General features: G+C 44.5%; 36 protein-coding genes (1 of these 36 only partly in view). 12 read left to right on the top strand and 24 right to left on the bottom strand.

Annotated elements, in window-relative coordinates:
* Window positions 1–127: 127 nt before the first annotated feature.
* The 9 genes from BLU80_RS06915 to BLU80_RS06875 all read right to left on the bottom strand — a co-directional run bounded on the left by BLU80_RS06915 (window position 128) and on the right by BLU80_RS06875 (window position 15,404).
* The gene (locus BLU80_RS06915) at window positions 128–1,162 is read right to left on the bottom strand and encodes a PDDEXK nuclease domain-containing protein (RefSeq protein ID WP_091395603.1); all 1,035 of its coding nucleotides are present in this window, start codon (window positions 1,160–1,162) and stop codon (window positions 128–130) included.
* 1,290 nt (window positions 1,163–2,452) lie between these two features.
* Window positions 2,453–3,649 (bottom strand): PepSY-associated TM helix domain-containing protein, encoded by a 1,197-nt coding sequence (locus BLU80_RS06910; protein WP_091395601.1) that lies wholly within the window; start codon window positions 3,647–3,649, stop codon window positions 2,453–2,455.
* Between the two features lie 87 nt (window positions 3,650–3,736).
* Window positions 3,737–6,124 (bottom strand): TonB-dependent siderophore receptor, encoded by a 2,388-nt coding sequence (locus BLU80_RS06905; protein WP_091395599.1) that lies wholly within the window; start codon window positions 6,122–6,124, stop codon window positions 3,737–3,739.
* A 293-nt stretch (window positions 6,125–6,417) separates the two neighbouring features.
* Window positions 6,418–8,847 (bottom strand): ABC transporter permease, encoded by a 2,430-nt coding sequence (locus tag BLU80_RS06900; RefSeq protein ID WP_091395596.1) that lies wholly within the window; start codon window positions 8,845–8,847, stop codon window positions 6,418–6,420.
* Between the two features lie 334 nt (window positions 8,848–9,181).
* Entirely contained in the window at window positions 9,182–10,435 is a 1,254-nt protein-coding gene (locus tag BLU80_RS06895; protein ID WP_091395594.1) for a DUF4374 domain-containing protein, read from the bottom strand.
* A gap of 85 nt (window positions 10,436–10,520) precedes the next feature.
* On the bottom strand, window positions 10,521–12,995 hold the full coding sequence (locus tag BLU80_RS06890; RefSeq protein WP_091395592.1) for a TonB-dependent receptor: 2,475 nt from the start codon (window positions 12,993–12,995) through the stop codon (window positions 10,521–10,523).
* A gap of 186 nt (window positions 12,996–13,181) precedes the next feature.
* Window positions 13,182–14,771: a PepSY-associated TM helix domain-containing protein gene (locus BLU80_RS06885; RefSeq protein ID WP_091395590.1), complete on the bottom strand. Its 1,590-nt coding sequence runs from the start codon at window positions 14,769–14,771 to the stop codon at window positions 13,182–13,184.
* 8 nt (window positions 14,772–14,779) lie between these two features.
* Window positions 14,780–15,070, bottom strand: a complete 291-nt coding sequence (locus tag BLU80_RS06880) for a hypothetical protein (protein WP_091395587.1) — start codon at window positions 15,068–15,070, stop codon at window positions 14,780–14,782.
* Between the two features lies 1 nt (window position 15,071).
* On the bottom strand, window positions 15,072–15,404 hold the full coding sequence (locus BLU80_RS06875; protein ID WP_091395585.1) for a hypothetical protein: 333 nt from the start codon (window positions 15,402–15,404) through the stop codon (window positions 15,072–15,074).
* A 363-nt stretch (window positions 15,405–15,767) separates the two neighbouring features.
* Here BLU80_RS06875 and BLU80_RS06870 point away from each other — a divergent pair, with 363 nt between their 5' ends.
* From BLU80_RS06870 to BLU80_RS06840, 7 genes are all read left to right on the top strand, one after another.
* Complete coding sequence (locus BLU80_RS06870) at window positions 15,768–17,693, top strand: sensor histidine kinase (protein ID WP_091395582.1); 1,926 nt, start codon at window positions 15,768–15,770, stop codon at window positions 17,691–17,693.
* A gap of 216 nt (window positions 17,694–17,909) precedes the next feature.
* On the top strand, window positions 17,910–19,304 hold the full coding sequence (locus tag BLU80_RS06865; protein WP_091395580.1) for a sulfatase family protein: 1,395 nt from the start codon (window positions 17,910–17,912) through the stop codon (window positions 19,302–19,304).
* Between the two features lie 323 nt (window positions 19,305–19,627).
* A complete protein-coding gene (locus tag BLU80_RS06860; protein WP_091395577.1) occupies window positions 19,628–20,527 on the top strand; it encodes an SDR family oxidoreductase in 900 nt (299 codons plus the stop codon).
* A gap of 34 nt (window positions 20,528–20,561) precedes the next feature.
* Entirely contained in the window at window positions 20,562–21,287 is a 726-nt protein-coding gene (locus BLU80_RS06855; protein ID WP_091395575.1) for an SDR family NAD(P)-dependent oxidoreductase, read from the top strand.
* 104 nt (window positions 21,288–21,391) lie between these two features.
* Window positions 21,392–22,360 (top strand): helix-turn-helix domain-containing protein, encoded by a 969-nt coding sequence (locus BLU80_RS06850; RefSeq protein WP_091395573.1) that lies wholly within the window; start codon window positions 21,392–21,394, stop codon window positions 22,358–22,360.
* 94 nt (window positions 22,361–22,454) lie between these two features.
* Window positions 22,455–23,345, top strand: a complete 891-nt coding sequence (locus BLU80_RS06845; RefSeq protein ID WP_091395570.1) for a helix-turn-helix domain-containing protein — start codon at window positions 22,455–22,457, stop codon at window positions 23,343–23,345.
* An 86-nt stretch (window positions 23,346–23,431) separates the two neighbouring features.
* Window positions 23,432–24,235 (top strand): SDR family oxidoreductase, encoded by an 804-nt coding sequence (locus tag BLU80_RS06840; protein WP_091395860.1) that lies wholly within the window; start codon window positions 23,432–23,434, stop codon window positions 24,233–24,235.
* Window positions 24,236–24,374: 139 nt separating this feature from the next.
* Here BLU80_RS06840 and BLU80_RS06835 read toward each other — a convergent pair whose 3' ends face one another.
* From BLU80_RS06835 to BLU80_RS06780, 12 genes are all read right to left on the bottom strand, one after another.
* Window positions 24,375–26,255: a DUF4091 domain-containing protein gene (locus tag BLU80_RS06835; protein ID WP_170831171.1), complete on the bottom strand. Its 1,881-nt coding sequence runs from the start codon at window positions 26,253–26,255 to the stop codon at window positions 24,375–24,377.
* A 33-nt stretch (window positions 26,256–26,288) separates the two neighbouring features.
* Entirely contained in the window at window positions 26,289–28,478 is a 2,190-nt protein-coding gene (locus tag BLU80_RS06830; RefSeq protein ID WP_091395565.1) for an alpha-N-acetylglucosaminidase, read from the bottom strand.
* 277 nt (window positions 28,479–28,755) lie between these two features.
* Window positions 28,756–30,975: a T9SS type A sorting domain-containing protein gene (locus BLU80_RS06825; protein WP_170831170.1), complete on the bottom strand. Its 2,220-nt coding sequence runs from the start codon at window positions 30,973–30,975 to the stop codon at window positions 28,756–28,758.
* A 263-nt stretch (window positions 30,976–31,238) separates the two neighbouring features.
* On the bottom strand, window positions 31,239–31,508 hold the full coding sequence (locus BLU80_RS06820) for a hypothetical protein (protein ID WP_091395561.1): 270 nt from the start codon (window positions 31,506–31,508) through the stop codon (window positions 31,239–31,241).
* Window positions 31,509–32,230: 722 nt separating this feature from the next.
* The gene (locus BLU80_RS06815; protein WP_091395558.1) at window positions 32,231–33,805 is read right to left on the bottom strand and encodes a carbohydrate-binding domain-containing protein; all 1,575 of its coding nucleotides are present in this window, start codon (window positions 33,803–33,805) and stop codon (window positions 32,231–32,233) included.
* Window positions 33,806–34,209: 404 nt separating this feature from the next.
* Window positions 34,210–35,631, bottom strand: a complete 1,422-nt coding sequence (locus BLU80_RS06810; protein ID WP_091395555.1) for a GH36-type glycosyl hydrolase domain-containing protein — start codon at window positions 35,629–35,631, stop codon at window positions 34,210–34,212.
* A gap of 78 nt (window positions 35,632–35,709) precedes the next feature.
* A complete protein-coding gene (locus BLU80_RS06805) occupies window positions 35,710–39,024 on the bottom strand; it encodes a GH92 family glycosyl hydrolase (RefSeq protein WP_211481781.1) in 3,315 nt (1,104 codons plus the stop codon).
* Between the two features lie 51 nt (window positions 39,025–39,075).
* Window positions 39,076–41,604, bottom strand: a complete 2,529-nt coding sequence (locus BLU80_RS06800; RefSeq protein ID WP_244518789.1) for a GH92 family glycosyl hydrolase — start codon at window positions 41,602–41,604, stop codon at window positions 39,076–39,078.
* Window positions 41,605–41,636: 32 nt separating this feature from the next.
* The gene (locus BLU80_RS06795; RefSeq protein ID WP_091395552.1) at window positions 41,637–43,070 is read right to left on the bottom strand and encodes a sugar porter family MFS transporter; all 1,434 of its coding nucleotides are present in this window, start codon (window positions 43,068–43,070) and stop codon (window positions 41,637–41,639) included.
* A 48-nt stretch (window positions 43,071–43,118) separates the two neighbouring features.
* Entirely contained in the window at window positions 43,119–46,223 is a 3,105-nt protein-coding gene (locus BLU80_RS06790; protein WP_091395549.1) for an ROK family protein, read from the bottom strand.
* Window positions 46,224–46,247: 24 nt separating this feature from the next.
* Window positions 46,248–46,985 (bottom strand): GntR family transcriptional regulator, encoded by a 738-nt coding sequence (locus BLU80_RS06785; protein ID WP_091395546.1) that lies wholly within the window; start codon window positions 46,983–46,985, stop codon window positions 46,248–46,250.
* 325 nt (window positions 46,986–47,310) lie between these two features.
* Window positions 47,311–48,408, bottom strand: a complete 1,098-nt coding sequence (locus BLU80_RS06780; protein WP_211481780.1) for a slipin family protein — start codon at window positions 48,406–48,408, stop codon at window positions 47,311–47,313.
* Between the two features lie 897 nt (window positions 48,409–49,305).
* Between BLU80_RS06780 and BLU80_RS06775 the strand changes: the two genes are divergently transcribed.
* On the top strand, window positions 49,306–50,352 hold the full coding sequence (locus BLU80_RS06775) for a helix-turn-helix transcriptional regulator (RefSeq protein WP_091395543.1): 1,047 nt from the start codon (window positions 49,306–49,308) through the stop codon (window positions 50,350–50,352).
* Here the strand turns inward: BLU80_RS06775 and BLU80_RS06770 are convergent.
* Complete coding sequence (locus tag BLU80_RS06770) at window positions 50,332–51,951, bottom strand: glycoside hydrolase family 28 protein (RefSeq protein ID WP_211481779.1); 1,620 nt, start codon at window positions 51,949–51,951, stop codon at window positions 50,332–50,334. The two genes, BLU80_RS06775 and BLU80_RS06770, sit on opposite strands and share 21 nt — an antisense overlap.
* A gap of 296 nt (window positions 51,952–52,247) precedes the next feature.
* Here BLU80_RS06770 and BLU80_RS06765 point away from each other — a divergent pair, with 296 nt between their 5' ends.
* The 3 genes from BLU80_RS06765 (at window position 52,248) to BLU80_RS06755 (ending at window position 55,145) form a co-directional block, all read left to right on the top strand.
* Window positions 52,248–53,177, top strand: coding sequence for an oxidoreductase (locus BLU80_RS06765; RefSeq protein ID WP_211481778.1), 930 nt, complete (start codon window positions 52,248–52,250; stop codon window positions 53,175–53,177).
* 72 nt (window positions 53,178–53,249) lie between these two features.
* On the top strand, window positions 53,250–54,167 hold the full coding sequence (locus BLU80_RS06760; protein ID WP_091395538.1) for a helix-turn-helix domain-containing protein: 918 nt from the start codon (window positions 53,250–53,252) through the stop codon (window positions 54,165–54,167).
* 246 nt (window positions 54,168–54,413) lie between these two features.
* Window positions 54,414–55,145 (top strand): hypothetical protein, encoded by a 732-nt coding sequence (locus BLU80_RS06755; protein WP_091395535.1) that lies wholly within the window; start codon window positions 54,414–54,416, stop codon window positions 55,143–55,145.
* Between the two features lie 46 nt (window positions 55,146–55,191).
* Here the strand turns inward: BLU80_RS06755 and BLU80_RS06750 are convergent, their stop codons facing one another.
* The gene (locus BLU80_RS06750) at window positions 55,192–56,244 is read right to left on the bottom strand and encodes a DUF6807 domain-containing protein (protein ID WP_091395532.1); all 1,053 of its coding nucleotides are present in this window, start codon (window positions 56,242–56,244) and stop codon (window positions 55,192–55,194) included.
* Window positions 56,245–56,673: 429 nt separating this feature from the next.
* Between BLU80_RS06750 and BLU80_RS06745 the strand changes: the two genes are divergently transcribed.
* A complete protein-coding gene (locus tag BLU80_RS06745) occupies window positions 56,674–57,102 on the top strand; it encodes a lipoprotein (RefSeq protein ID WP_091395529.1) in 429 nt (142 codons plus the stop codon).
* 171 nt (window positions 57,103–57,273) lie between these two features.
* Here BLU80_RS06745 and BLU80_RS06740 read toward each other — a convergent pair whose 3' ends face one another.
* On the bottom strand, window positions 57,274–57,671 hold the end of the coding sequence (locus BLU80_RS06740) for a TonB-dependent receptor (protein WP_091395526.1). 1,936 nt of this gene lie beyond the right edge of the window; only the last 398 of its 2,334 coding nucleotides appear in the window; its start codon lies beyond the right edge, outside the window; it ends in the stop codon at window positions 57,274–57,276.

Below are 57,671 nucleotides of genomic sequence, written 5' to 3'. Positions count from 1 at the left end.
CACACCAGACAAATAAATTAGTAATAAAAAAAATATGGCACAACAAATAAGCATACAGAACTAACTAACTACCGTCCTTTGTATTTCAAATTTATCTTTGATTCTCCAGTTTGGGGTAACAATCATACTAATCTTTTTCATTCTTTTGATTAAAAATTCGTTTTTCTCGCTCAATTTCATTCTTCAGTTCATCTTTCGTCGGCAAATATGGCATATACTTAGTAGCAAAGAGCTGTTTATTCTCGGCCAAGATACTATATTTGACCACAGTTTCATCCTTTTCAGCGCACAAAATAATACCAATTGTAGGATTATCATTTTCCTGCTTTTTCAAATCGTCAAACATTCGGATATACATATCCATCTGCCCTGTATCCTGATGCGTAAGTTTTCCTGCCTTTAAGTCAAATAAAACGAAACACTTGAGTATATAATTATAAAAGACTAAATCAATATAAAAATGTGACGTTTCAGTACTTATACGAATTTGCCTACCCACAAATGAGTACCCCTTCCCAAGTTCCAGTAAGAACCTTTGTAAATTGTCAATTAATGCAGACTCAATTTGATTTTCTGTTGCACTTAATGGCTCAGGGATATTGAAAAATTCAAAGACATAAGGATCTTTGATAAAATCTTCTGGGTTTCCACCTCCTGCTGCTATTGGGCTAGAATCGTGCGGGATGCTTCGTTTTTGCGTGCTCAACACACGTTGGTAATAAAAAGTATTGATATTCCTCTCTAGCACCCTCACGCTCCAATTTTGACTTGCTGCCTCTTCAAGGTAGAACTTACGGACCAGAGGATCATCAACCCTCATAATCAAACGATTATGGCTCCATGTCAATTTGCTACACAGTGTGTAGCAAATCTCAATATCAGGGTATGTAAGATAAAACTGCCTGAAATTTCGCAAATTAGAATAAGAAAAACCATTCCCAAGGTCATTTGTTAAAGCCTGCGACAACTTTTTTAATAATTCATCTCCGTAATTAGCTTTATCATTTCCTTGTTGCTCCTCCTCAACAATTCTTCTACCCATAAGCCAATAAGCTTCTACCATGCTAGAATTAACTGCTTGATAGGACTTTTGACGTGCTTGAGCAAGCATTTGTTTTATATCATTTACAAAATCCGAACTCTTATAACTTTTGATATCCATGTACAATAACCTATTATAGTATTTTTACAATTGAAATTAACTTTTTTGCTGGTAACTCTACATTTCTCGAATTGATAATTTACATCAACATATACTAGCTTCCGACTTGCCCGAAGGTATGAATTTAAGTTAGGACAAATAATTCCTCAACCAAATTAACCCAAAAACTTAAGTCCCAGAATTTAATAAAATTACTAGCCATTATTTTTCCATTATTATACCTTTGCTTTCCTATTTGCCAATACAGTATGTTCAAAACAACTGGTTATCAGGTAACTTACAACAATCCAGGTGTAAATTTGGTATAAAACGTTTTCCCAACAATTTAGTATTACTCATTGATCCGCCAATTGTATTAGCCAAAGAATCTAAATTAATTATCTTTCAAAATTTGATTACTAATTGAAAACAAATACATTAAATAAATTATCAACAATCAAATATGGCGACACAATCCCACTTAGCAACTACTCCTCTCAAACAAATTACGATTACTATCTGTCTACCTAACTTAAAAAAAAATTTCAGAGCAAAAATTTAGTGATTTATTGCCTATATATTTGCCACTTATACTTATTTTCAGTAAAATAATAATTAACGAGGTGACTTCACCTTTTCCTTAGGTCTTTCTGTTGTACCAGATTATTATTCAATGTTTGCAATGCTTTGGGATTCGGATGAAGATCACGGAAATAAGAAGAACAGAAAGCCCCAGTCTCCTCCACACGGATTTTGATGAAGAACCATAATTATTCCTTATTTCTTCTACGCATGAAGGATAGATAAAGGACGTATCCCCAGCCAATCACATTAATTAGCCTTAATTCTTTTTTGAAATAATTAGTGAAATTTTCATCAAAAAACAATAAGACTGAGGAAATTAAAAAAAGTATTAAAATGCTGATTGACAATATTTTCTTCATCTGTAAATTTATTAATAATTTGAAATGGAACAACCTTATATGACAGAATTCTTTTTTAAATCACCAACGGGAATAGAATTGAATTCACGACAACGGGGTAAAGAGGGGATTGTAGGAAGCCAAATAATTTTTAAAGACGCAGGCCCGATTTACCTACATCTCAGGATACCATAAATAATTTTTTCAGCAAGCCCCATTGACCTTTGACGGTTCTATTTTTTCACTTTTACTTTCCTATGCTTTCCGATACTATCATTTTATTTGCCAATACAAAAAGTCCGCAGCATTATCCATGATATATAGATCTCGCAGCGGACTCCTTTATAAGTAAGTAAAAGTAACCGTCAAAAATGCATACTTCCAGATGTTAAGCCATCTCCAGTTGCTCCTCCGGACGCTTTTTATGTGGAAGAGGCTGTTTGAATGATTTTTTCTTCTTTTTGCGTCCTCTGTGCCACCAGATCAAAAAACCGGTTATCGGCAAGGAGGTACAGATCAGCCCGCATAGGAAGGTAAATAGTTTGCCCACCTGACCCATCCAGGTACCCATGTGCAGTTGCCAGACATAATTTTCTACGTATTCACCTCTCAGGCTTTTCTCAGGTATTGAAATCGGCCTTCCAGAGACTTTATCATAGAAATTTATCTTTGAGTTTTCTGAGCTTTTCAGACCAAAATTACTTCCGGTAAAAACAGTATAATAGCCCTCCTTAGAGATATTAAAGATCCAGACCTGAGCCATGCGCTGCTGCGGATGTTCCGTAAAGGCGGCATTGATAACCTGATTTAATGGAACTGCCTGCAGAGCAGGTTCTGCCTTGGGCATTTGTTTTTGCCAGGGCGTCTGTATATCACCACCGAAGATCTGGGCAGTAGACTCAAAAACAGGTTTGAATGCAATAATCAAACCGGTTACCGTCAGAATAAGTGCTAAAATGGAAGAGTAAAAACCCAGTACGTTGTGGAGGTCGTAATTCACTCTTTTAAACCTGGCTTTCCAGCGAATCTTAAAGCTGTCGTCCCGGGTTTTCTTGGTCCATTTCTTAGGCCACCAAAGAACAATCCCGGAAATCAGTTCTATTAAAAAAATGATAGTAGCAATATCTACTATCCAGGTCCCCGGGCCATGCCATAGGAAGCTGGAGTGCAGGTGTGCTACAACAAAAAAGAAATTACCCGTATTATCATATTTCAATACGGCTCCGTTATAAGGATTGACATAGGCGAAGGCCAGCCCCTGTTCTTTGGAAAAAGCTCTGAACCGTACGCTGCGGTGCGGGTCTTTGTAAACGGTCACCTCCGAAAGTTTTGCCTGGGGATAGGCCGAAGTCACGCCGACCATCAGCTTTTCCATTGGCAGGCGCTCAGTAGATACGTTTTGTACATACCGGGCACTGCCGGCAGACCAGTCAATGATCTCGTCGCCATAGACGACCATGGTACCGGTCAGTGCCACAAAGACCAGGATAACACCGCTGAAAATTCCCAGCCAGAGATGCAGCCAGGCATTGACGCGGCTGAAAACCGATTTTTTGCTTTTTTTACTCTTTTTCTCTCCTTTCATGGTTCCCCCTTTTAGCAGCATAAGCACAGGCACGAAAACCGTGCTGTGCTTACAAGCTGATTTACTCAATTTATGGCCTTTCGCCTCTTAGAAACGATAGGTTACGTTAAAGGATAACATTCTCGGCTGACCAGGAAGCATCCAGGAATTATAGGTATAGTATTTCTTATTAGCTATATTATCCAGTTTTGCCGTAATTCTGAATTTCAAGGCATTATAGAATACACTTGCTCCTGCCACGGCAAATCCATTCAGCGTGATGGTATTTAAATTATTAATATAAGTAGAGCTCTGACCATTACCTCCGGCTCCAAATCCTAAGCCTTTTAAGCTACCGGCTGTAAACTGATAAGAAGCCCAGATATTACCTGTGTTATAAGGAGAACATTCAACCCTGTTATTTAAAAATCCGACATTACCTCTGTCTTCCGTATAACGGATATCATTATAACCATAACCCATGGCGATATTTAAACCGGTTACCGGAGTAGCCAGGATGTCGATATCTACCCCACGGCTTTTCTGGGTGTTGTCCTGTACATAATAATCTTCGTTTGTAACCTGTCTGGCAATATTTTTAACTTTGATATCATATACACTCAAGGTTCCTGTCAGACGGTTTTGGAACAGATCAAATTTGATACCCCCTTCCAACTGATTCGCATATTCTGGTTTTAACAGGTGCATGGCAGAATCCTTGGAACCCACATTTCTGTACCCGTTATTGTAGTTACCATATACGGATAAGACCTGAGGGATAATCTGATAAGACAACCCAATTTTTGGAGACAAAGAAGTCTGCTTGTAATCTGCGCTTACCTGTTCAAAACGGTTAACCCTTAAGCTACCCATTAACAGTAAACGATCCGTTATATTTAAGGCGTCTGATACATATAATCCGTAACTATTGGTAGCATCGTTGCTATAACTGTATTTTGCATTGCTTCTCAGGCTGTCTACTCTGGCAGAATTGATAATTAGTGCGGCACCGGTGGCATCCACGGATATCTGATCATAAGACAGCGAAGCTCGGTAAGATTCCACACTGGTACGGAAATAATCAAATCCGATAACCATTCTGTTTCTTAAGCTGCCGATTTTAAAATCACCGATAAAATTCTGCTGGAATTGCTGGGTAGCCAGGTAACTGTGGGGGATATCCGTAATACTTCTAACGATAGAGGTTGTCGCATCTGTAGTCGGCTTATTGATACGCAGCGTGATATAAGGCGTATTGTTATTACTTCTTGAAACAGAGAAAAGCGTCTGAGAATGCCAGTCATGAGAAATGGTATAATCCGCCTTTCCACTGGCCCAGATTGTTTGTTGTTCACCGTTTAAATCAGTCGTAAAATAAGGATTTTTAGGATCCAGACCCAGCTCTTCCACGGTAGAAGGAACGCTGGTTGTCTGACCTGTTACGCCTGGAGGAATATTATAACCAAATAATACAACCGGGCGAACAGATTTATAATAATATCCGTCAAAATTCAATTTTAAACGGTCAGTTGCCTGTACCTGTAAAGAAGGGGCAAAGCCTACGGTTTGCTGACTCAGATTCTGGAAAGTATTTCTGGAATCATAAACTCCGCTTACACGTAATAATGCAGTCTTGTCTTCATTAAGCGGTGTATTGTAGTCAATAGTGGTTCTGGCCATTTCATAAGAACCGGTGGTAAAAGACAGCTCTCCGCGTCTCACTTCCAGTGGCTGGCGGGTAATCATATTATAAACGCCACCATAGGAAGCGCTTTCATTACCACCAAACAAAGTACCTCCAGGCCCTTTAATAGCCTCAATTCTTTCCACATTAAACAGGTCAGTCAGTGTTACATAACCGGAGGATACGCCATTGCGCAAAATTACAGATCCGTTGGCAAAGCCTCTGGAACGGAAAGTAAGAGAAGATCCACCGCTACCCCCTACAACAGACAGGTTGCTGACACCCGGTACATTTACCAGTGCCTGCTCCGTGGTAGTGGCCAATTGATCCTCTAACAGGACTTTAGGCACCACCGCATAGTTTTGTGGATTTTCAATATAATCCATTGGCATTCTGGCTACCTGATCACTGTTTTTATTAACGTGGCGATAAGAGGAAGAGACAATCACTCTTTCCAGCTCATCCGCCTCTTCTTTAAGTATAATATCTTCTGCCTTTATTTTTTTGTCGGATACTTCAACTGTAATGGTTTTAGCAGAAACACCCAGGGATTTAATGGAAATAGTATAGGTACCATAGGGTACATTTCTGAACTCGTAGTGACCGTCATCGCTGGTTCCCACCAGTTTATCAGAGGGGCTCAAAGACACCACCACATTTTCTTCCGGTTTGCGGTCTGCGTTTAATACACGGCCTTCAATCACACCTGTGGCTCCGCTTTGGGCAAAAAGGTTGTTGGAAAGACTCATCATAATAGCACAAAACAGTGCCAATAAACTTGTAGTTCTGATTAATAAATTGCTTCCTTTCATTTGGTTTCTAACTTAATTATTTTAAGAGGGGGCAAAATTAAAACGCCACTATAGCAATCATTTACGAATTCAGGAAAAATTCAGAATTACAAAACCCCTATCGGGAAATAAAATCCGGCAAAAGCAATCTTATTGTTAATAATACAACTCGATAACATTTAATTATAATCATAAGCGGGCAATGCCCCCTGGCCTTCCTGATGCAACGGGCGTGGGAGCTACAGACGCATTGCTTCCTGACAATATCTTAAGTCATTCATTATAAGGAGAATATAGCTAAACTTCTTAACCTCCTATTCTGCCTTCAGCACAGTGACCGGATTTCTCATGGCTGCTTTAATTGCCTGAAAACTGATCGTGAACAGCGCAATCAGCATTGCGGCCCCGCCGGCTACTGCAAAAATCCACCAGGCAAAATTCGTCCTGAAAGCGAACTCCTGTAACCAGGAGTGCATAAAGAACCAGGCCACCGGAACGGCAATTACAAAGGCCAGCAGCACCAGTAACAAAAACTCCCTGCATAAGAGCTGAATAATTCCCCGATTACTGGCACCCAGCACTTTTCTGATCCCGATTTCTTTGGTCCGCTGCTCTACTGCAAACATCCCGAGACCGAATAATCCCAGACAGGCTATAAATAACGCCAGAGCAGCAAACACAATGGCCGTTGTCCCCGCCCTGGTCTCCGTCAGGTACATTTCATTGAAGGAATCATCCAGGAATCTATAACTGAAAGGCATCCCCGGGGCGAATTTCTCCCAGACATTTTTAATACGGTCAATCAGCTGAGCCATGTTGGAAGTACTGACTTTAAAAGAGGCGGTATAGGGACTGGATTTTAGAAATAACCCGAGTGGCCCTATATTACTGTGTAAGGATTCATAATTGAAGTTTTTCAGCACACCGATAACGTGATATTTAAGGATATTGCCCTGATAATCTGTCCCGTACAGATATTTACCCACCGGATTACCGGCACCCAGGTATTTTGCGGCCGTTTCATTGATAACGACTGCCGTTGAATCACTGACAAAATCCCTGGAAAAATTCCGGCCCTGGACTAACTGCATCCCTAAAGTAGGGATATAATCCTCATCGACCTTCCAGTCCTGCATAGAGAAGCCGTTGGCAGATGTCATTACCGGTGCAGCCGAATAGGAATTATCTGCTCTAAATGAGTTGGAAACAGGTAAATAACCACTAAAGGTACCCGATTTTATTTCCGGCATTTTAAGCAGTTCATTTTTGAATGCTGTCGCATGGTCTGCTAAAGGTCCCGTCTCATTTAATATCAGCACCTGGTCTTTTACGAATCCAATGTTCTTTGTCTGGATATAATGGAGTTGCCTGTACACCACAATGGTCGCAATCATCAGAATAATGGAAATAGAAAACTGGAAAACAACCAGACCGTTTCTGAATTTACCGGACCTACCCCCTATTTTGAATTTCCCTTTCAGCACCTGGACCGGTCTGAAACCGGACAGAAAAAACGCTGGATAGATCCCTGCCATGAAGCCAACTACCAAGGGCAGCAGCACAAGCATCAGCAAAAAACCCGGTGAAAGCAGGACAGAAAAACTCAGGTTCTTGCCTGTCAGCTCATTGAATCCCGGAAGCAGAAAAAAGTCTAGCAAAAGGGCAAATAACATAGCGATAACGACCATAACAATCGACTCTAGCAGGAATTGATAGATCAGCTGCTTCCTATCCGTACCAAATACCTTTCTTACGCCAACTTCTTTGGCCCGGGCTCCCGATTTTGCCGTTGTCAGGTTAATAAAATTGATGCAGGCCATCAGTAAGATAAACAAGGCGACCGCACTGAAAATATATACATACTGGATATTGCCGCCGGGAGATATCTCGGACAGTCGGTCACTATGCAAATGCACATCTGTCAGCGGCATCAAAGAATAGCTGAGTATTTGATTTACGCTATCAGCCCCCATCGAAGAGACATCAATAAACCTGGCCGCATAGGGAAGCACATATTTATGTACATACTCAGGGAAATGCTTTTCGAATGCCTGGTAATCCGTACCTTTTTTCAGTTTTAAATAGGTATAAAAATTATGACTGGTCGCGGCCCCCCAATTATAATGCACATCCTGCATATCAAACAAAAAATCAAACTGGAACTGGCTATTGGCCGGCATATCTTTGATAACGGCTGTGACCAGAAAAGGCTTTATGGAATCTTCATTTTTAATTTCTAATCGCCTGCCCAGTGCATCTGTCGTTCCAAAATATTTTTTTGCCGCACTGGCAGTAACGACCACCGTACCTGGTTTATCTAAAGCATGGCTGAGATCCCCGGCAATGGCCGGCAACTCAAATACCTCAAAAAAAGTTGAATCAACGCTGGCTACCCTTTTCTCGTTAAAGTATTCATTATCTTTTTTGATTAACCTGGCCCCGTCATTATTATAAATCCTGGTATAGGCCTGCACCTGCGGGTAATCTTTTTTCAGGGTCGGGCCCATGATATCTGAGCTCTGTGCCATTTTCATTTCCCTGCCCCCGAAATTAAAATCTGTATTTACCCGGACAATCTGCTGCTTACCGGGAAAAAACTGATCATAACTTAATTCATCCGCAACATACAGGGTTATCAGAATAGAACAGGCAAGTCCGATGGCAAGACCCGTTATATTAATAATGGAATTGACTTTATGTTTAATCAGACTGCGCCAGGCAGTTTTCAGATATGTTTTAAACATGGCGATTTACATTTTGATGGATCATCCTGTGTCCTTACCTCCCACTTAAGGAAAAGGGCGGGCACTAAGATCATTAAACAATATGCCAATAAAACAGAACTTGATAATCAATCAATTAAAAATACATCTTCGGATCAGGTGTCCGTTTTTGATACAATCGCTTTTCCAACTGTCCGTTTTTGTCTTGCCCCAAAATAACGGTAAAATTCAAAGTAAAGACCCTGGAGCTTGACATCCATGCAAAACAATCAAAAAAAAAGCCATCCCTGTCTAAAAAATGAACAGGAATGGTCTATTTTGAATCTCAGCTTAAAGTCTGCTCTTTTGAAATAGCCTAGGCTTTTGAAGGCAGCCACCTGATAGCCGTAATCGTACCTCCTTCCACTTCCAGCCCTTTGCTGGCTGTGGCGGATGCAGCATCGAACTTATACACCGCGCTTTTGCCGTCACTGGTCGTAATACCTACATAGCCGGTCTTGCCATCTTTTGGTGAATAACTGTTGAGCTCAGATACGGAAGTTATTTTGGCAGGATCAGGCGTTCCTGTTACCCAGGCAAAGGTCTGGTTATAAACATTGGCGATGGCAAATCTGTCCGTTGAACCGCTGGCCGGGTTCTCCGGATCAGTCATTCCCAGTAAGAAAGCGCCGTTACCCAGATATAATTTAAAACTGATATAGGAAGCTCCGGATTTTTCGGAGATATTAAAGAAATAACTTTTATCATATTGCGTAGTGCCGCTGTTGATACGCATAAAAGCGCAGGGAGTGGTAGAGGTAATGACTCCGTTAGAAGTGGCATTCGGAGAAGCATAGGCATATACATCTCCTTTTTCATCTACTTCCAGCCCATTTGTGAAATAAGCGCCGATAAAGCTGGTTCTGTTATCCCGGATGACCGTATTTAAGCTCATATCCGGATAATTGAATACGGCAATCCAGGAGCTGTCCGGATATTTAGTCCCGAATCCATCCACACCGTCTGCTTTTATACTGAAGTAAGGGGCAAATACTTTATTGCCTACCTGGGTGAGCCAGGAAAAATGAGCAAGCTCTCCATTGCCTGCCAGTGCCCGGGTGTTGATTTCTCCTTCGCCATTTAATTGCAGGGTTTCCGTATTTACTTTATACCAGTGCGAGATATCGTTTGACGCACTGCGGGCAATTTTCATCAGCAGGATATCTTTATCCACCGGGGCAAAAGCCTGTACGGTTTCCGTCTGAAAATTAGTGACTTTTTGCAGCGCACCGGCAGCGTCCAGTTTATAGGCAGTAACGGCTCCGGGATTCCCCTGGCCATATAACATACTGAAAAACAGATTACCTGAAGTGGTATAATAACGCCAGGTTCCGTCCTGCTCTACTCCGTTGTTTTTAGTACTCAAGGTTCCCTGATCCAGATTGTCTGTGGTTAACAGATAATCTGCCACTCCCTGCGTGGCGGCCGGCGTGGCGGCAATAATAAATTTCCCTTCCGTCCCGCTGTCTCCGCCACCGGTATCCACCGGCTTATCAGATTTGCTACAGGCGGTCCACAGTCCAAAATTAAGTGCTAAAAAGGCACCCAATAACAATTTAGTCGTTTTCATAATATTAGATTTTTATTGAATTGTATAACTATGTTGATGAATAATAATGGTCATTCTTATCCTCTTTTACAGATTAAAAAGCTGTTCATTTGGAAGCTTTATTGATAAAATACCGGAATTTAATACTGAAGGACCTGCCGGGCTTTTGCAGACTAAAATTGTCATAAAGCAGCCTGTCAGCCAGGTTATGGCCCTCCAGGGCAATATTATATTTACCGTTTTTCATGGAATAAACAATACTGGCGTCATGGGAGAGCTGCATGGGAATTCCATACTTATCCGAGGATGATCCTCTGCTGGGCCAGTACAGGTAAAAGGCATGGACATAGAGCAGGTTATAGCCGACGGTCAGATGATCTCCTTTTTTAAACACATCATGAAAAAAAACAGATGCGTCCGCATTACCGTATAAGTAAGGCACATTGGGAAGCCTGTCCTTATATACCACACTCACCGTCTCATATTCAGGCTCATATTTTTGCATATTGCGCAAATCTTGATAGGTGCCAGACACCCCTGCCGAAAAGCGCTTTTGATAAGAATACCTGAGCTCTGCTTCTACCCCCAGATTACGGACCCCATCCAGATTGGCAGCCACCAGTTTTGTCTGATTATTATTGAAAATATTATAGATATAATCAGTGGATTTGCGATAAATTCCTGTAGCGTTCAGTAAAAACCGGTGCACTTCATTTAATTTAAAATTATACATAAAGCCCAGGTTCACATTCTGGCTGGACTCCGGTTTTAAATCAAAATTGCTGTCCTGATTGATCATATCTCCAAATAGCTCTTCATTGTCCGGTAAACGGTTAGCCTTTTCATAGGAAAGTTTGGCTTCAAGATTGGGAAGCAGGTAATAGGACATAGCCAGCGCATAGCCCAGTTTATCTGTATTGGCAGAGACGTCCTTATAGGCCACGTCTCCCCAGTTACCGGTCGGATTATAAGAAAGTCTGGTATAGGCATGCTGATGTAAATGTTTGCCAATAAAGGTGAAGCTGGCTGATTTACCGATGTCATACTTATAGCTCAACCCCAGTACATTCTTATCAGTTTTCTGCGGCTGATGATACAGGCTGCTACCTTCCAGCAGCAGGTCAGTGGTTTTACGATTAAAATGCGTAAACACATCGTTTAAGGCAAGCTGCTGATTGTCTGCCAGTGAATACTGCAAAGAGGCCGTGGCGATACCCAGGTTATTGCCAAACTCAAAATAAGCCCTGGAACGCTCGCCCCCGGTCCCGCTATACTGCTTATAGTTTCCATACCAATCGTATCTTCTGTTAGCGGTATCAATAGAAGTTTCTTTCCCAAAATTATAATTGGCATTCAGCTTTACATCCAGCCCTTTAATCAAATCATTTTTTTCATATTTAAAACTGGGCATTAAGATATTACCTCTTGTATGATAGGCCCCGAATACAGAGACCATTCTTGCGCCTGTCTGTATCTCCTTATAGGATTTACCTACAGAAATACCCACTAAAAATTTGTCGGCCCATTTTTTATCCAGAAAGCCAATATTGGCGATGGCCATCTCATTGTGATATTTATCATGGAATCTTCTGACGGTCGTATTGGGACTATAGGCCCCTGTATTAATATCAGAGACGTCCAGGGTCACTTTATAATCATTATCAGAATAATTCTGATAGGCATTCAGTTGAACAGTAAATCCTTTCTTAGAAGTCGCCGCTGCCGCCAGGTTGGTTTTATGCGTATTAAATGATCCATAGGAATAAGAAGCATCTATATAATTGGCCTTTTTGTTGCCGGTGATAATATTTACGGCACCGCCCAGCGCGTCAGATCCGAGCCAGATAGGGACGACACCTTTATATACCTCGACCCTTTCAGCCAGATTCACCGGTATATTATTAATCTGAAATGATGAGCCCAGATCATCCATGGGGATACCGTCTATAAAAAACTTAACCCGCCCGCCGGAGAAGCCGTTGAGTGAAAAATTAAAGTCAGACCCCACTCCTCCGCTCTCTCTTACTCTTACACCGGATACCCGGTCCAAAGCCGCCGCAATATCAAGGGTTGAATTATGGAGTTTTTCTGCATCTATGGCAGTAACATTATAGGATTGTCTGTTGGCCAGGTCATTGGCGGATCTGCCCAGGACATATACATCCTGAAGATCTTTCTGATCCAGCTTATTTAATTTAATATGAATATAAACAGGTCCATTTTTTAGTTCAGCAGCGCTTATCTCCGCCTGCTCACCGGCATACCCGACATAGGTAAAGGTTAAGGTGTACCTTTGCTTCCCCATAGGTACAGCAATCTCATAATGACCTTCCTTATCCGTTAATGCACCGATGTTGGAGCCCTTCAACTGTATGGCTACATGCGCTAAAGCTTCCCCTTCTTTACCGGACACCTGTCCGGTAATAACCGCCTGATCAGCAGCCGGGTTACTGCTTTGTCCAAATGTACCGGTGGCCAGGATCAGCTGTAAAAAGACAAGAAGGCTTCCTGTTTTTAACAAGGCAGTTAATCCGGCACCGCGTAATCTCATTTTAGTTCTGAAAATAGATGTAATCGACATATGTGTAATTGAATAATTCCAAATCCCCTTTAGCGTTGAGACAAGGCTCCGCCACTGCCCTTCTAAAAGAAGAGGGCAATCAGCCTTTTGTTCAGGCAAAAACTAAATTGCTCCTTTGATGCAGGAAAAACAAGCCTTTCTGCTATTACTTAGAAATCAGCTACCTTCTAAGCATATTCTTTCAGATTAAACTCCGGAGGGTGACAGCTTGTGCAGTAACTTTTCTTGTTGCTGGCGGACAACCAGCAGCCAGGTCACAAGTGATGTAATACCTATCACCGTCCATAATAAATCAATTAATAAGATGTCTGTATATCCATGGCGCATACTCACCCAGATCCAGTTACCTGTCACAAGGCCATTTACAATAGGTATCGCCACACCCAGTAACCCGCCAATCAGTAAACAATCTCTGGTGGTTTTATAATTATTTCTGCGTAGTACTAATAAAATGGTAATGACCAACCATACCCAGAAATAAAAACTATACACAAAACCTCTGTCAGCACCGGGATTTAGTTTGACCGCAATAAAAGCAGCGGCTGTCACCGGATACATACCAATGGAGGCCGACAAATAAATATTGGCGAGCCACTCATTAAACCGGCGCTTTTTCTCCGGGATATTTTTTTTATTTCTGGCCACCAGCCAGATCATCACTCCGGAAATAATAACAATACACCCGGCTATCCCTAGTAAAAAATATAATATACGGACAATATTGCCCCCATAATTGCCAAAATGCAGACTATACACCAGGCTGTCGACCGCCTTTATATAGGACCCTTTTTGGTCAATCGGCGTTAGTTTCTCCACTTTTCCAGTTTTACCATTATAAATAACAGTGCCGGGTTCTGTAAAGCTTCTTTGCTGGTTAACCGCACTTATGCGGATACGCATTCCCTGATCGCCATAATTATAAACGATCAGATTACGGAGTTCAGCGCCTTTAAGTTTTTGCTGCGCATCCTTAAAATAGGCGTTCAAATCAGGTACGTGATTGAGCTTTTTGTCTTCAAAAGCGTAATTTGTACGGCCCGGGATGGTTTGCTGAAATAGCGAGTCCGTACTTCCTCCATATTGCACTTTAGCCGTTGGCTGGGTCACCAGGGGAAAACTGACCAAATAATAAGTGCCTGTAACCGCAAATACAAATAAAAACGGCAGTGTGATCACCCCAAGGGCTGTATGTATATCCGTCCAGAGTGTTTTTAATTTTTCCCAGGGCCTGAACACATAAAAATTACTGACAATCTTTTTCCAGTGTACCAGGGTACCGGTAATAATGGCAAATAAAAACAGAAAGGCTACGAGACCGGCCAGATAATACCCAAAAAGAAAGCCTCTGCCTCCGATTACATTCAAAGGAGCCAGAAAGTGCAGTCTGTATAGAAATTCGCCCAGGTCATAACTTTTGCGGTAATCCTGCTTTTTAAAGCTGGTGGCATCCATATAAAAAAAACCGCCCTTGTCTTTAATCGTGGTATCCTTAGAGGCGGAAGCGGAGACCGTCATCCTGCTTGTTCGTTCATTTAACGTGATATACAGATCACGGCCGTATAAATCCATACCGGCAGCCATCGTATCACGGATGCGGTTCATATCGGTTCCCGATTTCTCCACCACGCTATTAGGTGTATTTTTTTGCCAGCTGGCAATCTCTGTTTTAAAGAAGGCAAAAGAGCCGGCAAAAAAGATGACATATAATATTAATGAGATAATAATCCCACTGATCGTATGTGTATGAAAATAGATATTATAATTTCTAAGGTTCATCGAATAAATTATTTACCCATCATCTTTAACAGATATGGTAAAAAGAAAATAAGACTTAATCCCAGGTAAATGCCCCAGATTTTCCAGCCATTTTTGGCTAAAAAGGCAATCACCATTAAAGCCGCCCAGAGGATATATACGGAGAACCGCATGGTGATAAATACAGTGGTCCTGTCCATAAATGCCATCAGTAATAAATGAAAGCTCATGGAGACCATATAACCCCCAACAAATGCGGCAGTCACTTTAAGCAGTCGTTGCCAGGGAGAAGCCGTCAGATGTTTTTTATTGGCAGGCATATTAATAAATTAAAATTTCCAGTAAAAAAGCGAACAGCCCAAGTGCCAAAATATGCTGAATTCTTATGATCCTAAATGGGGCAAGGCCTATGATATAACAGCCGGCAGCCATGGTCATCAAAAGGGCACTCATCGTTCCCATTACCGCGCCATCCTTTACAATCAAGCCTGCCAGAGATATCACTATCGCTGCTATTCCAAATATCCTGGACAGCCCCACATTGGATTGCAGCCAACGCTCAATAGACCCGTCACCTGATAGTTTTGCTTTTTGAGAAGTATTATACAGGCAGAAAAAGCCTACACAGCAAATGAGAAGTAATAATGAATACATAACAAATAATCCGACTTTAATTATTTTCGCTTCGCAAAATTAGAACAGCCAAAATTCAGAAAGTATTCAAAAACGGAAAATCATTTACGCGAAAAGGAAAATATTGATTTACAACCCTTAATTCAGTCCATTGCACCTCTCCACAGATTACCAAACTTATACCGCGACTGGTTTCAGGGCCTGAAACTCCTGGCTGCTTTTGGTACTGAATTTCTTATCTTTATCCTAAAGGTAAAACCGCTTGATCCTATTTTGGGAATGGAATCTCCAAAAAATGACCAAAATCCTTAAAGTAGTTGTATCAGCAACCATTACTGTTTATAGCCGGTTAAAAACGTTTTACAGGACCCTATTTAGATCAATATGCGTCAATCGGGCAATATATTCAAATATATACAAATCATTTTAGCCACCTCTCTGATTGGGTACTGCGGACTTTTTCCAGGCAGCTGCCAAAAGAACATCTCCACCGTTTCTGATCAGAAAAAAAGAGACATCGATCAGCTAAACCGGCTGGCTATGGAAATGTATGAACAAAGCATTGACAGCACTTTTCATTATATTGAGCTGGCCACAGCGCAGCTCAGGGACATTGACTATCCAAAAGGAAGGGCTGACCTGGACAATAATCTTGGAGCCTTTTATGACACAAAGGGTAACCCGACACTGGCCCTTCGCTATTTCAACATGGCCCAGGGCATCTATCAGCAAATAAAAGACAGTTCTAATATTGTACAGACCTATATGAATATGGCCATGGTATATGTGGAATCCGGCAACAGAAATAAAGGTTTTTTCACTTACCAGAAGGCTATTGAGTTGGGCAATCATTTAAAGCAGGATTCTATCTTATCCTTATTATATTATAATTACCTGCTTCAATACCCTGATCAGTACTCCAACGACTCCACTACTTTTTATTTTGGCAAAATAAGAGCCATTGCAGAAAAATATAAGGATACCCGGGTGCTAACGGCCCTGGATCAGTTAATTGCAGACCGGCAGATAGATTTGGGCAACACCGAAGATGGCTTTAAGCTGCTTCAACAAACCACGCAAAATGCGCTGAACCGGGGCCTGAATTTTGCTGCGATGGATATGCTCATTGATATGGCAGACCGGCTTAAAAAAAGCTCACCTGCTGAGTGTCTGAGCTATTTAAATCAGGGCTACCAACTGGCCAGAGGAAAAAAGTACAATTTATACTTTAAAATGTATGCCAGAAAACTCTATGAATATTATAAGGAAGCGGGAGATCCGCAAAAGGCGCTTGAGTATAGTGACACACTACTGAATTTGATTGACAAACAGGTTCAGCTCTCCAATAGCTCAGGCGTAGATTATGTTGATTATGCGCTGCAGGAAAAAGAACTGGAAAAAGCCCGGCAAAAAAGCAGTTATACGACCCGGCTCGCCTTTATGATTGGACTGATCTGCCTGTTAGCGCTGATCATACTTATTTATGTATGGCAGAGCCGAAAAAAGGCCCGCAAAAACCAACAAATACTTCGCCTGCAATACGAACAGGCTGAAGCAGCTAAAAATGCTTTAAATACGCTCAACCTTAATTATGATAAACTCATTAAAGTCATTGCTCATGACCTGCGCAATCCCATAGGCGTTATTTTCAGTATTTCCTCCTTATTAAAGCAGCAGTCGCTTGACAAAGAGAACAGTGAACTGGTCGGTATGATCCATATGGCTGCGGACAACAGTAAAGAACTGATTAATAAATTACTCGAAACAGATTTTGACAGGCAACTTCATCTCAATAAACAACTACTCAACCTGGATGAAATCATTGCCATGAGTATCCAGCTGCTGAGATACAGAGCTGCTGAAAAAAAACAGGTTCTTTTATACAAATGCAGTAGCAAAAACCAGATGGCCAGCATTGATAAAAACCTATTTATCAGGGTCATAGACAATCTGGTAATTAATGCCATTAAATTCAGTGGAGAGAAAGCTGCCACGGTCGTCAGTCTGTATAAACAAAAGGATACCATTTTTATAAAAGTAAAAGACAATGGCATCGGCATCCCCGAAGAGATTAAAGATCAGATATTCGCCCCCTTTACCTCCGCTAAACGCTCAGGCACAAAAGGCGAAATCCCTTTTGGCCTCGGCCTTTATACGAGCCGGGAAATCATCGAAGCCCATGGAGGAAAACTCTATTTAAGTGACCAGCAAAGCGCCCTATCCCAAAACGGATCTGTATTTATTATAGAACTGCCTCTTGATGCGCCGGCCCATCAAACTGTAGCGGGACCGGTTAGAAAGCCTGCCTGAGCATCTGTCTAAAGAATAAAAGGGCAAAGGTAGCGTCGCTGCGGATTTCTTATCTATACTATTAAACAAATTGTTATTTAGTGCTGGTTTGCGGACTTTTAATACAAGCTTTTATAACTTTATAAGGCCTCTAAAGGGAGGCTTCCGGTACTGGAGTATCTGACAGCCCGATCATCCTTTTTTACCGGGTCACGATCTTCTAAAATGCTACTTTCCATGAAAACAGTCAAAAAACGGATACTGATATGCGTTGCACTTCTGGCACTCACCCAGATCCTTTATGCCCAGCAAAAGCCCAATATAATTTTTATACTGACCGATGACATGGGCTATAGCGACATCAGCGCATTCGGCGGCAAATTTGTTTCTACGCCGAATATAGACCGTATCGCCAGGGAAGGCACCAAATTCACACAGTATTACAGCGCTGCACCTATTTGCAGCCCTTCCAGAGTAAGCCTTTTAACCGGCATGTTCCCTGCTGAATGGAATTTCACGACCTTTTTAAACGACCGTCGCAGTAACGGCCTGGCGGAGCAGGCCAACTACCTGAACGTCCATGCGCCGTCACTGGCAAAAATTTTAAAAGCGGCAGGATACGCGACAGGCCATTTTGGCAAATGGCATATGGGCGGCGGCAGGGATATTAAAAATGCGCCGAATTTTGATAAGTACGGATTTGATGAGCACATCAGTACTTATGAAAGCCCCGACCCGGATTCCCTGATTACGGCCACCGACTGGATCTGGTCTGATAAAGACAGTATTAAAAGATGGAACCGAACCCGGTATTTTGTTGACAAAACGCTGGATTTTCTAAAAAGACATAAAGGGCAGCCCTGCTTTGTCAACCTCTGGCCGGATGATATGCATACGCCCTGGGTTCCTTACGTCGACCAGGTGTACGAGGGCAAGTTCCCCATGAACCCGGAACAGGAAGCAGCCTTTAAACTGGTATTAAAAGAATATGACCTGCAGATCGGACGGCTGTTGGATGGGTTAAAACAGCTGGGTATCGATCAAAATACAATGGTTATTTTTACCAGTGACAACGGGCCTTTGCCCAGCTTCCGGGGCAGCCGCGCCGCCGGCCTGAGAGGCTCAAAGCTTTCACTCTATGAAGGGGGCATCCGGATGCCTTTTATCATAAAATGGCCGGGTCACGTTCCGGCAGGAAATATTGACAGCAGTTCCGTATTAAATTCCACGGATATGCTGCCTTCACTCACCGCCATTGCAGGCGCCCTGCTGCCGGCTAATTATAAAGGGGATGGAGAAAACAGGGTGTCTGTGCTGCTGGGACAGCCCGCTGCCAGAAATAAGGATATGTATTGGGAATATGGTAGAAACACCTACGCATTTAATTATCCCAAAGGCCGGGACCGAAGCCCCAACCTGGCTATCCGCTCGGGTAAATGGAAACTGCTGATGGATTTTCATGGCAAGTTATCGGACGCGGAGCTATATGACATGGATAAAGACAAATATGAAACGACTAATCTTGCTGCGGATCACAAAAAGCTGGTGCAGCAGCTCGCCGCAAAACTTAACACCTGGCGCATGTATCTGCCTGATTTAACCCCTGACAGAACCGATCCGCCCAAAAATTAACGAGATCTGAAGCGCTTGATTAAAGCCTCCTTGTCTTAATTTCCACCTTTGGGCTCATTAAAAAGCCGGCCACTTATTTGCCTCTCAAAGCAAATGGCCGGCTTTTTAATGATAGCAGCAGTTGCCATAATGCGGCTATGACGCTGCCATGACCCATCATCACCTGGCCAGCACACAGTACACAGTACAAAGTACACGGCCACCAAAGCGCATATGATTTTTGGATACAATAATCTATGATTCGGCTACAATTAAGGGGTAACTAACTGCCACCTTTGCTGAAGCAAAAGACAACTCCTTTTACCTAACATTAAATAAAAAATATGAAAATTATCCTTACCGGCTCTCTGGGCCATATTACCAGGCCACTTGCGACTTCACTGATTAAGCAGCAGCAGGAGGTAACCATTATCAGTAGCAATCCGGAAAAACAAAATCAAATTGAATCCATAGGCGCAACAGCAGCGCTAGGCAAAATAGAAGACCTCGAATTTCTGACAAGGACCTTCACGGGTGCTGACATATTGTATGCCATGGTCGCCATGCCCGGATTTAAGCTGTCTAAAGACGAGCTCCTGGACCGTACGCGTCAGATTGCCACAAATTATATAACGGCCATCCAGCGGACCGGTATAAAAAAAGTTGTTTTTCTAAGTACCGTGGGTGCAGACAAGGCCAGTGGCAACGGCATCCTTGAATATGGATATCTGATCGAACAAATTTACCACCAGTTGCCTTTTGATGTAGATTTTAAGATAATGCGGCCCGTTGGCTTTTATTATAACCTGCTGGGTTTTATTCCCCTCATTAAGGAAAAGGGAATCATTGCCAGCAATTATGGCGGGGAAACTAAAAAGCCCTGGGTCTCTCCTTATGATATCGCAGATACCGTGGCCTCGGCATTATTAAGTCCCTTTGCAGGCAGAACCGTTCAATATATTGCCAGCGAAGAAATCAGTTGCCAGCAAATTGCAGATATGCTGGGAGCAGCTATCGGGGTCCCGGATTTAAAATGGATCACCATACCGGACGAGCAGATGGTGCAGAACCTGACGCAAAACGGCCTGCCTGAATCCATCGCCAGAGGTTTTACAGAAATGCAATCATCCATGAGAGAGGGCCGCATGTATGAGGACTATTACCGCCATCGTCCCGCGCTCGGAAAAGTGAAGTTGCGGGATTACCTCCCGGAATTTACCCGTATTTATCAAGGTCAGTCATAGGAAAACAATGTTTAAAACGACAACAATTCACCCAATGAAAACAGTACTGATCACGGGCGCCAATCAGGGCATTGGTCTGGCCGCCGCAAAAATACTGGCCCTGGATAATGACAAATACCATGTATATATAGGCTCCAGAGACAGGGCGAAGGGAGCGGTGGCCGTGGCAGCCTTACAAGAGGCAGGCGCCCGGCACATCTCTTTACTCCAAATAGATGTCACGGGCACCGATTCCATTCACTCCGCCGCACAAGTGGTAGCAGCGGAGGCCGGCGCTCTGGACATTCTGATTAATAATGCGGCCATTGCAGGAGATAAGGATCAAAGTATTCACCAGGGGGCGTTAAGTAATCTGAGGGTCCTATTTGAAACTAATTTTTTCGGGGCGGTTCAGGTTACACAGGCCTTTTTACCCTTACTGGAAAAAGCGCCGCTGCCAGTCATCGTCAATGTGTCCAGTGAACTGGGGTCGCTCCATACCCATTTAGCTACTGACAGCGCTAACTACCTGAATTACGATGCCTATAGCGCCTCAAAAACCGCACTCAACGCCTTAAGCGTCCTTCTGGCCGGCCAGCTAAAGAACAAAGCGTTCAAAATCAATAGCGTGACGCCTGGCTATACAGCGACTAACCTGAACAACTATCAAGGCTTTAACACGGTTGAGGAGGCTGCTAAAGTTATCGTCCAATATGCAACCATTGACCAAAATGGCCCTACAGGCGGCTTTTTTAGCCGTCAGGGAGCCGTTCCGTGGTAACGGTAACAGGAACTGTCAGGAAACTATCAGGCGGCCTGATTTTACCTAGGGTAAGCAGGCAGGCTCGTCTGAGCGGGCATGACAAAAAATAATAACTTTGACAAATGGCACAAGCAAATGACCCTAAAGGAAAAATCGTCCCCAGCGGCAAGGCCGCAACCAGGGCCAGGGACGGGGGTATATTGAGGATTAAATCTATCAGTGAGCTGCACCGGCTCAGAGGGCTTCCTCAGCCGGAGCATCCGCTCATCAGTGTAGTGGATTACGCTCAGATGAAAACAGATAAGAGCGGAGCTGTCCTGCAGGAGTTTTATTCCATTGCGGTCAAAAGAGGCGTTCCGACGCTTGGATACGGTCAGCAGACCTATGATTTTAACGAAGGCGTTATGTTCTTTTTAGCGCCTAATCAGATCCTGCGTTCTCTGCCCTCCTCTACGCCGCCAGCCAATCGTTCCGGCTGGATACTGTATTTTCATCCGGATTTTCTCTGGAATAGCCCCCTGGCTAAGACCATCCACGAGTACGACTTCTTTGATTACAGTTCCAACGAAGCCTTATTTCTATCTCCCAAGGAAGAAGAAGTGCTGAACGGGCTCATCCAGAACATTCAGCAAGAATATCACTCCAATATCGACAAGTTCAGCCAGGATATTATCCTGTCGCAGATAGAAACCCTGCTGAACTATTCCAGAAGGTTTTACGAAAGGCAGTTTATTACCCGAAAGATATCCAGTCACCAAATGTTAGATAAGCTGAACAGCTTACTGGAAAATTATTTTAATTCAGACGCAGCAGCCACCAAGGGATTACCTTCCGTACAGTTTATTGCTGACAGTCTGCATATCTCCGCAGGCTATCTAAGCGGGCTATTAAAAACACTGACCGGCAAAAGCACGCAGGAACATATCCATGAAAAGCTCATCGAAAAAGCCAAGCTGCAATTATCCACGACCGCTCTTTCCGTCAGTGAAATTGCTTATGAATTAGGCTTTGAACATGTTCAGTCCTTTCATAAGCTTTTTAAAACAAAGACCCGGCAATCTCCCTTACAATTCAGGGCCAGTTTTAATTAAATCGTAAGGGTGGCCCTTGTAAAGCCTGTCTTCAGGACTTTCAGGGGGCCGTCAAAAAAGGGGGCCGTCCGTTAAGTTTTAGTATCTTTATCAGATGAACAAAGTCCAGTCATTAGAACAGTTTTACAAGACGCAGCTAGACGCGGCTGTTCCGGAGCTCTGGAATCAGATCGGACACTTTGACGTTTTCTCCTTTAATGACTATGCCAGCTGTATGATCAAACCCATTGCCTTTCAGTATAGGAACTATCTTAAAATCGGGCTTATCTATGGAAAATACGAGGTGCAGTACGCGGATACCACCTACGCCATAGACAAACAGGCGCTGTTATTTACCAACTCCAGCGTTCCCTATAGCTGGGAGGCCCTTGGCAGCGCGCAACACGGATTTTTCTGTTTATTTACGGAGAGCTTTTTTCATCATTTTGGAGATCCCGGGCGTTATACGGTATTTCAGCCAGGAGGGTTGCCGGTCATTAATATATCCGATCATCAGGCTATAATAGCCAGCCGCTTATTTGAACAGATGCTCGACACCTGGCAGCTGGACGACCCACATAAGTTCGATAAAATGAGGGTGCTGGTTTTTGAATTATTATTTAAAGCAGAAAAGCTGCAGCCCGCCATACTGGCACCGCCATCCCCGATTAATGCCGCCGGGAAGATCACCACGCAGTTTATGGAACTACTTGAAAGCCAGTTTTCAGCGGGCGATTCCCTGCAACTTCGAACGCCCGCTGACTACGCTGAAAACCTGGCGGTGCATGTAAATCATCTCAATAAGGCTTTAAAGGAAACCCTACATAAGTCTACCACCGAAATCATCCAGGACCGCATCCTGACTGAAGCAAAATCCTTATTGAAACATACCGGGAAGGATATCTCAGAGATTGCCTTCGAGTTAGGCTTTAAGCAAAGCACCCATTTCCATAATTTTTTTAAAAAGAAGCTTACCGTCACGCCTTTGCAATACCGCGCCGGTTGATTGAATTTTGTAGTAATCCCTTTGAAGCTTGTTATGCCTGCCGTTTACCGGGGTCTAATTTTGTGTCAACAAAAAAAATCAGCGTAATGGCAAAGACAATTTTTATAACGGGTGCTTCTTCAGGAATAGGGAAGGCAACTGCCCGTTTTTTTCAGGCAAAAGGCTGGCATGTAATCGCTACAATGCGTCATCCTGAAAAGGAAACGGAACTGACAGGACTGGAAAATGTAACGGTTTTGCCCCTGGATGTCACTAGCCCGGAACAAATTCTGACCACGGTGCAAAAGGCTATCGCCTTGAGGCCCATAGACGTCGTTGTAAACAATGCAGCCTTCGGTATTGTAGGTGCGCTTGAAGGCACTACCGACCAGGACATGCAACGTATTTTGGATACGAATGTTCTGGGGGTTATCCGTGTTACCCGTGCCTTTCTCCCTCATTTCAGAGAGCGGCAGAGCGGTGTACTGATCAGCATCTCCTCAGAAGGCGGCTTTATGGCCTATCCGTATTTCTCCCTGTATCACGCCACAAAATGGGCGGTTGAAGGATGGACAGAGAGCATGGCCTTTGAGTTAAAACCTTTTGGCATACAGATTAAAACCATCCTGCCGGGACCTACACAAACGGATTTTGGCAACGCCATTATAACCGCGGTCCACCCGGATTATGAAGCAGGTTTTAATAAATTTACCAATGGCTATCTGATGGAAGAAATGGTCCGTAAATTTCAGCCCGTAGACCTCGTAACAGCCGTCATATATCAGGCAGCCACCGACGGCAAAGACCAGCTTCGCTATCTGGCCGGAGCAGTGGCTGATAGCAATTATGACAAACGAATGAAGCTGGGGGCGGATCTTTTCCACAAAGAACTGGAAAAAGCGGCTATGTAATGCCTCGCATTAAAAAAGCGTTCTTCAGGGATCATAGCGCTACCATTACAGGCTGGTGATGGTGATACAATACCCATAAAGGCGGCTACCGGCCGGGTCCGGCAAACGCCTTTATGGGTATCTATTATTCACTGCCGGGCTAATACTGATTAATCGTTGTTTCCACGGCCTGAACGAGCGCCTTCGCGCCCTGCTTTTTTAAATTTTCTACCGTGCACTGCGATAAAACCTTTTCCAGGTTTTCTAAGACCTGCTCATTATGGGCCGCCTTAAAGCTTTCTTTCAACAGCCGAATCTTTTCAAAATCCTGGATACCCCGGATCAGTTGTTCAAAGCGCACAGCGCTTTGCGGGCCCGGATAAACCAGATAAGTATCCCCCGAGGACCAGCTGCCAAAACGGCTGTCGGTTAAAGGGTTTTCCGGCCATGCGTTATAGGCCCACCTCAGATAGCCGGTAAGCTGCCTGGAGGCGGACAGTAGCGGTATAAATGCCGCCTCTGCAGGTGGAGAAAAGCTAAAGGTGTTGGGGTGGTCTTCACTACAGCAGGTATAATAAGTGGTGGGCAGACCTGCCGCCAGCCTTCTATGCAGCACTTCCTGATCATAGGACTCTCTGGTGGTAATGCTATAGTCATAAATCTCCTTGTCCAGTTCTTTATGATAGCTGCCGGCCAGAGACAATTTAAAGGGATGGGGAAGCCCTTTGATCAGGCTGATAACTTTTTGCATGGCTTCCAGCGGGCGCTCGTCCATGGCAATACAGGTCTTATCAAACCAGCCTTTAGCCGTCAGATGGCGGGCAAAGTCTTCCAGCATGTTTTTCCAGAAACTATTGTACTCAGGTGTTCCGGGAGTAGCCACCAGTTTTTTATCTGTACCCGTAGCCTCGTCAAAATAAGTAAAGGTATTGTGCCAGGGCACCATGGAATAACAATTAATCTGCTGATTAATGCCCATATCCATCATAAACTGAACCCACTTATCAAAAATCCGGTAATCATAACTCCAGCTACCGTCCTTATGTCTGGTCCATTTTACCATGGATGGATAGGCGTCGTAGGTCTGACCGTTCCAGGGATCATGGATGATACCCGCTGTAATGACCTTCTGTCCGGCACGGGCCAGCCACTGCATATAAGGGCGCATTTTTTCAAAGTGTGCTTTAGACCAGGGCTCCACCTGATACCACCTGGCAACAGCCATGGGATATTGCCAGAGGTCCAGATGAAATTTCCATTGACTGGCGGCTGGGAGCCTGTGATTTTTTACCTCCAATTGATAATGGAACAGCTCCTCTCTTTTTTTGCCACCGGCTGGCTGGTACACCATCCTCAAAGTTCCTTTATACAAGCCCGGCGTTGCATTTTCAGGGATCTGAACCCCTACCCAGACCGGCTGGTTTTTACCGCTGCCAATAGCGTTGATAGCTGCTTTTCCAATACGGTCCGCCATAACATAAGACAAGTGCTGCGTAGCCGTATCAATGCCGCAGCCGCTGCCTGAAGCACCTATCCCATTAGACAGCACATAGCCTACAAACCCAGCCTTGACATAGCTGGCTTTTATCGTTTTATCCACGGATTTCTGCACGGTGCCAGCTTTTGACGTCCCTTCTTTAGCCATGCTTTGTAAATCCTGCGCTATGACGCTACAGCCGTTCACCGGTTCATTTGCCTGTATCAGTAGTTGCATAAAGACCCGTTCTCCCTGCCATCCGGTTATTTGATAAGTCTTTGCCAGATTCAGTATGCCTGTTAATTCCCCATAATCCTTGTTATAGGTAGCCGTGTTTTTAAAATAGGCCGGATAGCGAATATCCGGGTCTGCAAACCCTGCATTCACCGCTATATCGTTATTATTTACCAGGTTCACAGGATTTGCTGCATTTTGAGCCGCCGCCCTGCCCAATAAAAACAGACCTATAAGCGGTAAAATCCTGAACGTGCTATTTCGGCCATGCATATTAAAGAGTCCGCGGGCTTTAGGTTTTCTGTTCTTAATCTTTGTTGATATCATCATTTGTCGGTTCATAAAAATATTCCTTCATTAATTTTACAGCTCCTTAATTATCTTTTTTGCCAAAGCTCCCAGCGCTGAGGAGTCCGTAGCTACGTTCTTATTTGAGCCGGGCGCCTGCATTATTTTTGTAAGCGTTTCCTGGACCCAGTTTCTGTCCCATTTAAAATAAGAAACAGGTGTAAGCGTCGCACTGTCTGATTTCCCATCCTGTAAATCCGTCTTTAATTTATCAAAGAAAGCTACCCACCTTGGTTTATAAAATGTTTGCAGCATGGGCGACCACTCTTTATACGCATACTCATGCAAATCATCATTATTTGGGTCATTGCCACCCCAGTAGGTGTTCAGCATTAAAAGATTCCGCAGATTGTTTTCAGCGGTCACGGGATCGCTGTTTAAGGCTAGCGCCTGATGCTGATAGGTTGACAACTGGTAAAACGGCTCCGTTGACAAAAGCTGATCAGCCTGGTCCAATAAGCCCAAAAACCGCCCTGTCTGTTGATTAAACAAAGGCAGGTTCCTCCCGTAATAGGCACTTATTAAGCCGGCATAGCAGGAATCTGCCGCTGTCCCTATTTGCTGCATCAGCATACTAATCAGATCAATTCTATAGGTCTTATGATCTTTGTAAAGAGGCCATGCTTTGACATATAATGCTACGGCCTTTTTAAATGCGACGAGATCATATTTCTTAATGGCACTCCCCCAGGAAGAGACCGATTTAATCTTTAAGGCGGGGCGGGCACATAATATATTTTCCGGGGGGCCTTCCGCATAGGCAGTTTCACTGCTATAGGCGGAGGCCAGCAAGTACTGCCAGGCCTGCTGCATCACACTGTCCGTTTTCCCGTAACGAGCATAAATATAATTGGTTATCCAGCTTCCTACAGCTACCTTATCTTTATGCCATCCCAGTTCCAGCATCAGCTCATAGACCACCGGATTATTATTGATACCTTCCGGCATAATGCCTATTCCTCTACATAGAGAACCATAGGGGCTATGACGCACCCGGTAGATTTCATCTGCAAAGCGTTGAAGCTTCCCGTTGATGCCCGGTCTTTCTCCAAAATTGGTGACTGTACACCAAATAAAAGGGGTCCCCTCATATCCTTTTCGATCTTCCCAGTTTTTTGTATTCTCCCCGAAAAGTTCCTGAATCAGGATATCCTTTTTATTTACGCCTTCAATTAAATGTTTATCGGGATTGGACTGCCAGCCCTGCAGTACCCAGATCGCCCCGGGGAAAGCATCCTGCATGGCCTGCTGAATCCTGATGCCGGCATCCTTCAGATCAATATCCCCATGCTTACCCCCTTCATGAAAAGGATCGCCAGAGAAAAAACGGATATTCTTACCGTAGAGCTCTTTGGTGGCCCCGTAAAACAAATGGCTGATGCGGGTGAACAAACTGTCGGAAGGATCTAAAATATCCGGTCTTTCAAAAGCGCCCCATTTGCCCTGGGGCACAATGTGTGCTTTAAATTTGTTTTTTAATGAGGATGGGACCATGCCAAAGAATGCCGGCATCACAGGCTGGATCCCAAGCACTTTCATTCTGCCTATCATTTGTTGCACCAGATGCGCCCTTGCAGCAATTTCTTGTCTGTTCATAGGTCCGCCCCAGCCCTGAATATTACCCATCAGCCACCAGGCATTAAAAGCAGGTCCGGTAATAAAGTCATCGATTTCATTTTGCGTATATCCTAGCTCTTCCAGTACTTTTTCCCATACCGCTTCCTGTCCGTTGGCGATCAGCATCAGATTAACGCCGTTCAGCGCCATATAATCCAGCTCTTTTTGCCAGTCATCCCAGTTATAAAAACTCATGGTATAATTATAGGTACAATAATTTAAAGCGTACCTGTACTCGGCAAGGCCTTGTCTATGTATAGGCGTTTCAATGACCGGCAAATGATCCACTGCGCTTAGATTGTCTCCCATATGACTCATGGAGCGGTGACAATAATACTTAAGATACCAGCTAACCCCCATGGCTGCCGCATTGGGACCGGTGGCCTCTACTGTCAGTTTCCCGTTGCGGGAGCTTAATGTAAATGCGTCTGACTGCCCGGAAAAGGTGGCCCGTTTCAGGACCAGGGACTTATCCAGCCAGGGAACTCTTCTTTTCACCAGGTCCCGCACACCGGGAAAATCCTGCGCTTTTAGACTTAAGGAAAGTGATGCGAAAACAATAAGCGGTAGCAATAATTTAGCCTTCACTGTAAATTGATTTAGAAAAATAAGTAAGAATGCTTTCTATCAATGAGGTTTTCGGAATAGTAGTACCACCCGAAATCAAATGTCTGGCAATGTTAACCAATATATTTCTAACAACCCCTCTAAATAAGGCGGAAAGCCCATTTTAAGCAAACGATTGTCTTTTACCATTTTATAATAAAAGTGCTCTGCTCACGCGCTGCCTGATGTCCCGGAAAGGACAAGACCAATGATGAGTCATCATTGGTCTTGCTAATCATCAAGTCGTTTTATTGATTCTTTATTGCTTTACAACTTTAAACCTTGGACCGCCTTCGATTTGTCCAAAATAAATACCACGGCTCAGCTTACTGATATTAACTTTATTCAGACCTTCTTTTAAGCAAACGGTATGCACCAGCCTTCCGGCTGCATCATAGAGACGTAAAACGCCCCCCTGTTGTAAGTTAATAAATAGCGCTGTGGTAGCCGGATTGGGATAAACTTTTATTTCGCCGTCCTTACTCGCCACAATTTCCACGAGTTTTTCAAAATAAGCGCTTGTACCGTCCTTGTTTACCAGCTTTAAGCGGTAATAAGCTTTTTGTTCCGTCTGTGGCATCTGTAAAGTATATGTACTGTTGCTGCCCTGAGCCTGCACGTCTGTCAGCCTGGTGAAGCTTTTTGCATTCGTACTTTTCTCTAATTCAAAATGATCAAAACCCGTTTCTATGGCCGTATGCCACTGGAGCGCGGCTGCTCCTTCCTGAAATACACCTGTAAAATCCTTCAGGGTCACAGGCAGTGTACTGGCAATGGTAATTAACTCACTATTGGACTCCACGGAATCCGCCTGCACCTGTCCGGGATAGACAACTCTTGTAATCAGGATCTCACCACTAAATGTACTCCAGTCACTTTCCCCGGTGATTATAGAAAGCAGTGTCGGCATCACGGTTAGATCTGCTACCTGAAAATGAGTGGCATCAAAAGCAATTCCCATCTGCGTCATCAAAAGGCTGTAAGCCGCCAAATCATTAGGATCCACTTCCAGTTCCTGCACCGCTGATGTGGAGTTCGTAATAACCATTTTCCACTTAAAGGTGTTTGTCAGATTATTTTCATAATCATTGCCTGTGATATCCAAAGCACCGTTAAAACCATTAAAGGTATTGTCCCCGTTATTATGAATCAGGTTGGTCACAGATTCATAAGCCCCCAGATCAACGTTTCCATTGACGATGCGCATGTTACCGGCAAGATCCGTTGCATCCAGTGTAGCATCCAGTAAGGAATTGTCGCCCGCGTCGATACCCGGACTGTTTGCCGCCAGATGAAAATCACCACTGGCCCCGTCCACAAAAACCGGTGCCAGGTTAAGGCTGCTGAACTGGCCATTTTTTATAATGGAGCTGGCAGCGACCGGCGCGGTCGAAGAACCATCAATAGACCTGTCCTGAATTTCTGGAAGTCCCAGCGATTGATCAGCATAGGTTGAGGGATTATTCCAGATGATGGAATTAGCAATGGAAATCTGGCTGCCATCCGTGGTCGAATACATGATAGCCCCGCCTCCGGTTGCATTAGCTGCCTCATTATTTGTAATCGTACAATTTTGAATGGATAATTCGCTCTGGAAGACATATAAAGCAGCGCCGCCATTTCCTGCAGTATTGCCGGTAAAAAGGCAATTGTCTATTACGGAGCTCCCCCCGGTAAGGTAAAGCGCACCTCCATAATTAGAATTCAGTGATGATAATGTATTTTCTTTAAAAATACAATGAGTGTAGATGGCACTGGCCCCGTTACTGTAAACGGCTCCTCCGCCTGTGGCTCCGTTATTTCCCAAAAACGAACAATTTATAAATTCAGGATTCCCACCCAGAATATAAACAGCACCTCCGTAATTCCCACCGGACTTATTATTCGAAAAACTACAGTTGGTTATCACGGGAGAACTGTTATTCATATATATTCCACCGCCATATCCGTTCAATCCATCATTTGCAGGAATTATTGGAAAAAAATCTTTAATAATGCAATTATTTATTTTCAGACTGGAGGGAACATTACTTAAGAAAATCCCCCTTAATCTCAGTGAAGTATTACCGCTAATAGTCAACCCATCTATCTGCGTTGCAAGGCCCAGATTGAAATTTGTTGCCTGCAGTGCGATAAACCCTGTCGCGTAATCCCCGATAATACTTGTAACATTCGTTGCCGGATCCCTGTCAGAGAGCTGGGATTCAGTGCCTAGAAATCCTCCATAAATCGATACTCCTTCTTTGAGTACTACCCCATAACCGGATCCATTATTCCCATAATAACTACCTTTTGCCACCCAGATCTGATCGCCGGCTGCGGCCATATTAATGGCGTCCTGCAGGTTACCTAATGCGTCTGACCAGCTCGTACCCGTCAACCCGCTCGATAAAGTTTTTACATAATAAACCGTTTGTGCCTGGACACAGGTGCAGAGGCTGCAGCATAAGCCCAAAATAAACAGTAAAATTGGTTTCATAATTTTCATTTTTATTACAATAATTGGTTTACATACAAAACCGGTGTAGGTTCTAAGCCGCGGTTTTTCAATAAAAAATTCATAAGCAGTTCGCACGGTATCTTCAGTGCAGTAAGGTTAAAGAAAGTGCAGCTTCTAAAACCTCAGTGGGTAGTCAAAACTATTTAAGGAAATAAGCAATCCGCAAATTCCGGGCAGACAAAAAGCGGACAAATACGTATCTAATTGATTTAACGCTATTTAAGTTAAAAACAATCCAACATTCAGCCTCTTAAACGGATTTTATTCAGTCCGCAATCATCCGGGTTGTGCCCCTTTTGCCTGGCCCATAAATTCAAAAACTGAAGTATTAAGTCGTCTATGGCGAGTCCTTCAGCAGCGCCATAAGCGTTCATTATACGGATACAATGGATATATATCATTACCTGACAGGACATAAAAATATCGTCACCCTTAGGGAATTGCCCGGCTGGCGACTCACAGTTATCCCTCTCTTCCTTTACGAAAAACAAGAAGGTGGTAAAGGAGAGCATTCATATAAGGTGTTAATAAAAAGTAGTTTACTAATTACATATAATAATTATATACTTGAAATTTCCATCCTAATGCAGGATTTTTTTTAAGCAACGCTTTGGCGTACAATCCATCTGAGACAAGCGGAGTACAATCGAGGAGAAAAGGTAATCACGTAAACTATAAGACTTTTAAAAAATATAAGCAGTTAGAATAGCAATAATGCTACAGGGTTAAATCTTAATTGCGGCCTACTGTGTTTACCTATACCTCAATTTTGGACAACAAATATATTCTGCATTTATATAAAAAGATCCTCTACAGGCCGGACAAAAGCCGGACAAGCAAAACAACTATAATAATCAATAGATTATGTTTATTTTTTAAAAGTAAAATTGGCTTTCCTTCGACCGAAGGATAAAATCGACCTTCCGTTTTGCTTAACCTTAAGCAGGTTTTAGGGATAAAAAATCCCTAAAATCAGGTGCAGTTTTCTCCCACTACTGCTCAAAAAAACCTGCCCGGTAAAGTAAAAACCGGGCATTACCCTTTGTTATTACTTTACCGGACAGGCAGTAGAGGAAATCATTTTGAGTTTAGTGTAGTTATCCTCTTCTTTTTATAATCCATAGAACCGGAGTGATTTGAGAACATTCAACAACCTAACGCAACCAACCCTCCGGTTCAATATTATTATTCCAAACCTATTTGCTTGTGAATGGCACTAATGCCGTTGCCCGCTTTATCCGCGGCTAATGCTGCCTCCTACCTGAGTGACCGTACTGGAAGTCGTAAACGATCCTGCATTAGTACCTCCCGAATAAGTACCACTCATATAAAGGCCATTAAAATCTGTTCCCGATGCCACGCTTCCGCCCGTATATATTTTGTAGCTGGTACTGGATTTCAGTTTAGAACTGGCATATATCAAGGTACTGAATGCTTCCGGCGCCTTAAAAGTCATGACTTCATTCCCATCCGTATCTTCAATATGGATGATCTGACCGCTGGTGCCGCTACCTAAGATAACGGAATTAACGGTACTGGCAGAGGCGGTGGGTCCGCTGGTAGCACCCGCTACTCCTACAATCATGCCTCCTGTAATCTTAAAGGTTCTGGCGTCACAGTCAAAACTGGCTTCAGGCTGTCTGGCGCCTGCTGCGACAACTACCCCACCTGTAATAGTCAGTAATCCATTGGCGTCAATGCCATCATTGTCCGTCGCATAGGCAAAGATCTTACCTCCGTTAATATAAATATTATCAGCGGCATTAATACCGTCATCCGTCGTGTTGCAAACAATATTCCCAGCATTAATGGTCAGATCTCCTTTACTTTCTATGCCCTCGTCTTTTGCAGTGACCGAAATATTCCCTCCATTAATCACTACATAAGGGGTCACTTCAGGATCTTCGTCCTCATTATCGGCAGTAATTCCCTTGCCGGTAGAGTTAATGGTGATCGTGCCATCATTAACGATCGCATAACCTGCGTCCACCTGAACTCCGTCATCGGCAGATTTCAGGTTTAAAGTGCCATTATCCATTATAAAGCCTTCATTGGTATGAATGGCATCTTTAACGGTACTGGTCACATTCAGCGTTCCGGTTCTGACTCTGATATAATCATCACTGACAATACCATGTTTATAATTACCGTTCACAGTCAGTGCTCCGGAACCGCTAAAGACCAATTGACCTTCACTAAAAAATGCACCTTTTGCATCTTCTCCGTCTGTCAGGGATGTATAACTGGCCGCATCGGTTAATGAATTAGTTGATCCTTGTTGTAATACAACAAAAGCCGTTTTACCGGACTGGATATTAATGGCCGGACGATCCGTACTGGTGATAGAAGCACCATTTAAGTTCAGCTCAAATTTCTTATCACTATAAATCTTTAGGGATCCACTGCTGGTTGTTCCTGAAACGTCATAGGCAACCCCTGCGACTGTCGCATTGATCACTACATTATTACCATCGGTCGTTATTGTAACCCCATTTCCAGCCAAAGGATTCGTAACTGTAACGGTTGAGCCGTAAACTATTTTTACCGTACTGGCCAGGGTAAAGCTGGATTCTACCAGGTCATCTTCATCATACCCCGTTTCAGTAGACCCTTCAGCAGTGCCTGATGTATAGGTACTGTCAATCTTTGTGGTAGCTGAGGAAGAGCCGTCTCCTGTCGTTGTTCCAGTCGTCGAACCCTGATCAGAAGTAGGATCCGTCCAGGATCCATCTGATTTTCCACAGGAAATTAAACTACAGGTCGCCACAATTACCAAAAATGATTTTAAACAAAAAAGCGTCTTTTTCATTATACATTCTTTATAACCAATCAATTAAATAAGAAGTCCTTCAAATTACAAGTAGCAAAATGCAAAATTTATTCAGAATTTAAAAGCAGGAAGTGGCAAACAGGGCATATTTAAAGGCAAACAGGCGGATTTTCATGCCAAAGGCCTTTCAGGGTATGCAAAGAAATAGCACAATGTGGGCTATACACCACATTTAAAATCCGAAGCTCCAAAGAATTGCTCATAATTATCTAATCATCCATTTATTGCAAATCATCAAGAAACCAAGGGTTATGGATACGCCTATCGGCACTCAGGCTAGAAATTGTAAAGGTGAAAAATATAATAGGCCTGAATGTGGGTTATAACCCACATTCAGGCCTATTATATTTGTTTTTGCATGAAGCCTTAATAATCAATACATATCAGGACTTCTTATTGGCCCAGGCTTCCAGCCGGACAATTGCGTCATACAAAACGCCGGCTGAGCCTCTGAACTGGCCTGAGCCGGAAGGCTTCCCGTCCGGGGTATACCATTCATAAAATCCATTATTTTTAATAACACGGTCAAGCATAGGGCTCAGCTCTTGATAGGCCTGACGCACCAGACCGTAGTTTATTAATTCAAAAATCATCCTTGCTCCAAACCAGGTCCAGTCCCCGCCATTCTGGTATCCGTATGGATACATGGATTTATTTTTAAAAAAACCTGCAGGATAGGGCGGGTATAGTGTAAGCCCTATTGAACCGGCGCCTGCCGCCTTAACGCCTGCCAGCATCTGGTCATTCACAGCAGCTACCTCCGCTTTACTTAACAGTCCGGCCTGGATAGCCGTGGCGGTTCCTCCATAATATAAGATGCTATTTTCATCAAAGTCCTTTGGAAAAGGACTGCCCTGTAAGTAAATGTGAGGGATAAACTTCTGTCTGTGCCTATCCCATAAAACTTCCCTGATCTGGTGTATAAACCTGTCTCTCAGCCTCATCCATTTGGTGACATCTGCTTTTTGAGCACTTGGGAGATTGTCCGTATCGTTTTGGGCCATCTCAATATAATTATTCAGTGCTATTAAAAACATGGCATTGTCATAGATATCAATAGCCATATGGCTATTGCTGTCTACCACTACCCCCCAGGGCGATTCAGGTTGAACATCGCCCCAGTCGGCCGTAGTAGCCCCGAATAGTAACCCGTATTTTTTATTATAATGACTACTCATTAAGTACCTGAGTGCCATTTCCATTCTGGCAAGTACCGATTTACCTCCAATGTTTTGCGTAAGGATCCGGGCATCCCCTGTCTGCCGGATATATTTATAAACAGCCTGGATTAAAGAAGATTCCTGATCTGTTTCTACCGTGTTTTTATGGCCGGCCAGCTCTGGTGCAAGTTTACTATAAATATAGTCATAGCCTGCCCCGGCCGAAGAGGCGGGGGTATAACCATCTATTATATTTCCATCCGTACCCTGCATTTTAAAAAACAACAGTAACTTTTCTTTGACCGTATCCTTAGCCATGACCTTGCAGGATAACCGGATAAATGTATTAAAATCTCTGATCCAGACCTCTGCGTAACCGCTGCCTGCCGTAAAGCCTTCAGAGATAAGTTTCTCTGCCATATGTTTTACTTTTTCCAATCTGGGATCGCTTAGCACAGCCATTTTAAGATCAGGACCGGCAGTATCCTGACCTGCATCCACACCGGATATGCCCCCTGCTGTAAAACCGGTGGCGGACCTGCCGGCAAATACCACTCCGCTGCTGAGTACAAGGGTGGCGACGCCGAGCATGGGCGTTATAAGGCGCCAGATTTTTAATGGTTTACTGTTTCCTTTAGACTTCATTTTTTGGAATTATCTGTTTGTTGATTATATAATTCATCCAATACTTTCCTTATCTATTGCAATAAGCTGTACCGTTTATTATCTTTTTGGCAAATCCCCAACCCCCCAGTTATAATTAGGCCGGGGGCCCATCTGAAGTTCCAGCACGCCCCCTTTGAGCAACTCTGTGGCCGGAAAATAAAAACGGTGAAGCACATTACCATTTAAACGGGCTGACTGTACATATTTATTGGTTCTGGAGGCTCCTTTAGCAATAATCTTAAAAGTTTGCCCCCTGTTATAACGACCACCCAGATCTATGGTCACCGCCGGATATAAAGGACTGCCGATCTCATATACGGGATTAGATGCACTGCCGCCATCCATCTGAAAGAGGCCTAAGGCCGTCATCACAAACCACGCACTCATCTGTCCCTGATCCTCATCCCCCAGATAAGCATTGGCCAGGCCATAGCCGTAATATCTTTCCAGTATAGAACGGCTCCATTTTTGTGTGAGCCAGGGCTTGCCGGCCCAGTTAAACAGATAGGCAAAATGCATCGACTGCTCATTGCCCTGGATGACAGGATAATCCCAGTACTGATCCCCCGGTGCATTATAACGTAGCTTTTCACTTTCTTTAAAGCCCCACTGCAGTCTTTCTAAAAAACGGTCTCGTCCGATTGTTTTGATTAACCCGGGAACATCCTGTGGCACATAATAGGTCAGTTGCCAGCTATTGCCTTCCACGTACTGACTATTTGCCCCGGACCTGAAGGGATCAAAAGGCGCCATCCATTTACCGGCGGCGTCTTTTAAACGGGCATAACCGGTGACAGAATCTATGGCATTTTTCCACCAGCTGCCTCTGCTTTTAAAGTCGTGGTAAACGCTACTGTCACCCAGAGACTTAGCCAGCTGACTAACGGTCCAGTCATCGTAGCTATATTCCAGTGTATTAGAGAACCGGCCTTTATCAGAGGGCACATAATGATGCTGCAAATAAGCGGTAAGATCCCTGTTACCGGCATAACCGGATTTGCCCACTTTCTGAGATGGCGTCGTCTGCATTTTAACGGCAGCGCTGAGCGCTTTATGGGCATCAAAATCCCGGACACCCATCTGGTAAGCACTGACAATTAAGGGTATCTCATGCTCCGCTACCATGACCGGTATGTAGTTCATGCCGGCAGGCCCTTTGGCCAGCCAGCCGTCCGCATCATACATGGCCAGTTGCGACTTCACCCATCTGGAAGACCACTCCGGAAAAGCCAGGTTCCATAACTGGTTCAGATTCCAGAAAGTATTCCAAAAAGCGTCACAGCCCAGTGCCCTGGCAGAAGCGTCATTTAATTGCTGTACCTGCCCGCTGGCATCCCTCCACTGGCCATTCACATCACTCCAGGTATTTCTGCTGCAAAGGGCACGGTATAGGTTCGTATAAAAGCGCATCTTTTCCCTGCGGTCATCTGACTCTATTTTAACCCTGCCGACCAGATCATTCCAACTATTCAGTGCATGAGCCTTTACCTGATTAAAATCCCAGCCAAAAGGCCCGGAGATTTCCGTTGAAAGATTCTGTTCTGCATTTTCAATGCTGACCAAAGAGATCCCCGTTCTTACCTGAACCGTTTTATTATTACGCGTATCAAACTCCACAAAAGCACCGGCAGACTCAGCAGAGACAAATAAGACACTGTCCCCCGTCATAACATGATCCGCATTCCAGTAGCCGATTTTTGCAATCGGCTGATCAAATTCCATGACAAAATGGATGGTATAGTCCTGGTCCGCATCGCTGGACCAGACCTGAGGCGCAAACTGATGACTATAACCGACTATTTTATAATCACTGACTTTTTTAAAATAGACTTCTTTCAAATTATAATGATACTCCGCCGGCGTTTTTAAATCAATCATAATACGGCTGTCCTGCCCTCCGGGATAGGTATAGCGTTGGAAACTACAGCGGGTGGTGGCCGTCAATTCAGCTTCAATATCATGGTCAGTCAGGTGCACCTTATAATAATTAACGGCTGCTTTCTCTGAGACGGGGTCATAATTTGACCGGTAACCTAAATCAGAACCCGCAACACCGGCTCCACCCGCCTTGCCGACCTGAAGTCTCAAAGGGCCGCTGGTAGGGAAAGTCCCCAGCCCGGACAAGGTCCATTCATGTATATGACTAAAAGTGCCAATACTATGATAAATAGGATCATAACCGCTGGACCAGCCTGCGTTCTGATTATCCGGGCTGATCTTTACCATACTGAACGGCGCCCAGGGGCCGGGAGCAATCATCCACCTGGAATGCGCCGTACCCATCCTGGTATTGATATAATCCGCAGGGGTTATTAAAGGCTGCGGACTACGCAAAATGCTCCCCGACTGCACCAGCGTGCCGTCGGCGTAGATTTCATAGGTACTTTTTGTCTTTTGCCGGACAGCGGCCATAGGCACTTCCAAATCAAATCTGCCCGTATCCAGTTTTCTTTCAAAAATTTGCCGGCCATCCAGCTTTACACTAAGTTCAGGTCTTCCTGTAAGCTGCTGTACATCCACCAGTAGTGGCTGAAATTTCTTTTCGTCCCGGCTGATGGCATAATCAGCAGGATGCACCTCCCGTAAAAAGAGCGAACTTTTTCCTGGAGCGGGACGCTTCAGCAGCGTCTCAGCATTTTTAGAGCCCGCCACCTCCATTCTTATCTGATCAAACACCACCCAGGAGCCGGCCGTAGAGGTAAGCGTTATCTCGTTGCCACCATTTTTTAATAATCCGGTAGCAGACACCCGAATGGTTCGGCCTAAATGCGCTTTTTTAGCAGCAGCTATAGATGCGGCGTCACCTTTCACAAAATTGATCAGGGTGTCTTTTTGCAGCTGACAGCTGAATAAATGGCCATTTATGCCTATTTCAAGATGAGCCGGTTTGTCCCCCTGATAGCCGACCAGTTCAATCACCAGCTGACTTTTTAAACCGGCCGGATCAGCGCGGCTGCCATCTAAGCCAAACAAGATATTTAATACCGGATTTCTGACTCCTGCCGTCCCGCTGGTTCCACCGAAGGAATCATCCGGTCCGGGTAAAACATATGGCCAGTCCGTTGAGTCTTTTGAATAGCCTACGAGGTAAAACTTATCTTCCCAGCCATAGTCAGCCTTCAGAAAATCCTCGTAATGGCCGGGTGCCAGAGCCATTGCTTTTGATGACCCGTCTTTATCCGCTATTTTCCAGAGGGTTTTCATGGATAAGTCGCCCGCCAGCTGCCGGTTATCCGTTACTTTAGTGACGATGACTTGCGCGGACAAGCGGCCCTGAATACCACTCACCCACATACCCGTTATTAAAACACCCAGCAAACACTCTTTACCCTTCACATAAAAACGCTTGGGCCTTAAGCGGCAGTTTATCATGACTCGATATTTTGAATGATTTAGACTTAAACTGTTTTAATGGACGTGCCTTTATTTAGGAAGATGGGTGATACCCCAGTTTTTATTAGCAGTACTGCCCATTACAAAATGCAGGGTGCCACCCTCCAGGAGCTGATCTCTGTATAACCAGCACTGATCAATCGCCTTTCCGTTAAAAGTCACCGATTGAACATATGGATTTTGTTCACCGTTGTTTTGCGCTTCAATCAATAGCTTTTTTCCGTTCCCAAGCTGAATTTCGGCGCGGGTAAAAGCAGGACTTCCCAGCTCTATGATCGGCCTCTTGTCTGTAAGCCCTTTCACATCAAAAAGGCCCAAGGATGTCATTACCAGCCAGCTGCCCAGCTGGCCCTGGTCTTCATCCTGTCCGTAGCCGTAGCCGTGCACCAGCTGCGTCCCGTAAAAATCCTCCACAATCTTTCTGGTCCAGTACTGCGTCCGCCAGGGCTGTGCCGAGAAGTTAAAGAGCCAGCTCATTTGCATATCCGGCTGATTGCCCTGATTATAGGCGGCTTTAACACCGGAGAAGGCATCCACCTGCTTTCCGCCTCCAAAACCCTGATCCACTGCAGTGGTAAATATGGACTGTAAACGTGTATTAAAGCTGTCTTTACCTACCGCCTCCACCAGACCTGCCGGATCCCAGGGAACAAAAAAGGAGTACTGCATCCCGTTGCCTTCCTGAAATCCTCTCCAGGGTTCATAGGGATCGTAATGATCAATAAAATGCCCGGCCGTATCCTTAGGTCTGATCAGTCCGAGGCTGCTGTCAAAAATATGGTGCCAGCCCTTTGCATAATGATTAAAAAGCTGCTGATCAGCTGTCTTGCCCATACGCTCTGCCAGCTGGGCAGCTGCATAAGCGCCAAAACAATACTCAAGGGTATGTGAGGCGGAAAAATTTGAGCCCTCCTCGGTAGAGCCTTGCTGGTCGATATAAGGTACATAGCCTCTTTTGACAAAAGCCGCCAGATCACTTTTGCCGGCACCTACCGGCCTCTGACCTGCCTTATCTTTAGTCCCCAGCACATTTTTACGGACTGCCGCATAGACCGTTTCTTTTGTTTTCTCATCTGCATCCTTGAAAAAGCCCATCTGATAGGCAGATGCCAGGACTAATCCTACAAAATTAGTTCCTACTCCGGATGCGTATTGACTATTTACCAGGCCATCAGAAAACCAGCCTCTGTTTTTATACATCTCCAGCTGGGTATAAACAAAATCCGTTAAATAACTGGGATAAACGAGACTCCAGAGCTGCGTCAGGTTCCAATAACCACCCCAGATAGCATCTGTATTCAACATCTGAAAGGGTAAATTGTTTTTTATTCCCTTTTGTGGCAAAATATGACCGGAGCCTCCGCCCTGCTGGTTATAGGCTAAGGGATAATCTCCATTCACATCACTGACCACCCCTCTGCCGAGAAGAGCGTGATAAAGCCCCGTATAAAATTTTTCTTTAAGGGCCTGGGTACCTCCTGAAACTTTAATTTTACCAAGAGCGGTTCTCCAAATACTGAAAGCCTGATCTCTGGCCTGATTAAAATCTAAAGAGCCGGCTTCGGCCGCCAGGTTATTTTTAGCGTTTGCTATACTGGTATAAGAAAGTCCCACTTTTACTTCAACAGGGCCCTCTGCGTACTGGTCGTCCGGGTAGTTAAAATATAGTCCGGCCCCCTGCCCGCTGTCGCTGGCTTGAAAGCGGTTATCCGCCTGGTTCACACGCGTACGGTTAAAACTACCCACGGACTGAGGTGCCTTACTTAAGCTCCCGTAGATATACATCTGCACTGCTCCTCCGGGATCAAAAATTTCCACGTATTTAGGAGACGTCCGGACGTAACCTTCAAAATGGGTGGCATCAGTCATATGGACACTGGCGGCCTGAACCTCCCCGCTTTCGCCCCATTTTTGTCCCATGAGTAGCAATATACGATTGCCCGGCCTGTTATGAGCGTCGTTTTTAGGTGCTTTTTGGGGAAAGCTGAATCTTAAAAAGCCTACATGCTTAGTTGCCGTCAGCTCGGCTTTAATATTGTAGTCTTTCAGTAGTACCTTATAATAACCCGGTTCAGCCCGCTGGGTCTTCGGGTCAAAATGTGACCGGAATCCCTTTTTTACCTGATCAGCACTATCCCCTACCCTTGTCAATAAATCTCCATTGGTCGCAGTGAGCATGGCTCCGCCTAACTGCCACTCATGAAAGAGCACAAATCCTTCAATGGTTTTATCTCTGGGATCATATCCTACCGCTTCCCACCCGGAGGCGTTCCCATAATGCCCGTTGGTAGAGGCCGCGAGTTTTGCCATGCCTTGCGGCACCGCCGCGGGCGTAAAGAAAAACCACCTGCTCTGGGCAGATCCGATGGCAGGTTTTACAAAAGAAAACGCGGAGTCCTGCTCCTTCGCTTTTTGCGCAAAACAACCGGTCGCTGTACTGCCCAGCAGCAGCATAACGCCGCACAAGAGATAGCCTAGTTTCTGAAAGGGCCGTAGATGGTTTTTAAATGTATGACGCCTGGTCATTTGCCAATCATTTATTGTGTGTTGCTGTAGCATGATTTTCTGATTAATGTTTGAGGATGCAACCTTTATTTTTTATGCGCTCTTTGTTCCCAGTACAGGGTGATTTCTTCCAGGTTATGTCCCTTGGTTTCCGGGATTAACTCAATGGTCAGCCAGATGGTAGGCGCACACAGAACGGCAAAGATCCAGAAAGTGCCAGCCGGACCAACCCGGTCCAATAAAACGGGAGTCAGCCAGCCCACAAAAAAATTAGCCACCCATAAAGACAAGGTGGCAAGCCCCATGGCCCGCCCTCTGATATGCGTCGGGAAAATTTCCCCTACAATGATCCAGCAAACCGGTCCGAAGGAAAAAGCAAAGCAGGCTATATAGAGCAGGATAAAAAGTAAAATCCAGGGTCCTTGCGTAACGCCCTTAAAAAATAAAAAGCCAATAACAACAAGGGCCAGGCAGGCGATAGAAGTCCCAACTAATAGTAAAGGACGCCGGCCCCATTTGTCAACCGTAAAAATAGCGACAAAAGTGAACAGCATATTGATGATCCCAATGGAGACCTGGCCGCCAAAAGCTCCGCCGAGGCTAAACCCGGCAGCGTCCAAGATCCTGGGGCCATAATAAATCACTGCATTAATACCGGAGAACTGCGACAGCGCAGGCAGTAGCAGTCCGATGATAAGCGCCGTTCTGTATAGCGGCGTTGTCAGTTCTTTTAAACCCTTTTTATTCTTTTTATCCTCCGGCCCATGAACCGCAGTTCTGATGGCCGCCAGCTCGATTTCTGCTGCCATCGGCGTATTGACTTTATGGACCCATTTACTGGCCTGCGTGGCGCGGCCATTAGTCATCAGCCATCTGGGAGACTCCGGAATAAACAGCAGGCTCCCCATAAAAATAATAGCCGGCAACACGCCCATACCGAGCATACTGCGCCAGACATGATCATGGATGATCCACTGCCAGAAGCTGCCGTGAAGGCTTCCGGCAGGACCTGTGGATAAACCCAGCAGCCAGGCATTGGAAAAATAGGCAGCCAAAATACCCAGGGTAATCGCCAGTTGATAAATGGCTACCAGCCTGCCTCTGAGCCTTGGCGGCGCAAACTCTGTTATGTACAAAGGAGAGACCATGGAGGCTACACCGATTCCAAGTCCGCCGATAAATCTGAAACCAATTAACAGGGACTCCGGCACTACCAGGCAACAACCAATGGCGGACACCGTAAATAACAAAGCAGAAAGCAGGAGCACTTTTTTTCTGCCATAACTGTCACTGAGTTTACCGGCAGCCGCAACGCCGATGATGCAGCCGAGCAGGGCTACGCTGACAAACCAGCCCTCTTTAGCTGCACTCATGCCATACTCTGATTTTACAAAACCTACCACGCCGGATATCACAGCGGTATCAAAACCGAATAAAAAACCACCAATGGCGGCAATCCCGCAGATTAAAATCAGGTATTTAAAGCCTGACTGGTCCGCCTTATTTTGTGAATGAGTCATATGTGATTGTTAAAAAATAATGGTTGCAAATCCTAGTGGGAAACAAGGTTACCTGATAAAGGCCTGAACGACTTTCACCCGCTTCGTGTCCGGCTGAGCGTCAGGGGTCTCTCGTACCGGCTGATGGTTGTCTTTGTTGTCAGTGGCGGCCTCAGGATGTATCAACCGGTAGCCGGTGACGGCAGCCGGAATAATAAAAGTCTCGGCGTAGCTATAAAAACTGCGGCTGCCATCTGGCAGTTCCAGTATCACCCCCGGACCTTCTACCACCATTAAAATCTTACACTTGCCGGATAGCGCCTGCGAAGCCTCCATTACCGATAAAAATTCCAGTCGGTGAATCCCGTAAAAATGTTCCGGATGCGTTGGTAAATCCCAGAGCTCATAATCCTTGCCTGAGTCAATCAGTTCGGGTATGCTGACCAGCTCTTCCTGAACCGCCTCTCCTTTTCTGGAAAAATCCAGATTATGGAAGGCGTGTTCAATATTGATGGGCCTTGGCTTTCCATTCAGATCAGGTCTTACCCAGTCATACATTTTAAAGGTGAAAATATAAGGGGTGGCGCTGATTTCCAGCACCAGATTGTTGACCCCGGCACTATGGATGGTCTGATTGGGTATTAAAAACAAATCATGTTTTTTTGCAGGCAGCAGCTGTACGTACTGCTCGATGTCAAGTGCTTTATTTTCCTGCTGGCTTAGTTCCAGGGCAGCCTTAAATGATTCGGGCTCTATGCCTTCCTGAAAGCCCAGATAGACACCTGCTCCCGGCTGGGCGTCCAGGATGTAATAGGTCTCATCCTGGGTGATCATTTCTCCGAAATGTTCTTTGATATAAGGCAAAGAGGGATGGCACTGAATGGATAAATTCCCGCCGTTAAAAGTGTCCAGAAAATCAAAACGGATCGGGAAATAATGCCCGAAATACTGCTGGTCTTCTCCCAGTATATCACCCGGATGACTGAACATCAGCAAATCAAAAGGAATTTCAAGTAACAGCCCGTCGCTTTCCAGGACAATACCGTTTTCGGGTACAATCAGCTCAAAAGACCAGGCATAGTTTACTTCCATGGGGCTCAGTTGTTTAAAATTTGTTTTCATCCAGTCTCCGCCCCAGGCGCCCGGTGCAAACCAGGGACGCACGCGAAGGGGAGCCTGGGACAATTGTTGGAGTGCCGCTGTAAGGTCTTCCTGTAGGATCCAGTTTATATCTGTGCGCCACTGAGCGTCGATACTGACTTTAATGAAAGGCGCTATACGCTGCCTGTAATCATCCAGCATGGGCCAGTCCACAAAATAAGCCCGCTTGTACTGATCAGCATAACCCGGCCTCAGACTCGTCAGCAGATTGTCTGCCCTGCCCGCCCGCATCCGGTACTGGATCTCATTTTTAGGAAGTTCCACGTAGGCTACCGGTATATCGGGCATGGCAAGGCCTGCCCCGGGACCGTAAAAAATAACCAGGTCGCTGTTAAAGGCCTGGATGTGTTTAGGTGTCAGGCTTGTTTTAATGTGTCCATGATCAAATAAATCAGTCAGATGGAGTTCTGTTTTGGTACCCCAGACCGAGCCGGGCTTCCCAATATAAGGCTCTATCAGCCTTTCAATCTGCTGCGAAGCTCTGGCAAAGGATGCCATATCCATCCAAAGCACAGATAACCCTAAAGCCTTAAAAGTAACAGACAGCCCTGCCTGCATGGCCGCCCAGTCTACTGCGCTGTAACCGTCCAGGGCAATGGCCTTCACCGGTAGATTCCTGCTCATGGTAAGTAATTGCCGGGCCAGCCCTTCAAAACCGGATTTAATCTTAGCCTTACCGATGTTATGGAAAGGGAAGATATTATACTTCCCGCTATCCACTGCATCCTGGAGTCCTTCATCTATTCTTTTAGGGAGTAATGATTGATGGGTACCGCGCCACTGAGTATCCAGTACATCCAGACCCTGCATTTTATCCAAAGCGCTCAGGGAGCCAGCTACATTATTTTCCAGAGATTGTTTTAGCGCATAGGCGGCACCTATTAATGGGGTCACCTGCATCTGCTGCTTATCTAATATAACAATATTTATGGGCAGCTCACCTGCCGTTCCGCTGTCTGCAGCGCCTGATAACGCTGGCGGGTCATCCGTTTGAGCGGCCGGATTTCTACGCTGCCCGATCGCCCGCTTTAAGGAAGGCAAAAACAGATCTGACGCTTCCGCTATACCGCCGCCCAGCACGAGAGTGGCTGGTTTGAATTTATCAAACCAGGGCTTTAAACAACTACCTAAACCAAAACCCATTACTTTAAATGCTTCTACTGCCAGTGCAGCGGCTTCTTTGTCATGCTCACCCAGGGCATCGGTGCCCGATCTGGCTAAAACCGCCAGATCCTTAACGTTTTCAAGCAGTTTACTTTCTGCAGTATCCGTCTTTACATCAAAAACCCGGTTATTGACATAATGGAGTAACCCCCTGGTAGAGATCAGCTCTTCACTCATTCCATAAGAGAAGAGCCCTTCCTGTAGATCCACATTTTCAAAATCAGCTGTTTTCATGGAAAACTGCAGCTGTTGATTATATAAATGACCGCCCTCCGGCACTTCTTTGCCGCCTTCCAGGGTCTGCCCGTCTTCTACAAAAGCACTTCCCAGTCCGGTTCCCAGTGTAATGCCGATCATTTTATTGACAGCCAGGCCACTGGCCAGTGCCCGGTCTTCCAGTTCCTGCACCCGCACTTCTCCCACATGCGTCGCATAGGCACCCAGGCCAAAACAGTCCGCATCATTTTTAAAGAATACAGGCAAGGCCGGATCCAGCGGTAATCTATCATATAAGAACCTTTTAAAGTCCACACCATATAAATTACCATATTTATCCAGTCCGCTGAGCCTGAATATCCCTCTTTGATAATCAAAGGGTCCGGGAATCGCAATGGCGAGTCCTGCCAGCTGATACGACTCTTTAAAGTCCGCAATCGCCTGAATGGCGGTATCAAAGGCGGGCAACAGGCCGGTATTTAAAATCATATCAGGGCCGGCCTTGGCGTCAAGTCTGGATTCCCTAATAGAACCCGGAATGACTTCCAGGGTATCTACATGAATCAGGCCTGTGGTTACATGTGAACCGCCTATATCTGCGCTTAAAATAATTTTGTCTGAATGTTTGAACATAAATAATAGTAAAAAGCAAGGGATTTAAGCCTTATTGATATTAATGGAATATATAAACCTGTCTGAACGGTAGTAACCGGTATTGTATTCAATCGGACGGTCCCCGGCGTCCATGACAAACCGTTCTCTGTATAAAATCGGATCCTCCGGTTTAATTTGCAGCCTTTTAGCCATCTTGCCCGCCATTAAAGCACTGATATTCTCTGAGGACTTCACGACCCGGACCCCGTATTTTTTTTCCAGCATGGCATAAAGCGGGATATTAAAATCATCCTGCTCATCCACGCCTATTCTGGGATGAAAATAACTTTCAAAGTACACGATGGGCTGCAGGCCTTCCTTTGTGCCTTTCAATTTACTCAGCTTAAGTACTTTGCGTCCCTCCTCGATGTTAAAGAAAGCGGCCAGTTTTTTATCTGCCTGTACCCACCTCACTTCCAGACTCAGGTTAAGGACCTCAATGCCTCTTTCCCGCATTTCATTGGTAAAACTATACCAATGATCAAGGCCGGTATATAAGGGTTTTTTAGGGGCCGCTTTACTTCCGACGCCTTTTTTGCGGACAAGCAGCCCTTCATTTTCCAGCTTATTGGTCGCCTGACGGATGGTGTTTCTGGAGACACCCAGCAAATTGCTAAGTTCCACTTCTTTAGGTAACAAAGCACCATCCCTGTACCTGGGCTGTTCCAGTAATTTTCTCATGAGTTCCTCCACCTGCACATGCAGCGGTAGCGGACTATCATGCTTAATCTCTAGTTTCATGGTGATTATCTGATATTATTAAGTAATCATAAAGGGATGATAGCGTCCCTTACGCTGCTCTATTTAAACGCTGCCGAAAAAACAATAACACCTTCCCAATAACGCCCAACCATCTTTTCAGGTAAAAGCGTAATCATTATTATGTAGGTATGTACGAACATACTAGAGATAAACCTAATGACCAAATTGTGATTCAACAATTAGGATTGCTTAACAATCTAGGCTGTAATAGCAAAACAGAAAACCGGGTAATTAACTGAACTCCAGAAAATTACCCGGTTGCTTAAAAGCTGACCTATTTTAAACTTCGGCATGCATCAGATGATTACTTGACGAAAATTTCTTTTAGCTGGGTAATCATACTACTGTTACCAGACAGAGAAATGGTGCCGATTTTATCCGCAATCCTTTCTATATACTCCATTTCCTTTAGTTTCCACAGGATGCTATTGTTTTCCATCATCTTAGCAGTATTCAGCATGCTTCTGGTGGCAGCAGTCTCCTCCCTTCGCATAATGCTATTGGCCTCCGCCTGCTTTTCTGCCTCCAATACCTGATGCATTATATTTTTCATCTCTCCGGTTAATATCACATCCCGGATACCTGCATCCAGAATGCGGACCCCGAAAGGCGTTGATTTTGCAGCCAGCGTCTCCAACAGCTCCTGTCCGGCCGTATCTTTTCTGCCCAGTAATTCATCCAGGGACAGGGCACCTATAAAGGATCGTAAGACTAATTGAACCGTCAGATACAACTGTTTCTCATAATCTTTACTGACCGTAACCGCTTTTATTAAGTCAACCACCTCATACTGAATAAAAAAGCTCACTCTAAGCGTTGCCTTATCCTTAGACAACAACTCCTGTCCTGATATTTCCATTTGCTGGATTCGGTAATCAATGGTCTTCAATTCCAGTTGTTTGCTGCTTTGCCAGTAGTAATAGCTGCCGGCTTCCAACAGTTCCACAAATTTACCCTCCACAAATAACAGTCCTTTGCGTTGTTGGGGAACAGCCAGCTTTCTGATATAAGGTTTTATCTGAGGCGTTTCCAAAACGGCCCTGTTTATGGAAGTATCCACATACAGATCTTCCAGATTCACCTTTAGAAATGTTCTTTTCACGGATTCTTTCCAGAAGGCATATTTACCAACGGGAAGTACCTGAAGAAAAATTCCATCTTCAAATAATAACTGTAATTCACCATCCCCGACCTGAATCCTTTCTACCATAGCTGCCAGCTCTTCATTTTCCAACAGCAGCTCCTTATCTAAAACTGCGCTTTTAAAGGCGCCTTTTTTGTTGTGTACTTCCACCTGTTTATCTCCCCAGATATAATGAGTGCCACAGGGCAAAACACCCTGCAATTCTTTTGCCTTAAACACAAGCCCCACCTGATAGGAGGCTATTTTCAACTTTTTCATGATCCTACATTTTAATCTTTTATACAATTTGTTTTAAACCAGGATACGCTTCTAACCCCGCGTTGCGGAAACAAGTCATTTAAAATCAGTCTTAGTTAACCGTTGATCAGGATCTCTATTTACCTGGAAACTGCCACCGCCTTTTTCAGAAAGTCGAGGCAGCAACCAGGCGCGTCATGACCGCCGGTTGAACTGCAGACACTTATCTTAATATAACAGGTTTACAAGCCCTGCAAGGCTTCCGTTACCTCTCTTTTACAAGGTAGCCTGGTTGGCAGCCGTATCACTGCGTACAGCTTTTACCTGCCAGCCAACTGGCTAAAATCTCTTGAAAGAACAACAGGTAACCGGTAAAGCGCACCCCCGTTTAATACTACCTGGTGGGCTCTTTTTTTGAAGAATCGCCCTAAAACTTCTCATTCATAAATAGTAACTACAATACTATTTCGCCTACCAATTAGCGTTCATTGCTTGAAACAACAATGTGGGATTCGAACCCGTGGATATGAGTAAAAGGTGACTCATAAACACCGTCCCGAAAAGCTGGATAGCCCGTTCGAATATCCAGCGAAAGGATACGAATGACTACAACGGGTGCATTCCCTGGAACAAATACCAGTAAAAACATACACGCATCACGTCTTTAAAGGACAGCACAAAGATGCATGTGGGACTACGCAGTGAATCTGCGTAGTAAAAATAATTTTTAAAAAAATTTTCAGATGCACTATAAGAGATTGATTTACAGATAACAACTAAAACACCAGATAGCTTTTATCCAAATAAATCGGTCGCGGGTTTTGTCGCTTACCTTTAATTACTTCACTACGCAGCCAGACTGCGTAGTGAATGCATTACATTTACACCAGCTTACTCAACAAATAAACCCTGATCCTAATGGCACTTAATAAACTAGCCCTTATCCGGTATAAAACAATTGATGATTGCCTGCGCAATAAGGTGCGCAAATGGACGCTGGATGACCTCATTGACAAGGTCTCCGAAGTATTATATGAAAGAGAAGGTATTGAAAACGGCGTGAGTAAACGAACCATTCAAAATGATATCCAGATAATGCGCAGTGATAAATTAGGGTATAATGCCCCTATTGAAGTATCAGATCGTAAATATTACTATTACGCCCAGCCGGATTATAGTATTACCCATGCTCCGATAACGGATTCAGAAGTGGAAAAATTAAAAGAAGTCATTGGTTTATTAAAGCAATTCAACGGTTTTAGTTACCTGGAAGATATCAGTGAACTTATTGCCCGTCTGGAGAACAATTTGCATAAGACCACCCATAAGCAACAAAACTATATTCAGTTTGAAGGCAATGACAGCGTAAAAGGGTTACAATTTATCACACCATTATATCAATATATCCAGCAAAAAAAGCCTGTCCGGATTACCTATCAGTCTTTTAAGGCAAAAGAAGCCCACCTGGCGAACTATCATCCGTACCTGTTAAAAGAATTTAGAAACCGGTGGTTTTTGATTTGTGCCAGCCAGAAAGGCGATCAGTTGCTAAATCTGGCCCTTGACCGGATAAAAGAGGTGCAACCTGCCGCTGCACTTGTTTTTCACCCATATGAAGGCGTCGACTTTGACATCTATTATCGTGATCTGATCGGAGTCACCAAAAGTAAGGCCGACAGGGCACATAAAGTTATTTTTACCGTGGATGCTGCCAATGCGCCTTATCTGGTTACAAAACCGTTACATGCTTCTCAACAAATATTAAAAAAGGAGCCGCAGCAAACGACCTTTAGAATAGATGTAGTACTGAATTTTGAGCTGGAAAAAGACCTACTGGCAATGGGAGAAGCCGTTCAGGTCATTACCCCTAAATCTTTGGCCACCCGGATACAAAAAAGATTAAAGGCAGCACTGGATCATTATCCGCTTACCCCTGACGGACCGTTAAAGCCTTTCAATAGCTAAACCATCCGACGACTTTAATTGAACCTCTTTACCATCTTTGACCAGAATCTGTCCCGTGTGATACCCTTTGGGCAGCTTAATCTGATGTAGCGTAACCCCGTTTACATCATCCATTACTATGGCTGCCCTGAAATCATCCGCCGCCAGCTGTAAACGGATATTACTGAGCTGAATATTTTTAGCATGACGGATAAAGAGTCCCCAGGCCGGCACCTCACCAAACATCGAGAATTCCGGATAGTTTTGTACTTTTTCCGGGAATTCACTCAGGCGGCTAAGGGAAAAATACGCCTGAGCCCTGGAGGCTCTTCCGGGGTAAGTAATCTCTATATCCTCCAGTTTAATATTTTCTACCTCCGCCCCCGGGATCCCGGTAATGGAAGCAGGAAATGTATTATGAAATCCGGGTTCGGTGGCCCTCAAGTCATAGGCCATATCTGGCCTCCCAAAAGGAATCTGTACCTTAATATGGCCTATATAAACATTTTTAATACTGCCCGGCTGCGCCCCCGCCCGGTGACCGAGTCGGATAAAGACTGCGTTTCCAGTACTGCGGGCCGTTATATCCGTGACCTTTACATTTTCAATGGCAGCCCCATCGACTGACTCGATGGCAATAGCGGACCTGTACGTATCATACACTTCAATATTATGTATGCTAATGTTTTTAAATCCTCCGTAAGAGGCCGTGCCGAACTTAATGGCGCTGGCTCCGGAGCGGACCCTGCAATCAGCAATATAAAACGAGTCATTGGCATGACCCGGATAATAGGATTTTAAACAGATACCATCATCAGCTGTATTAAATTCACAATCCGTGATGCGGACATTCTTACAGTCGGTCAGATCGGTGCCATCATTATTCCAATAAGCCATATTCACGACCTGAAGCTTACTTAGCCGCAGCCTTTCGCAAAGTTCAAAAGAAAGTCCCCAGCAGGCGGAGTTTTTCAGGGTAGCGCCTTCGAGTTGCACGTCCCTGCAAAGGGAGAAAAGTAAGAGTTTCGGGCGTAAAGTTTCACTCGGCCGCAGCGCACCCCTGGCATAATTAGGATCCTGCATTTGCCCAATACGGATCAGGCTGTCAATATGCAGGGCCAGGGCTGTCCCCTGTCCGTCAATAGTCCCGGGGCCGGTGATTCCAATGTTTTCTGCTTTAAATGCCGCGATTAAAGCTATGGCAGAGTTATCGTCCTGCTTGGGACTGACCGGATGCCCCGGTCTGTCAAGGGCGTGATAGTCCTTCGGATCCGTACTTCCCAGTAAAACCGCTCCTTTATCCAGATGTAGCGTCACGTTGGATTTTAACTGAAGGGTACCGCTCAGGTAGCTACCTGCCGGAAAGACTACAGTAGCTCTTGCGTCTCTGTCTCCCGCTTCCATTGCCGTGGCCACCCGCTGACTGGCTTTGTCAACCGCCTTTTGAATGGCCTCGGTGTTTAAAGTAAAGCCATCTCCCACCGCACCAAAATCCTGAATATTAAAATCAAGACCTGACTGCCCAAACAAAGAATTCCCCAAAAGACAAAGGCTAAACATTACAAGTACAGATAAGACACTAAAGGACAGTCTTTTATGATTAGAAAACGAAAAATGCATAACGTATCAGGATTTTTGAACAGTGAATCTGAGGCTCATTGCAAGATAAGCATTCAAAATTAGTTAAGGCCAATTCTTTAGGGTACTGCAGGCATACCCGGATCTTCTACACCAATGACCCGGTCCTTGCAGGCAGGGTAAAATATGCCGCTCTTTGCCTTTTGTCTTATTTAATTTACTACACCATTAAAAATAAGGCTACAACAAAAGGAGATTTGGTTACATTTAGACTAAAAGCAATCGCCATCTTTGCTTTGAATCTAGTGAGCTAATTTTACAGTATAAAAAAGACAGATATGATGACAACAAACGACGCATCGAAGAATAATACTACAGACAATAACGGCCTTCTGGCCGGCCACAAAGTAAACCGGATCGGTTTTGGAGCCATGCAACTCCCAGGGCCCCGTGTGTGGGGGCCCCCTAAGGATAAAAAAGCAGCCATTGCCGTACTGAAGACCGCTATCCAGCTGGGTGTCAATCACATCGATACGGCGCAGTATTACGGGCCGGACGTTTCCAACCAATTAATAAAAGAAGCGCTCCATCCTTATGCACCAGATTTGGTTCTGGTCACAAAGATCGGGGCCCAAAGAGACAACACCGGCGGCTGGGTTCCGGCCCAAAGGCCGGAAGAATTGATTGCCGGGGTGGAAGACAACCTCAGATGCCTTCAAATTGACCGTATCTCCGTGGTGAATTTACGGATGATGCCCTCTGTACCGGGTGGAGGACCCGTCCCCCAAAACCAGCAGGTATTATTGGATGATCAGATTGCGGCCATGATTCAGCTAAGGGACGCCGGCAAAATAGAGGGGTTTGGTATTAGTAATGCCAGTCTGGAGCAGGTTCAAAAGGCGCTTCCTGCAAAAATTGCCTGTGTCCAGAATGCCTATAGCCTGCTGAACCGGGAGGACGAGCCTATTTTACAGTTATGTCTTGACCATCACATCGCCTGGGTACCCTTTTTCCCTCTTGGCTCGGCCGGATTCCCGGGAATCAGTCAGGTGACCAAACATCCCCTTGTAATCAGCATTGCCAGGGACCTGGAAGTGACTCCGGCCCAAATAGGGCTATCTTGGTTACTGCATCATGCCCCAAATCTCTTGCTGATACCCGGTACTTCCAGCACCGCTCACTTAAAAGAGAATATGGAGGCTGCCAATATCCGTCTTCACGAGAACACACTTTTATCATTGGATCAACTGACAGAAAAGAAAGCCTGAGATTAGGGCTTTCTTTTTTACCTTTAACAAGTATAATCTGTTTTACGCTTTTCTCTTTTACTTTATACAACCATGAGTCATTCACCAATTTACCGACTACATACGATTACCGAGGCGCACCGGCTAAGAGGTCTGGGATCTCCGGAGCATCCGCTGATTAGTGTTATTGACATCGCATCCATGCAGTATGACCCTTTAGAAAATCCGCATGTTCTGATCAATGATTTTTATACCATCGCCCTGAAAAAGAACTGCACCGGAAAATTCCGGTATGGTCAGCAGCAATATGATTTTGATGAAGGTGTAATGATGTTTATGGCGCCTCAGCAGATTTTTGAAATCAAAAGGGAGTCGGATGATGCCAATCACGAAGGATGGCTGCTATTGATACATCCCGATCTGCTTTGGAATACGCAGCTTGCCCATAAAATCAAACAATATGAATACTTTGGATATAGCGTAAATGAGGCTTTACTATTATCCGACAAGGAAGAAGCCATCATTATAAACCTGCTGAATAATATCCGCCAGGAATATGAAAGCCGGATGGATGACTATAGCAGGGAAGTGATGATCGCCCAGCTGGAACTATTATTAACCTATGCAGAACGGTTCTATCACCGGCAGTTTCTGACCAGGAAAATCTCCAACCATACCATTTTGGACCGTTTAGAAAAATTGCTCTCGGATTATTTTAGAGACGGCGCACTACATCAAACGGGCATCCCTACTGTCCAGTTTGTGGCAGAGGCGCTAAATGTATCGGCTAATTACCTGAGCAGCTTACTTAAAGTACTGACAGGGCAAAGCACCCAGCAACATATCCATAATAAGCTCATTGAATTAGCCAAAGAGCAATTAAGCTCCACCGATTTAACGGTCAGTGAGATCGCTTACGGATTGGGATTTGAACATTCTCAGTCTTTCAGTAAACTCTTCAAAAGCAAAACCAACCAGTCTCCACTGGCCTACCGGCAATCTTTTAGCTAGTAACGACACTTGGACTCCCTTTAAAATTTATCTATCTTTATGCAATAAGCGGCGCAGCCTTTTTTCTGGGTATCCTGCGAATGGACCGGGATCTGTTGCTATTGCCGCAAAAGGGCTCTCAGACAAAAAAGAATACAAATAATAATGATACTCATTCGGGGCAGCTCTAACCCTTCTTATTCATCCTGAATATATATAGTGCGAAAGAAATGGAGGCGTTAGGATACACAATAAAAATTATACCCTATGTCTGAACAAAAATTTAAAAATCAGATCAGAACACTCTCCATCTGTCTGATTCTAGTGACCCTGATATTCGGTGGACTCTTTGGCTGGCTCTACGCTACAAGCCGGCAAATGGCCCGAGAAGAATTAACCCTGAAAAAACTCAATCTGATCGGCGAAGACGGCACGCTGCGCATGGTGCTCAGCAATGAAAAAAGACAAAATCCGGGGGTCATCGATGGCAAGCCTCTCGCTGCAAGGGAGCGCCCGGCAGGCATTATATTTTTTGACAATAATGGCAATGAATGCGGGGGGCTGACCATGAGTCAGCAGCAGACAAACGGGCAGATCCATAAGGACATGTCCTTTACCATGGACAACTACCGCAACGACCAGGTGCTTCAGCTTGTTGATGAGGAGTTCTATAAGGACGGCAAGGCCAGTGTCAGAAGAGGTATGGCCATTAACGAATTTCCGGTAGGGGCGACCCTGACTGATCTTATCGCTTCAGCAGACAGTATCAAAAACATACCGGATAGCCTAAGGCAAGTCAGTGCAATGGCAGCCTTAATGGAGCGGCAAGGCTCTAAAAGGAGGGTGTTTATAGGAAGAACGATTAAAGACGAGTCCGGGCTCTTTTTATTTGATCATAAAGGCAGGCCCAGAATGCAGATTTATGTAGACTCTTCAGGAAATCCACAGATACTGGCGCTGGATACTTTGGGAAATAAAAGATCCCTGGTCAGTCGGTAACGTCTTACAGGTTTTTGCCTAAAAAACTGAACACAAAATCTGTCCTTTACTCTGCCGCAAAAGCAGCAGCCGCTTTATTAATCTGACTTACCGTAGACGGCTCCCCTTGCTGAATTAGTACCTTGTATTTAAATATAACGGACTCCCCCGGTTTTAAACGAACATCCAAAGGAGCCAGCCCTTTGCCAAAAACGCCCTGACCAAAAGGATTGGCCGCAAATAATCCGTAGCCCCTGGCATGCCAATAAGTAGGGTAGCCTACATTCCCCGGATGATCCAGGATAACCACTGATACCGGCTTATGATTCAGTGTTGCATATAGAGCGACCCATTTACCGCGCGAGGACCAGACCGAGTCCCCTTTTAAACCCTCACTGCTCAGGTAATGTCCGGTAGCCCGGTCCTTACTAGGCATTTTAAAATTAGCCGCCTTCCCCAAATTATCTATATATTTTTCCGGCGTTTCGCAGGGCTGCTCCAGTTCTGTGCGCACCCTCAGGCCAATCAGGCCATCTTTAGTGTCCTTAAAGACGACGTCTTCCCCGAGTGCCGTTAACCTGACCGTCATGGTAATACTACGCATACTTCCTTTACCTGAAAACAAGTAGGTTGTCTGTTGTCTTAGCAGCCTGGTACCGTCTGGTTTTAGCCAGAACGCCGTCGTACCAAGCACGGCTTTATGCGCATCCGCCCACATGGTATCTACTGAATAATGGCGTATGCTGCCATACTGCTGTTTTTTGGATGCCGGAATACCGGAGGAATTATTCCAGAAATCCAGTCCGTTCACATTTTCATAATTAAACCAAAGCCCAATATGATGCGGGTGATCAATATGATCACCTGCTCTTGGGATCAGTGGCCATCCCCTGGTAATCGTATCCCCTTTTGCCGTTATAATGGGATACAGGACCGGTTTCATCAGGGAATCCGGATACCTATAAGACGTAAAGGGCTGCCCGTTTATCCGGATGTCAATTGTATGTGCCTCAGTGTCCTGGGTTATAGAGAAGCTCCGGTGTTGGCTAAATACCTGCTCTGCCGTCCCAAACAGGCATAGTGATACTGCAAAAAGTTTAAAAAGCTGTTGAATGACCATAATATATAAATAAAGAAAACCAATAAATCAGACCCGGTATGCATACCATAGGCCATATTGCTTCTTTTTAGATTTTTAAAGCCCAAAAATATCCTATAACCAAGATGCAAATAATAAGAATTAAGATGCTTGAGGCAGCCGGGACCAACAATTTTATTACCTTAGCTCCGCTATCTAATAAAAAACAATTTATAGGACTGCGGTTATCCGTTTAATAACTACAATAAAGTTAAGGCAAATCCCTTAAAGCAAAACTCGTCCGGGCCGTTATTAATTATAATCCGTTATACGGGCATATATTTTTAAAGGTCCGCTATTCATGAACACGCCCTGGTTGCCCTTTTTTAAATCCATTAAACGGATTGAATAAATTTGAGTCTATATAACTGTAAAACAATAGCATATATAACATCTTATAAGACATACACCATGAAAAAGCTTACTGTTATTTTGGGAATCCTGCTCATATTGAGTTCCTGTTCCGCTTTACGCGTTAATTATTACGGGAGAAGTACTACCCCCACGGACAAGGTGGACATGTATCTTTATGCCAAGGATATTTCAACGCCTTATATCGTTTTGGGCAGAGCGGAGTTTAAAGGCAATCCATATACCTTACTGTCTGATATTTCTGAAAAAGCAAAAAATACGCTTATAGAACAGGGACGAAAGGTGGGAGCAGATGCGGTCGTGCTTTATGACGAAAGCAACGCTGCCGTTATCCCGGCAATAAAAACGACCACCACTCAGGAATCCACGGTAAATGCACTTGGAGACAGCATCATTACCAGCACCTCTGTCACCAGCCCAATCAATAACAATTATATTTTAAGTCCGGTATTTGTACAATATAAATAACTGCGGCTTATAATTTGACACCTTTTCTATCCCTGAATTACCAACTTCCATGCGAATGCTGTAAATATGGGTCACAGTCCAATTATAGAAATGGGTTCCTTTATTATCCTTGCGGAATAATAAAGGAACCCATTTCTACTGCAATATTATTTACCTGCCGTCCCCAAACAATTAAAACTTGAGTGAAACACTGGCCGTAACCTGGCGCAAAGGCTGGGGATTAGCTGTGAAAGAGTGCGACCAGTACTTTTTATTCCCTATATTATTCAGCGCTATCCCTGCACGCCATTTTTCCTGTTCAAAAAAGACACTTCCGTTAAAAATCGTATAGGAAGGTACTATGATTGTGTTACTCGCATCATAATAGCTTTTATCTGCATAGTTGCCTCCGAAGCCGAGTCCGAAGCCTTTAAGCGCGGATTGGGCCAGAAACTTGTAACTTACCCAAAAATTAGCGATGGTCTTAGGATTAAACTGACTTTGCTTTCCTTCATTGGAGGTCGCTTTAATATATTGATTGTCATTGTATACATATCCGCCAGTTAGGTTTAAGCCGGGAGCAGGACTGG

The organism is Arachidicoccus rhizosphaerae, from assembly GCF_900107765.1.
GTDB lineage: Bacteria > Bacteroidota > Bacteroidia > Chitinophagales > Chitinophagaceae > Arachidicoccus > Arachidicoccus rhizosphaerae.
The sequence above is the reverse complement of the archived record's forward strand: the minus strand, read 5'-3'. Positions and strand labels throughout refer to the sequence as shown.

What these genes read in the sequence shown, in the direction of transcription:
- BLU80_RS06915 (WP_091395603.1), bottom strand. Translation starts at nt 1,162, where the DNA reads ATGGATATCAAAAGTTATAAGAGTTCGGATTTTGTAAATGATATAAAA.
- BLU80_RS06910 (WP_091395601.1), bottom strand. Translation starts at nt 3,649, where the DNA reads ATGAAAGGAGAGAAAAAGAGTAAAAAAAGCAAAAAATCGGTTTTCAGC.
- BLU80_RS06905 (WP_091395599.1), bottom strand. Translation starts at nt 6,124, where the DNA reads ATGAAAGGAAGCAATTTATTAATCAGAACTACAAGTTTATTGGCACTG.
- BLU80_RS06900 (WP_091395596.1), bottom strand. Translation starts at nt 8,847, where the DNA reads ATGTTTAAAACATATCTGAAAACTGCCTGGCGCAGTCTGATTAAACAT.
- BLU80_RS06895 (WP_091395594.1), bottom strand. Translation starts at nt 10,435, where the DNA reads ATGAAAACGACTAAATTGTTATTGGGTGCCTTTTTAGCACTTAATTTT.
- BLU80_RS06890 (WP_091395592.1), bottom strand. Translation starts at nt 12,995, where the DNA reads ATGTCGATTACATCTATTTTCAGAACTAAAATGAGATTACGCGGTGCC.
- BLU80_RS06885 (WP_091395590.1), bottom strand. Translation starts at nt 14,771, where the DNA reads ATGAACCTTAGAAATTATAATATCTATTTTCATACACATACGATCAGT.
- BLU80_RS06880 (WP_091395587.1), bottom strand. Translation starts at nt 15,070, where the DNA reads ATGCCTGCCAATAAAAAACATCTGACGGCTTCTCCCTGGCAACGACTG.
- BLU80_RS06875 (WP_091395585.1), bottom strand. Translation starts at nt 15,404, where the DNA reads ATGTATTCATTATTACTTCTCATTTGCTGTGTAGGCTTTTTCTGCCTG.
- BLU80_RS06870 (WP_091395582.1), top strand. Translation starts at nt 15,768, where the DNA reads ATGCGTCAATCGGGCAATATATTCAAATATATACAAATCATTTTAGCC.
- BLU80_RS06865 (WP_091395580.1), top strand. Translation starts at nt 17,910, where the DNA reads ATGAAAACAGTCAAAAAACGGATACTGATATGCGTTGCACTTCTGGCA.
- BLU80_RS06860 (WP_091395577.1), top strand. Translation starts at nt 19,628, where the DNA reads ATGAAAATTATCCTTACCGGCTCTCTGGGCCATATTACCAGGCCACTT.
- BLU80_RS06855 (WP_091395575.1), top strand. Translation starts at nt 20,562, where the DNA reads ATGAAAACAGTACTGATCACGGGCGCCAATCAGGGCATTGGTCTGGCC.
- BLU80_RS06850 (WP_091395573.1), top strand. Translation starts at nt 21,392, where the DNA reads ATGGCACAAGCAAATGACCCTAAAGGAAAAATCGTCCCCAGCGGCAAG.
- BLU80_RS06845 (WP_091395570.1), top strand. Translation starts at nt 22,455, where the DNA reads ATGAACAAAGTCCAGTCATTAGAACAGTTTTACAAGACGCAGCTAGAC.
- BLU80_RS06840 (WP_091395860.1), top strand. Translation starts at nt 23,432, where the DNA reads ATGGCAAAGACAATTTTTATAACGGGTGCTTCTTCAGGAATAGGGAAG.
- BLU80_RS06835 (WP_170831171.1), bottom strand. Translation starts at nt 26,255, where the DNA reads ATGATGATATCAACAAAGATTAAGAACAGAAAACCTAAAGCCCGCGGA.
- BLU80_RS06825 (WP_170831170.1), bottom strand. Translation starts at nt 30,975, where the DNA reads ATGAAACCAATTTTACTGTTTATTTTGGGCTTATGCTGCAGCCTCTGC.
- BLU80_RS06820 (WP_091395561.1), bottom strand. Translation starts at nt 31,508, where the DNA reads ATGCTCTCCTTTACCACCTTCTTGTTTTTCGTAAAGGAAGAGAGGGAT.
- BLU80_RS06815 (WP_091395558.1), bottom strand. Translation starts at nt 33,805, where the DNA reads ATGAAAAAGACGCTTTTTTGTTTAAAATCATTTTTGGTAATTGTGGCG.
- BLU80_RS06810 (WP_091395555.1), bottom strand. Translation starts at nt 35,631, where the DNA reads ATGAAGTCTAAAGGAAACAGTAAACCATTAAAAATCTGGCGCCTTATA.
- BLU80_RS06805 (WP_211481781.1), bottom strand. Translation starts at nt 39,024, where the DNA reads ATGATAAACTGCCGCTTAAGGCCCAAGCGTTTTTATGTGAAGGGTAAA.
- BLU80_RS06800 (WP_244518789.1), bottom strand. Translation starts at nt 41,604, where the DNA reads ATGCTACAGCAACACACAATAAATGATTGGCAAATGACCAGGCGTCAT.
- BLU80_RS06795 (WP_091395552.1), bottom strand. Translation starts at nt 43,070, where the DNA reads ATGACTCATTCACAAAATAAGGCGGACCAGTCAGGCTTTAAATACCTG.
- BLU80_RS06790 (WP_091395549.1), bottom strand. Translation starts at nt 46,223, where the DNA reads ATGTTCAAACATTCAGACAAAATTATTTTAAGCGCAGATATAGGCGGT.
- BLU80_RS06785 (WP_091395546.1), bottom strand. Translation starts at nt 46,985, where the DNA reads ATGAAACTAGAGATTAAGCATGATAGTCCGCTACCGCTGCATGTGCAG.
- BLU80_RS06780 (WP_211481780.1), bottom strand. Translation starts at nt 48,408, where the DNA reads ATGAAAAAGTTGAAAATAGCCTCCTATCAGGTGGGGCTTGTGTTTAAG.
- BLU80_RS06775 (WP_091395543.1), top strand. Translation starts at nt 49,306, where the DNA reads ATGGCACTTAATAAACTAGCCCTTATCCGGTATAAAACAATTGATGAT.
- BLU80_RS06770 (WP_211481779.1), bottom strand. Translation starts at nt 51,951, where the DNA reads ATGCATTTTTCGTTTTCTAATCATAAAAGACTGTCCTTTAGTGTCTTA.
- BLU80_RS06765 (WP_211481778.1), top strand. Translation starts at nt 52,248, where the DNA reads ATGATGACAACAAACGACGCATCGAAGAATAATACTACAGACAATAAC.
- BLU80_RS06760 (WP_091395538.1), top strand. Translation starts at nt 53,250, where the DNA reads ATGAGTCATTCACCAATTTACCGACTACATACGATTACCGAGGCGCAC.
- BLU80_RS06755 (WP_091395535.1), top strand. Translation starts at nt 54,414, where the DNA reads ATGTCTGAACAAAAATTTAAAAATCAGATCAGAACACTCTCCATCTGT.
- BLU80_RS06750 (WP_091395532.1), bottom strand. Translation starts at nt 56,244, where the DNA reads ATGGTCATTCAACAGCTTTTTAAACTTTTTGCAGTATCACTATGCCTG.
- BLU80_RS06745 (WP_091395529.1), top strand. Translation starts at nt 56,674, where the DNA reads ATGAAAAAGCTTACTGTTATTTTGGGAATCCTGCTCATATTGAGTTCC.